Source organism: Roseateles sp., assembly GCF_039595595.1.
GTDB lineage: Bacteria > Pseudomonadota > Gammaproteobacteria > Burkholderiales > Burkholderiaceae_C > Roseateles.
Window position 1 is genome coordinate 1 of the sequence record NZ_JBCNLG010000011.1, and the last position, 57,671, is coordinate 57,671.

General features: G+C 61.8%; 49 protein-coding genes and 2 pseudogenes (1 of these 51 running past the window's edge). 25 read left to right on the forward strand and 26 right to left on the reverse strand.

The genetic code is table 11. From position 1 onward, the window contains the following. The first annotated feature begins 181 nt into the window (after positions 1-181). Entirely contained in the window at positions 182-325 is a 144-nt protein-coding gene (locus ABDW61_RS14695; protein ID WP_343639642.1) for a hypothetical protein, read from the forward strand. 144 nt (positions 326-469) lie between these two features. Here the strand turns inward: ABDW61_RS14695 and ABDW61_RS14700 are convergent, their stop codons facing one another. The 6 genes from ABDW61_RS14700 to ABDW61_RS14725 all read right to left on the reverse strand — a co-directional run bounded on the left by ABDW61_RS14700 (position 470) and on the right by ABDW61_RS14725 (position 5,086). Next, complete coding sequence (locus ABDW61_RS14700; RefSeq protein ID WP_343639643.1) at positions 470-1,333, reverse strand: abortive infection family protein; 864 nt, start codon at positions 1,331-1,333, stop codon at positions 470-472. 345 nt (positions 1,334-1,678) lie between these two features. Further along, positions 1,679-2,026: an alpha-L-fucosidase gene (locus ABDW61_RS14705; protein WP_343639644.1), complete on the reverse strand. Its 348-nt coding sequence runs from the start codon at positions 2,024-2,026 to the stop codon at positions 1,679-1,681. Positions 2,027-2,140: 114 nt separating this feature from the next. Next, positions 2,141-3,112 (reverse strand): MBL fold metallo-hydrolase, encoded by a 972-nt coding sequence (locus ABDW61_RS14710; protein ID WP_343639645.1) that lies wholly within the window; start codon positions 3,110-3,112, stop codon positions 2,141-2,143. 24 nt (positions 3,113-3,136) lie between these two features. Then, the gene (locus ABDW61_RS14715) at positions 3,137-3,529 is read right to left on the reverse strand and encodes a nuclear transport factor 2 family protein (RefSeq protein WP_343639646.1); all 393 of its coding nucleotides are present in this window, start codon (positions 3,527-3,529) and stop codon (positions 3,137-3,139) included. Further along, positions 3,526-4,410 carry an MBL fold metallo-hydrolase gene (locus tag ABDW61_RS14720; protein WP_343639647.1) on the reverse strand — a complete coding sequence of 295 codons (885 nt, stop codon included), beginning with the start codon at positions 4,408-4,410 and terminating at the stop codon, positions 3,526-3,528. The genes ABDW61_RS14715 and ABDW61_RS14720 overlap by 4 nt, the downstream gene beginning before the upstream one ends. 34 nt (positions 4,411-4,444) lie before the next feature. Next, a complete protein-coding gene (locus tag ABDW61_RS14725) occupies positions 4,445-5,086 on the reverse strand; it encodes a DsbA family protein (protein ID WP_343639648.1) in 642 nt (213 codons plus the stop codon). A 77-nt stretch (positions 5,087-5,163) separates the two neighbouring features. Here ABDW61_RS14725 and ABDW61_RS14730 point away from each other — a divergent pair, with 77 nt between their 5' ends. Next, on the forward strand, positions 5,164-6,090 hold the full coding sequence (locus ABDW61_RS14730; RefSeq protein WP_343639649.1) for a LysR family transcriptional regulator: 927 nt from the start codon (positions 5,164-5,166) through the stop codon (positions 6,088-6,090). Here ABDW61_RS14730 and ABDW61_RS14735 read toward each other — a convergent pair. From ABDW61_RS14735 to ABDW61_RS14745, 3 genes are read right to left on the reverse strand one after another with little or no spacing between them, the layout of a single operon-like run. Next, the gene (locus tag ABDW61_RS14735) at positions 6,087-6,845 is read right to left on the reverse strand and encodes an alpha/beta hydrolase (RefSeq protein ID WP_343639650.1); all 759 of its coding nucleotides are present in this window, start codon (positions 6,843-6,845) and stop codon (positions 6,087-6,089) included. The two genes, ABDW61_RS14730 and ABDW61_RS14735, sit on opposite strands and share 4 nt — an antisense overlap. A 10-nt stretch (positions 6,846-6,855) precedes the next feature. Next, on the reverse strand, positions 6,856-7,176 hold the full coding sequence (locus ABDW61_RS14740) for a YciI family protein (protein WP_343639651.1): 321 nt from the start codon (positions 7,174-7,176) through the stop codon (positions 6,856-6,858). A gap of 15 nt (positions 7,177-7,191) precedes the next feature. Continuing rightward, a complete protein-coding gene (locus ABDW61_RS14745; protein WP_343639653.1) occupies positions 7,192-7,809 on the reverse strand; it encodes an NAD(P)H-dependent oxidoreductase in 618 nt (205 codons plus the stop codon). Positions 7,810-7,934: 125 nt separating this feature from the next. On the opposite strand from ABDW61_RS14745, the gene ABDW61_RS14750 reads away from it, so the two are divergent. Further along, positions 7,935-8,951, forward strand: a complete 1,017-nt coding sequence (locus tag ABDW61_RS14750; RefSeq protein ID WP_343639655.1) for a LysR substrate-binding domain-containing protein — start codon at positions 7,935-7,937, stop codon at positions 8,949-8,951. Here ABDW61_RS14750 and ABDW61_RS14755 read toward each other — a convergent pair. Continuing rightward, positions 8,898-9,368 carry a hypothetical protein gene (locus ABDW61_RS14755; RefSeq protein ID WP_343639657.1) on the reverse strand — a complete coding sequence of 157 codons (471 nt, stop codon included), beginning with the start codon at positions 9,366-9,368 and terminating at the stop codon, positions 8,898-8,900. The genes ABDW61_RS14750 and ABDW61_RS14755 overlap by 54 nt on opposite strands. Positions 9,369-10,611: 1,243 nt before the next feature. Between ABDW61_RS14755 and ABDW61_RS14760 the strand changes: the two genes are divergently transcribed. From ABDW61_RS14760 to ABDW61_RS14780, 5 genes are all read left to right on the forward strand, one after another. Beyond that, the gene (locus ABDW61_RS14760; RefSeq protein WP_343639659.1) at positions 10,612-12,789 is read left to right on the forward strand and encodes a type I secretion system permease/ATPase; all 2,178 of its coding nucleotides are present in this window, start codon (positions 10,612-10,614) and stop codon (positions 12,787-12,789) included. Continuing rightward, a complete protein-coding gene (locus tag ABDW61_RS14765; protein ID WP_343639661.1) occupies positions 12,779-14,170 on the forward strand; it encodes an HlyD family type I secretion periplasmic adaptor subunit in 1,392 nt (463 codons plus the stop codon). Before ABDW61_RS14760 ends, ABDW61_RS14765 begins: the two co-directional genes overlap by 11 nt. Before the next feature lie 68 nt (positions 14,171-14,238). Further along, the gene (locus ABDW61_RS14770; protein WP_343639663.1) at positions 14,239-15,072 is read left to right on the forward strand and encodes a hypothetical protein; all 834 of its coding nucleotides are present in this window, start codon (positions 14,239-14,241) and stop codon (positions 15,070-15,072) included. Positions 15,073-15,081: 9 nt separating this feature from the next. Beyond that, on the forward strand, positions 15,082-15,519 hold the full coding sequence (locus ABDW61_RS14775; protein ID WP_343639664.1) for a hypothetical protein: 438 nt from the start codon (positions 15,082-15,084) through the stop codon (positions 15,517-15,519). Then, complete coding sequence (locus tag ABDW61_RS14780; protein WP_343639666.1) at positions 15,516-16,565, forward strand: hypothetical protein; 1,050 nt, start codon at positions 15,516-15,518, stop codon at positions 16,563-16,565. The genes ABDW61_RS14775 and ABDW61_RS14780 overlap by 4 nt, the downstream gene beginning before the upstream one ends. Before the next feature lie 1,056 nt (positions 16,566-17,621). Here ABDW61_RS14780 and ABDW61_RS14785 read toward each other — a convergent pair. Next, on the reverse strand, positions 17,622-18,314 hold the full coding sequence (locus ABDW61_RS14785; RefSeq protein WP_343639667.1) for a hypothetical protein: 693 nt from the start codon (positions 18,312-18,314) through the stop codon (positions 17,622-17,624). A gap of 241 nt (positions 18,315-18,555) precedes the next feature. Beyond that, complete coding sequence (locus ABDW61_RS14790; RefSeq protein ID WP_343639668.1) at positions 18,556-18,894, reverse strand: H-NS histone family protein; 339 nt, start codon at positions 18,892-18,894, stop codon at positions 18,556-18,558. 213 nt (positions 18,895-19,107) lie between these two features. Here ABDW61_RS14790 and ABDW61_RS14795 point away from each other — a divergent pair, with 213 nt between their 5' ends. Beyond that, entirely contained in the window at positions 19,108-19,308 is a 201-nt protein-coding gene (locus tag ABDW61_RS14795; protein ID WP_343639669.1) for a hypothetical protein, read from the forward strand. A gap of 154 nt (positions 19,309-19,462) precedes the next feature. Here the strand turns inward: ABDW61_RS14795 and ABDW61_RS14800 are convergent, their stop codons facing one another. Both ABDW61_RS14800 and ABDW61_RS14805 read right to left on the reverse strand, forming a co-directional pair. Beyond that, positions 19,463-19,828, reverse strand: a complete 366-nt coding sequence (locus ABDW61_RS14800) for a hypothetical protein (RefSeq protein WP_343639671.1) — start codon at positions 19,826-19,828, stop codon at positions 19,463-19,465. 287 nt (positions 19,829-20,115) lie between these two features. After that, on the reverse strand, positions 20,116-20,355 hold the full coding sequence (locus ABDW61_RS14805; protein WP_343639673.1) for a helix-turn-helix transcriptional regulator: 240 nt from the start codon (positions 20,353-20,355) through the stop codon (positions 20,116-20,118). Between the two features lie 227 nt (positions 20,356-20,582). Here ABDW61_RS14805 and ABDW61_RS14810 point away from each other — a divergent pair, with 227 nt between their 5' ends. The 3 genes from ABDW61_RS14810 to ABDW61_RS14820 all read left to right on the forward strand — a co-directional run bounded on the left by ABDW61_RS14810 (position 20,583) and on the right by ABDW61_RS14820 (position 22,809). After that, positions 20,583-21,236, forward strand: coding sequence for a hypothetical protein (locus ABDW61_RS14810; protein ID WP_343639675.1), 654 nt, complete (start codon positions 20,583-20,585; stop codon positions 21,234-21,236). Positions 21,237-21,391: 155 nt separating this feature from the next. Continuing rightward, positions 21,392-21,910 (forward strand): H-NS family nucleoid-associated regulatory protein, encoded by a 519-nt coding sequence (locus ABDW61_RS14815; protein WP_343639677.1) that lies wholly within the window; start codon positions 21,392-21,394, stop codon positions 21,908-21,910. Between the two features lie 23 nt (positions 21,911-21,933). After that, entirely contained in the window at positions 21,934-22,809 is an 876-nt protein-coding gene (locus ABDW61_RS14820; protein WP_343639678.1) for a hypothetical protein, read from the forward strand. Positions 22,810-23,579: 770 nt separating this feature from the next. On the opposite strand, the gene ABDW61_RS14825 is transcribed toward ABDW61_RS14820, so the two are convergent. The 8 genes and pseudogenes from ABDW61_RS14825 to ABDW61_RS14860 all read right to left on the reverse strand — a co-directional run bounded on the left by ABDW61_RS14825 (position 23,580) and on the right by ABDW61_RS14860 (position 35,619). After that, positions 23,580-24,296, reverse strand: coding sequence for a hypothetical protein (locus ABDW61_RS14825; RefSeq protein WP_343639680.1), 717 nt, complete (start codon positions 24,294-24,296; stop codon positions 23,580-23,582). 118 nt (positions 24,297-24,414) lie between these two features. After that, a complete protein-coding gene (locus tag ABDW61_RS14830) occupies positions 24,415-24,711 on the reverse strand; it encodes a YrhB domain-containing protein (protein ID WP_343639681.1) in 297 nt (98 codons plus the stop codon). 18 nt (positions 24,712-24,729) lie between these two features. Continuing rightward, positions 24,730-25,687: pseudogene (locus tag ABDW61_RS14835) on the reverse strand (transposase). A 224-nt stretch (positions 25,688-25,911) separates the two neighbouring features. Further along, positions 25,912-26,184: a hypothetical protein gene (locus ABDW61_RS14840; RefSeq protein WP_343639683.1), complete on the reverse strand. Its 273-nt coding sequence runs from the start codon at positions 26,182-26,184 to the stop codon at positions 25,912-25,914. Between the two features lie 777 nt (positions 26,185-26,961). Further along, positions 26,962-29,187: a response regulator gene (locus tag ABDW61_RS14845; RefSeq protein ID WP_343639684.1), complete on the reverse strand. Its 2,226-nt coding sequence runs from the start codon at positions 29,185-29,187 to the stop codon at positions 26,962-26,964. Positions 29,188-29,613: 426 nt separating this feature from the next. After that, positions 29,614-31,644, reverse strand: coding sequence for an ATP-binding protein (locus ABDW61_RS14850; RefSeq protein ID WP_343639685.1), 2,031 nt, complete (start codon positions 31,642-31,644; stop codon positions 29,614-29,616). A gap of 533 nt (positions 31,645-32,177) precedes the next feature. Further along, positions 32,178-32,804 carry a pentapeptide repeat-containing protein gene (locus tag ABDW61_RS14855; protein ID WP_343639687.1) on the reverse strand — a complete coding sequence of 209 codons (627 nt, stop codon included), beginning with the start codon at positions 32,802-32,804 and terminating at the stop codon, positions 32,178-32,180. A gap of 235 nt (positions 32,805-33,039) precedes the next feature. After that, the gene (locus ABDW61_RS14860; protein ID WP_343639688.1) at positions 33,040-35,619 is read right to left on the reverse strand and encodes an ATP-binding protein; all 2,580 of its coding nucleotides are present in this window, start codon (positions 35,617-35,619) and stop codon (positions 33,040-33,042) included. Between the two features lie 601 nt (positions 35,620-36,220). On the opposite strand from ABDW61_RS14860, the gene ABDW61_RS14865 reads away from it, so the two are divergent. Next, complete coding sequence (locus ABDW61_RS14865) at positions 36,221-38,347, forward strand: ATP-binding protein (RefSeq protein WP_343639689.1); 2,127 nt, start codon at positions 36,221-36,223, stop codon at positions 38,345-38,347. Between the two features lie 86 nt (positions 38,348-38,433). After that, positions 38,434-38,670 (forward strand): hypothetical protein, encoded by a 237-nt coding sequence (locus tag ABDW61_RS14870; protein ID WP_343639691.1) that lies wholly within the window; start codon positions 38,434-38,436, stop codon positions 38,668-38,670. 493 nt (positions 38,671-39,163) lie between these two features. Here ABDW61_RS14870 and ABDW61_RS14875 read toward each other — a convergent pair whose 3' ends face one another. After that, on the reverse strand, positions 39,164-39,715 hold the full coding sequence (locus ABDW61_RS14875; RefSeq protein ID WP_343639692.1) for a hypothetical protein: 552 nt from the start codon (positions 39,713-39,715) through the stop codon (positions 39,164-39,166). Between the two features lie 514 nt (positions 39,716-40,229). Beyond that, positions 40,230-40,721 (reverse strand): GAF domain-containing protein, encoded by a 492-nt coding sequence (locus ABDW61_RS14880; protein WP_343639694.1) that lies wholly within the window; start codon positions 40,719-40,721, stop codon positions 40,230-40,232. A 13-nt stretch (positions 40,722-40,734) separates the two neighbouring features. Between ABDW61_RS14880 and ABDW61_RS14885 the strand changes: the two genes are divergently transcribed. The 9 genes and pseudogenes from ABDW61_RS14885 (at position 40,735) to ABDW61_RS14925 (ending at position 52,514) form a co-directional block, all read left to right on the forward strand. Next, positions 40,735-41,241, forward strand: coding sequence for a hypothetical protein (locus ABDW61_RS14885; RefSeq protein ID WP_343639695.1), 507 nt, complete (start codon positions 40,735-40,737; stop codon positions 41,239-41,241). Positions 41,242-41,454: 213 nt separating this feature from the next. Continuing rightward, positions 41,455-41,979 (forward strand): H-NS family nucleoid-associated regulatory protein, encoded by a 525-nt coding sequence (locus tag ABDW61_RS14890; protein WP_343639696.1) that lies wholly within the window; start codon positions 41,455-41,457, stop codon positions 41,977-41,979. Positions 41,980-43,451: 1,472 nt separating this feature from the next. Beyond that, positions 43,452-43,670, forward strand: a pseudogene (locus ABDW61_RS14895) (transposase domain-containing protein); the annotation flags it as partial. Positions 43,671-44,170: 500 nt separating this feature from the next. Further along, complete coding sequence (locus tag ABDW61_RS14900) at positions 44,171-44,416, forward strand: DNA-binding protein (protein ID WP_343639849.1); 246 nt, start codon at positions 44,171-44,173, stop codon at positions 44,414-44,416. Between the two features lie 79 nt (positions 44,417-44,495). Further along, positions 44,496-45,560, forward strand: coding sequence for a hypothetical protein (locus tag ABDW61_RS14905; RefSeq protein WP_343639698.1), 1,065 nt, complete (start codon positions 44,496-44,498; stop codon positions 45,558-45,560). Position 45,561: 1 nt separating this feature from the next. Further along, the gene (locus tag ABDW61_RS14910; RefSeq protein ID WP_343639700.1) at positions 45,562-47,850 is read left to right on the forward strand and encodes a hypothetical protein; all 2,289 of its coding nucleotides are present in this window, start codon (positions 45,562-45,564) and stop codon (positions 47,848-47,850) included. A 104-nt stretch (positions 47,851-47,954) separates the two neighbouring features. Continuing rightward, on the forward strand, positions 47,955-49,427 hold the full coding sequence (locus ABDW61_RS14915) for a hypothetical protein (protein WP_343639701.1): 1,473 nt from the start codon (positions 47,955-47,957) through the stop codon (positions 49,425-49,427). 701 nt (positions 49,428-50,128) lie between these two features. Then, positions 50,129-51,007: a hypothetical protein gene (locus ABDW61_RS14920; protein ID WP_343639702.1), complete on the forward strand. Its 879-nt coding sequence runs from the start codon at positions 50,129-50,131 to the stop codon at positions 51,005-51,007. A gap of 1 nt (position 51,008) precedes the next feature. Beyond that, positions 51,009-52,514, forward strand: a complete 1,506-nt coding sequence (locus tag ABDW61_RS14925) for a TnsD family Tn7-like transposition protein (RefSeq protein ID WP_343639703.1) — start codon at positions 51,009-51,011, stop codon at positions 52,512-52,514. A gap of 303 nt (positions 52,515-52,817) precedes the next feature. Here ABDW61_RS14925 and ABDW61_RS14930 read toward each other — a convergent pair whose 3' ends face one another. Next, positions 52,818-54,719 carry a DUF4209 domain-containing protein gene (locus tag ABDW61_RS14930; RefSeq protein WP_343639704.1) on the reverse strand — a complete coding sequence of 634 codons (1,902 nt, stop codon included), beginning with the start codon at positions 54,717-54,719 and terminating at the stop codon, positions 52,818-52,820. Between the two features lie 300 nt (positions 54,720-55,019). Here ABDW61_RS14930 and ABDW61_RS14935 point away from each other — a divergent pair, with 300 nt between their 5' ends. After that, positions 55,020-55,691 (forward strand): hypothetical protein, encoded by a 672-nt coding sequence (locus tag ABDW61_RS14935; protein WP_343639705.1) that lies wholly within the window; start codon positions 55,020-55,022, stop codon positions 55,689-55,691. Positions 55,692-55,977: 286 nt separating this feature from the next. After that, on the forward strand, positions 55,978-56,184 hold the full coding sequence (locus tag ABDW61_RS14940; protein ID WP_343639707.1) for a hypothetical protein: 207 nt from the start codon (positions 55,978-55,980) through the stop codon (positions 56,182-56,184). Positions 56,185-56,440: 256 nt separating this feature from the next. Here the strand turns inward: ABDW61_RS14940 and ABDW61_RS14945 are convergent, their stop codons facing one another. Beyond that, positions 56,441-57,671, reverse strand: partial view of an insulinase family protein gene (locus ABDW61_RS14945; protein WP_343639709.1) — the 3' portion only. Its footprint extends 1,649 nt past the window's final position; the window shows 1,231 of its 2,880 coding nt (coding positions 1,650-2,880); the start codon falls outside the window, past its right edge — the gene reads right to left on this strand; the stop codon is at positions 56,441-56,443.

The window sequence follows — 57,671 nt, forward strand, 5'->3', positions numbered from 1 at the left end:
GGGCCGCGCCGCCAAGAACTGGCGAGAGGCAATGAACCAATTTGCCATCCTCTACGCAGACCGATTCACCAGGACCGGCTCGTAGCCTCGTAGAAGCGCCTCAAACACAGAATTCCTGACACTCCCGCTCCATCACGCACCCTGGGTCATCTGTGTCCAACTATCCATAAAGCCGAGTTGTATGACTCATGGTGAACTTGGTCGTCTCATCAACAAGATGAACCGGGAGGAGAGATTCCCCGAATTTCATCAGGCAATGCGCGACGCACTCAAAGAGATTCGGGAACTTCAAAACAAGCGCAAGCCTGAGAAAGTAAAAGGCTGAGCCGTAAACTAGAACGGCGCCTAGCCGTGGCCCTAGAACAGGCCATTCCTCAAAGCAAGACTCCTTGGCTGTCGTCCTCGCCTGCTTTCCGCCTGCCATTTAATCGCTGAGCAAACTCCTCGAACGACACACTAGAGGCCTGCTTCACTTTCGAACCCCGGTGCGGGCGTTGAGATAGTGGAGAAGAGATCTCACGCTATTGATGACGAGCATCGCTTCTGGTTCTTCTAGTAGCTCGTCGTTTGGGTGCGCCACACTGGCGTGATTTCGCAAGGGATTCAGGGCATCAACGATGTTGGCATGCGCCTTCAGAATCTTGTCGATGGACGACTGCCCGGTAGCAGTCGATGACAGCATTGGATGCTGCGTTCGTACCAGCTTGAACATCTCCGTGATGCTGGCGCCGTCTGCGTAGGCGATGCTCGCTTGATCTGCCAGTGTACGAAGGTATCCATGAAGGGCGGCGTGCACCCGATCAACGGCGCTCGTCGGCCCTTCTGTGGCGACCAGACGCTCGGCGTCGTTGAGCGCCCGTTCAACTGTGGCTGAGGTGATCTTCAGCACCGGTGAAGGGACCGAAGTAGGTCCCAAGGACTTGTCGAGATCTACTGCTACGAACCTGACGTGTTCGCTCGCCACGGTCTGCAACGCTGCGGCCACGGCCCTCGCATTTTCTTCGACCTGCCAGTCTTCCTTCTGTGTCAGCGCTTCGGCGTATTGCTGCATCGGCAGCATCTGGAAGAGAACACAGAACTCGTCTCCAAAGTTGTTGGTCCCCCGCTTGAACTCGAAGTCTCGACTCTCGAGGAATCGAGCAGCTTGAGGATCACCAATTATTCGAAGGTACTCAGCTGTCTTCGCTTTCAACAGCTGCCAGTCACCTAACGAGAAAACATCATCCAGTATTTGGATCTCACCAGAACCGGAACCTTGATAGAAGCGAATCACGATGCTGGCCGCCGGTCTGTAGTGAAGATTCGCGGCCCTGGAAGCCAAGCTGGCCAGCACGCCGTTTCTAGGCAATCCCCGTAGCCACCGGCTCAAGCGCAAACCCGAACGCTGAATCCAGCGCCGTAAGCGCGCTCTGAACCACGTGTGACTTCACTCAAGGTTTGACCGAGGTGTGAGGCAAAGTTTGGCCGTTTGCTGTTCATGTGTCGGCAACTCGCGACTAGAGTCCTGGTACGAGGACGAGAGACGATGCCGGATGAGTCGCGGATCTTTGGCCGGAAGTGATCAGTTCCACTTGGGCGTGGCCAGAATTTCTTCTGCGCCTTCAGGCAGTTACCGCAGTTTCCCTACGGCGCCACTCATAGTCTGGCAGCGCGTCCGAGGAATACTCTGAGGATTTCTTCATGGCTCCGTTCTCACGGCAAGAAGCCTCGTTGTGAGCCGCGGGGCGTGCGGCGATGCTGACCGCGCCCGTAGGGCCTTCGCAGAACTGCGCCAGGGCTGCGTGCCGTGGATCGCCTCGCCGTTGCGGCCCATCGAGTCGCCCAGGTCGTCAAGGATCCGTCGCTCGTTGGCGTCGACCGTGCCGTCGCCACGCAGGCGGATCGACAGCAGCAGGTTGTCGTTCTTCGCCACTACGTCGCACAGGAGGTGGATCACCGCTGACGCCGGCTTGTATTGGTAGGGCCAGCGGTTGAGACGGAGTCGGCTCGGTAGCTGTCGATGAGGTCGCGGCAGCGCAGGAACCACTGGCGCATGAACGCAGGGTCGTGTGGCGGGGCCTTCTCGTCACAGATGCGGTCGTTGCCTTCGCAGAAGCGAATGCCGCCCGCATTCGACCCACAGATGTCTCGAAGGCGAGGATCAGGCGAGCGGCACGAACTCGAAGCCCTGCTCCAGTGGCCGCAAGTGACCAATGGCCGGGAACGGGAAGTGGAAGCCGCCGACCAAGTCTGTGGTTTTCGCCACTCGGGCGAGGAACTTCTGCCTCTCGGCCAGCGATGCCTCTGGGTCGATGTCGCTGGCGACCATCCATTCCGGGTGGCGGGCGAAGAAGGCGGGCACGTTGATCATGTCGCCGATGTAGTGGAACGTGCGGCCGCCGCTTCTCACCTCGTAGATTGTGTGGCCCGGCGTGTGGCCGTACGCTGGGATCGAGAAGACGCCCGGCGCTATCTCTTGCCCCGGCGTGTAGCGCCGAAGCATCGATTCCGGCATGCCGGTGAAGACCCGCCGAACCTGTTCGAATGCCCACTTGCGATCGGGTGAGGCCTTCATCTGCTCGTCGCTCATCCAGTACGTGTACTCGCGATCTGATACCCATACCTTGGCATTCGGATACACGAAGTCGCCGGAGCGGTTTCGCAGCCCGCTGATGTGGTCGGCATGGAAGTGCGTGATGACCACCGTGTCGATATCCCCGGGCGCGAAGCCGGCCTGGCGCAGGCTGTCCAGCAGATGGCCCGTGGTCTCCCTCGGCGTACCAACCTCCCCGAGCCCCGTGTCCAGCAGGATGCGACGCGAACCGGCGACGACGAGAAAGCCCGTAAACGTCAGCTCGACGTAGTCGGTGCTGAGCCCGAGCGACGTGGCCAGCGCCTTGACGTCGGCGAAGGGCGCGTTCGTGACATAGCGTTCATGCAGGGGCAGGCGGGTGGCGCCGTCGTACAGCGCAATGATCTCGATGTCTCCAAGCCGCACACGGCGGAAGCGCTCGCTCGGCAGCGTTGGCAGGCCAAAGTTGGCGGTGGACTGGGCCCAGGCGACGCCGTTGGGCAGAAGGCCGGCGCTCGCTAAGGCTGCAACGGAATTCAGGAACTGGCGACGTTTCATCATCTTTGCCTTTCTGGGCAGGGAGCTTCACACCGTGGCGCGGTGGACAAGCAGGGTGTCAGTGAACTGTTCGAAGGCGACGACTTGACCGCCGGCCAGGCGCCAGACATGGGCGACTCGTGCCTGCATGGCTTTGCCGGTGCCGCGGTAGGTGCCGGAATACGTGCCGATGCCGATGACGTGGTCGCCGGCGTCGATCAGCCGCTCGAGCTTGAATCGGTAGCCCGCCCATTCGGCCCCGAGGCGGGCGAAGACGCCCTGCTTCACCGCTTCAGGGCCGCGATAGCTGCCGCCGCAGGGAAAGCCAGCCATCTCGGTCCAGTGCACATCGGCGGCCACGTCGGCCAGCATGGCGTCCACGTCGCCGCGGTCGGAGGCCGCGTAGTGGGCGGCGACGACGTCGAGGTTGGAGCGGCTCACCACTTCATCTCTCCCTTGGCGACCTTGGCGCCGAACTCCAGCGCCGCAGGCAGTCCGGCCGACGGGTAGCGCTGTTTCATCGCGGCGATCAGAGCCGCAGCGTCGGCGGCCTTCTGCAGTTCCTGCTCAAAAGCGAGCAGATAGTCGCGCGTGTAGGCGATGGCCGAGGCGTCCGTCGCGGCGTCCACCGCCATATGCCCCGGCACGACGATGGCCGGCCGGCGGGCGGCCATGGCTTCCAGATTGCGCACCCAAGCGGCGCGGGCCTGGGGCGTCGCGGTGTCGGCCGTCCACACGTGCAGGCCCGAGAACACCAGCACGCCGCCGAACACGGCCTGCAGCGACGGCACCCAGAGGTAGCGCCGGTTGTCCAAGCCCTGTGCCGACACGATATCAATGGCATGGCCTTCGAGTTGCAGCGAGGGCCCGTCGAAAGCCTCGGGCATGACGATGTCGGCCAGCGTCTGCGGGCCGTTCTCCTTGAGCTGCGGGCCCCAGACGGCCAGCTTCTTCTCGACATTGCCGCGGATGGCCGCGATGGTCGCCGAGGCGGCAATGACCTTGGCCTGCGGAAACGCCGCCTTGATGGGCCCGAGGCTGAAGTAGTAGTCGGGGTCGCTTTGGCTGATGTAGATGGTGGTGAGGGTCTTGCCGGAGTCTTGGATGGCCTGGGCTACGGCGCGCCCGTCGGGCAGCGAGAAGCCGGCGTCGACGAGGATGGCCTCGCGGGCGCCGGAAAGCAGCACCGGCGCGCGGTAGAAGCCGCGTTCGCCGGCCGGCAGGTGGCGCCACTGCAGGGCGGCGGCGCTGGCCTCATGCGAGGTCGCGGCCATGGCGGCGGCCGCGGCGGCGGTCTGGACAAAGTCTCGGCGGGTCATCATGAGTTTCCTTTCGATGAGGTGCGGCGATGGGCTTTTAGGCGACGGCCTGGAGTTGCGCCATGAAGGCGCGCGGATCGGAATACACGGCGCTGGCATGCACGAGCTGCTGACGCCCCTCGTCTTCGAGCACGAAGCTAGGGACGCCGCGGGCGCCAAAGCGGCGCATCAGCGCCTGTGCCTCGGCGATGCGGGCGTCGGCAGCGCTCACCAAGGTCTCGCGCGGCCCCTGCAGCGCCTGGGCGGCAGCGCTGAGCCCCAGGGCCTGCAGCACCTCGGCCAGGACGTCAGTGCGGGTGATGTCCCGGCCTTCGACATAGCGCGCCTGTTGGATGGCCTTGAGGGCTTCCATCTCGCGCTCCGGCGCCGTCTGGTGGACGGCGGTCAGAGCCAGCGTGGCGGGACCGCTGTCGAAGCGCTGCTCGCGATTGGCCAGCACCTCGTCGCGGTAGCACGGCGAGAAGATTTGGCCGCTCAGGCGCTCGATGCGCTGGTCGTTGGACCAGGCATAGGCGGCGAAGCCGTCGTCCATGGCGCGGGCGCCCGGTCCTTGGAAGAGGCCGCTGGGCAGTAGCCCGAGCCGGACCGTCCCCGCCGCCGCGATGGCGGCGAGCGTGGCGCTGGCGCCGTAGCACCAGCCGCAGAGGGGATCGAAGACGTAGTGGAGGGTGGTTTGCATGGCGGTCTCGTCGATGGATGCGCCCATGGTAGGAAGGAGCATTCAGAAGAAAAATGGCACATTGCTAGACTTTCTGTATGCCAACGGCAAACAATCAAACTGAAGGCCATCAGAGCGATCTCGCCAACCTCAAGCGGCTGGCCTATTTCGCCGCGGTGGTCGAGGCCGGCAGCTTCACCGCCGCGGCGGAACGCCTGGGCATCACGAAGGCTGTGGTCAGCCAGCAGGTGGCGCGGCTGGAACGCGACTTCCGCACCCAGCTGCTGACCCGCAGCACCCGCCGTGTCGCCGCAACGGATGCCGGCCAGGCCTTCTACGAGCGCTGCACACGCATCCTTCGCGAGGCGGGCGAAGCCTTCGACGAACTGGCCGGCGTGCCCAGCGAACCTTCGGGCACCCTGAGGCTGACGGCGCCGCTGGACTACGGCCTGACGACCGTCGTCGCGGCTGCTGTCGCCTTCAGCCGCCGCTTCCCGCAATGCAAGGTGGACCTGCGGCTGACCGACCAAGCACTGGACCTGCAAGCCGGCGAAGCGGAACTGGCCATCCGCGTCGGCTGGCTCAAGGACCTCGCGCTGCAGGCCCGCCAGATCGGCGGCTTCAGGCAGTTGCTCGTGGCGACGCCGGACTGGGCCCGCCGGCTCGATCCCGGCCAGGGACCTGAGCAGATTGCCGAGTTGCCCTTCGTCGCCAACTCGGCCCTGGCCGCGCCGCTGGACTGGGAGTTCAGCAACGCGGGTGGCGAGCGGCGGGCGGTGCAGGTGGACGCGGCCATCCGGCTCGACGCGACGCTGGCCGTCCGCGAGGCCGTCGCCCAGGGTGCCGGCCTGTCCGTCCTGCCGGACTACGCCGTGAGCGCCCAGTTGGCACAGGGAAGCCTGGTGCAACTGTTGCCAGACTGGACCTTGCCGAGCGGAGGCATCCATGTCGTCTATCCCGCGGCGCGCTTTCGGCCGGCCAAGGTCAAGCGGTTCGTCGACTTCCTGACCGCACTGAGCACCTAACGGACCGCCGCCCTGGCGGCACGGTCGATGAGGGCGACCACGGCGGCCGGGTGGCTGGCCATCGACAAATGGCTGGACGCGATCTCCTCGGTGTTGGCCTTCAGCTGGCCGGCGATCAGGCGCTGGGTGCGGGGCGGCAGGGCATGGTCGGCCGAGGTCACCAGATACCAACTCGGCTTGTCCCGCCAGGCGGCATGCGACACCGCATCAGCGAAGGATCGAGCGGCCAACGGCTTCTGGACGGCCGCGAGTGCGGCCGCAGCTGGCAGCGTCAAGTCACCGGCCATCACGTCGCGGAAGGCCTTGGCGTCGTCCAGCCAGATCAGTCCCGCCGCATCGGGCGCCATGCCCTCCATTGGCGCGTTCAGGCGCTGCAGCAGGGCCTGGGCCGATTCGCCACTGTCCGGCACCAGGGCCGACAGAAAGACCAGCGCCTTGACACCCGGCGCATTGCCCGCCTCGGACACAACGACGCCACCCCAGGAGTGGCCCACCAGCACGACAGGGCCGGTCTGGCGGTCGAGGACGCGCCGCGTGGCGGCGACATCGTCGGCCAGCGAGGTCAGCGGCAGCTGAACGGCCGTGACGTGGTAGCCCTTCTTTTGCAGCAGCGGAATGACGCGGGCCCAACTTGATCCATCGGCGAAGGCGCCGTGGACCAGCACGATGTCGGCGCGGGCCGGTGCGGCATGGGCGGCGACAGTCAACGCGGACATGAGGCTGCAGACCAGCCAGAAACGAAGAGCGCGGAGCATGAGATTCCTTTCAAAGCGGTGTTGTCAGGGCCTGGGCCTCAAGCGCCCAGCGCGGCGGGAAATCGGCGTGGCGCAGGGCTGGCGCGGCGACCAGCACGGCAACGTCGACGAGGCCGAAGGTCACGAAGGGATCATCGGCCAGCAGGGCGTCGAGTTCGGCGCGGTCTTCGCAATGGGCCAGGATCAGGCCACCGGTGCGGGGTTCGAGCGGCCCCGCGACGACGAAGCGCCCAGCGGCGACGTGTCGAGCCAGCCAGTCCCGATGGGCGGGCAGCTGAGCCGCGATGTCCGCCTGCGCGGCGCGGTAGTTCAAAGTCACGATGAAGAGCATGGCGTCCTCGCGTTCTCAGCCGGCGAGGACGGCGGCTACGGCTGCACCGGCCTCGGCGAGCGACTGCTCGCGCAGTTCGGGCCCCTTGGTGAGCCGCTCCGCGCGCACGATCTGCACGTCGTTGATGCCGAGGAAGCCGAAGAAGGCTTTCAGGTAGGACTCCTGGAAGTCCATGCCGGCAGCCGCTCCCACGGAGTACACCCCGCCTCGCGTGGAGGCGACGACGACTCGCCGGCCTCCGGCAAGGCCGACGGGGCCGTCGCTCGTGTAGCGGAAGGTCCGTCCCGGCTGGGCGATGCGGTCCATCCAGGCCTTCAGCTGGCTTGGCACCGAGAAGTTGTACATGGGGGCGCCGATGACGATGAGGTCGCTATCGAGGAATTCGCTGACCAGCGCCTCGGAGCGGGCATGCTCGGCGGCAATGTCAGCGTCGATGTCGCCGGGCGGGACCGTGCCGCGGAAGCCAGCGGCGATGGCACCCGTCAGGTGCGGCAGGCCTTCGGCGACGAGGTCGTGATAGCGCATCTGCGCGGCGGGATGTTGTCGCAGCAAGCCGTCCACGATGAGCTGGCTGATGCGGCGCGAGGCCGATGCATCGGCGGCGAGACTGGCGTCGAGGTGCAAGATATTCATGAAGCTGTGCAGGGAGTAGCGATGGCAGGCACGATAAAAAGAGGCCGGTGCCTGCACTAGTCATCGCGCGCGAGACGGACCGTTCTGCTTTCAGGACAATCCGGCCGCCTCCACATGAGACCCGAATGGAAGACCTGAACGATCTGGCCTTATTTGCCGCTGTCGTGACGCACGGCGGTTTCTCCGGTGCGGCGCGCGCCCTCGGCATCCCGAAGTCGCGGCTGAGCCGGCGCGTGGCGGAACTGGAGGAGCGCCTGGCCGTGCGGCTGCTGCAGCGCTCCACGCGGTCGGTCAGCGTGACCGAAGTCGGCGCGGCCTTCTTCGCGCATTGCGAGTCCATGTCAGCCTCGGCCAAGGCGGCCTATGAGGTGGCCGCGCGCGCCCACGCCAAGCCCTCGGGCCGGCTGCGGGTCAGCTGTCCCATCGGCGTGGCCCATCTCTTCGTCGCGCCGCTGTTGCCGACCTTCCTGCTGGCCCATCCGGAGGTGCGCCTCGACTTAGACCTGACCAACCGCCGCGTCGACCTCATCGGCGAGGGCTATGACGTCGCAATCCGCATCCGCTCGGCGCTGGAGGACTCCGACCTCGTCATCCGGCAGCTCGGGCACAGCGACCAGATCCTGGTCGCCGCCCCGAGCTTTGTCGCCAGCCACGGACCGTATGCGAGAGCAGAGGACTTGAGCGGCGTTCGAGGCGTCGGCCCTGCGGGTGTGCGGGGCGAGAGGCCTCGGTGGAGCCTGGTGTCCCCCGCGGGGACGCCGCTCGAGATCGACTATCAGCCCAGCCTGGCGACCGACGACGTCTACCTGATGTCGCGCATGGCCGTCGCCGGCGTGGGCGTTGCGCAGCTGCCCTTCCACGTCTGCGAAGACGATCTCCGGCAGGGGCGGCTGATCGACCTGCTGCCTGGCCATCGGCCACCGGACCACCAACTGCACGCGGTCTATCCAAGCCGTCGAGGGATGGTCCCGGCGGTGAAGGCCTTCGTCGACCTGCTGGCGGCCGAGCTTCCCAAGTCGATGGCCAGGGCCCATCGCGAGTTCATTGACGTCGTCGGACATGAGGTTGGCGAAACGGGTCAGGGTGTCTTAGAAGCTATGCCGCATGCCGAGGGCGAGGATGCTGGACCTGCCGTCCGGTGAGATGCCGACGCCGTTGAAGGCTGGCGTCTCTCGCAAACCCAGCGCGGCGAGGATCGCATCAGGGCCACCCGAAACATTGATCGGCCTCGCACCCGCTGGCGTCACGCCCACGATAGGCAGCACGTTGCCCTGCCGGTCTTCAGCGACGGCGAGGCGCGAATAGAGCACCGTCCGCTTGGACAGCTGATAGTCCACGCCCAGCGAGATGCCGAGGTTCTTGCCGCGAGTGAAATTCGTGAAGCGGCTCTCGCCGGCCTCGCCGATCCAGACGAAGTTGCCGACAGGGGCCCGCGCGCCGACGACGAAGGTTTGAATCTTCGGGTCGAAGCTCCCCGCACCGGGCAGGCGCAGCGGCGGCTCGAAGTAGCGGCCCTCGTGGACCATCGCGTGCAGCGACGGACCATCGATCGACAGCATGTACCTTCCGGACAGCGCGACACCCCAGTACTTGTCCAGTTCGAGGATCGAGCCGCCCTGCGACAGGACGGGGACGTCGAACTCGTTGTAATGGACGCCCGCGGTCAGACTGAACGTCGAGGTAACGAATGTCCGAGGGAGGGGCGAGGCGCACCGGTCGCCCGAAGAAACACGCGGTCATTGAAGGCTTCCGCAGGCGCGCTTGGTACCGGTGTTGCGTACTCCAGACCGGAGCCCTGACGCCGGGTGCGCTTTATCGCCAGTTCGGAGCCCACGCGGGCGGGTCGCGCCGGGACTGGGAGCGATATGCGCAGGGGCGACATACGCCCACATCAATTGCCCAGCTGATCGGACGCCTGCATCCGGAGACGCTGGCAGTGCTCAATAGCCCCCTATGGACGGCCCTGCATCCGTCCGCACCAACTGACCATCGACAGGTAGACCAACTGCTTGCCCAACTGGACTCAGAGGTCGCCACACAGTTCGTTTACCGCCGAAGCGACGGCACGGTGGCACGTGACTGGAACAGCGTCGAGCAGGAGGTCTGGAGCTTCCCCCAACCTCGCCTCGCAATTGACTATCTAGCCGCCTACCTGCTGCTGTTTCGTGAGCTCAGGTTGTCTGGTCGCGAGATCGCAGCGGAGCGAGCCCAAACGTGGGCCCACGCGGCAATGGAAGTGATCGAGCAATGCCCAATCTTGGGCGACCTCGCAGCGGAGATCCGGGCATTCATCAGTGAACAGCCATGGTGGCCGCCACCGCCTCGTTGAGGCTATGGAGTCGCGGCGCCGACGACGCTTCCAAGGACATCGACACCTGCGTCGGCAATTGCGCATTAGCAGCGCGCATCTCGTCGACTAATCCCCGCAGGTGTTGCGCACTGCGAGTGGACCGTGCGCAGATGCGATGTCTCTGGCGTCATGCCCCTTGCCACCCGGACGCCTAAGCGATCTCAGCCAAGTTGCGCAGCCCTCCCGAATCGGCTACGTGGCTGTCACTCCCGGACCAGCCCGAGATGAGCAGGCGCCTGCCATTCCCTTTCGCCAATGCACTTGGCGATGTGGCGAGAAGGCTCTTTAATCACCATTCAACAACTTAACGAGAATTGAATGTGGATTTAACGAGACTCCCACCGAGCGCTCCATATTCTTGTGTTGAAAATCGCAATTCCCCCCTTTTAGGGGATCTTCCACCGGTGCGACCACAACCACACTCTTGCTCGTTTGGTTAGCACATCCGCGAAATGTCTTCGTTACCCGCGCTTTCACTTTCCGAGGCATTGGCGATCGTTGCGCAGCTTCATCGAATTCCCGAGGGGCGCTCAGCCGAAAGCCCTTCGGGAATAGATTCAGGAGAGTCCGAAAGCCACGATGTGCGCACAAGAGCTCACCAATTGGGGCTCGCTTCGAAGACGGTCACACTGACGCCCCTGCGCCTGGTTCGGTTGCCTAAACCGATCCTCATTCCACAAAACACGGGCGGCTTCCTTTTAGTTCTGGAAGCCAATGAGCAAACCGTACAGGTCGCCTCCCGTGATGGGAGGCGCGCAATATCCAGGTCGCTGAGGATTCAGGACGTTTGCTCTGCAATAGGTGACGCTGGCTTCGTATTTAAGAGCCTCTATTCTGAATATCAGCGGGCCGACCGCCTCGACTTTAGCTGGTTTATCCCCTCACTAATAAAACACCGGAAGTTGTTGGCGGAAGTGTTCGGGGTATCGCTACTACTCCAAGTGTTAGCGCTAGCCGCCCCTCTACTTTCGCAGGGGGTAATGGACAAGGTAATTGCTCATCACGCCACGGACACCCTGCATGTGATCGTTGCTTGTATGGCCGCAGTCGCTATAGCGGAGTGTGTTCTCAGCTTAGTCCGCAGCTACGTACTGACGCACACCACTAATCGCATCGACGTAGAACTGGGCAGTGCGCTGTTCCGGCACTTGCTGAAACTACCAGTCTCCTTCTTCGAAGGCCGCAGTGTCGGCGACATTACATCGAAGGTAAAGGAACTTGACGGGCTGCGGCAATTGCTAACGGGGACGGCTCTCACCCTCGTCATCGATGTCGTCTTTTCGCTCGCCTATCTTGTAATTCTCTCAGTTTATAGCGCGAAGCTAACGTTGATTGTTGCAGCAGGTCTCCCTTGCTATTTCCTGGTTACCGCCGTCATAAGCCCAATATTGAAGCAGCGATTAGAGCTACGTCAGAAGCGAAGCGCCGAAGCGATGAGCACCTTGGTCGAATCGGTGAGCGGGATTCAAACCATCAAATCGTCCGGTCTGGAAGGCTATACCGAACGTCTATGGAATCGGCTGTTGGCCGCCCAGACGCGCGCCAATTTCTCAGCGTCCCAGATTGCCAGCGTTGGCAATGAGTGCATCTCGATGCTCTCAAAGCTCTCGACCGCATTCATTCTGCTGTTCGGGGTCGGGGAAGTCATGGCCGGAGAGATGACACTGGGAATGTACATCGCCTTCAACATGCTGGCGGGGAGGGTCTCTCAGCCGATCATGCGAGTCTCCCAGCTATGGCTGCAATTCCAGGAGGCTGGAATCTCCATGGGAAAGCTCGCCGATATTCTGAACGAACCAATTGAATCCGGTGAGGCGGCACATGTCAGTCCGCGCTTGCAAGGAAACATCCAGATCCGCGACCTTGAGTTCACATATCCAGGCGGGATTTCCCCGTCGCTACGCGACGTATCTATCAATATTCCTGCAGGGGGATCTTTGGGCATCGTAGGCCGGAGCGGCTCGGGGAAAAGTACTTTGGCGCGACTGCTTCAAGGACTACTCTCGCCTACAAAGGGCGCCATTCAGATCGATGGAGTGGACGTTCGCAATATCGACAAGGGGGTATTTCGGTCGCAAGTTGGTGTAGTGCTCCAAGACAGTATGCTATTCAATAGATCGATCCGGGAAAACATTGCGCCAGAGTTGGCCGATACGGAGATGGACCGAGTCATCGAGGTTGCGAAGCTTGCCGGTGCGCACGATTTCGTGATGGAGTTGCCGAATGGCTACAACACCATCGTCGGCGAACGCGGCGCGTCGCTATCGGGCGGGCAACGTCAGCGTATTGCAATTGCTCGCGCGCTTTTCCGCAACCCTCGAATTCTAATATTTGACGAAGCAACAAGCGCGCTGGATTATGAAAGCGAGGCCGTGATTCAAGGCAACATGGCCAAGATCTCCCAAGGCCGCACGACGATCATCATTGCCCATCGCCTATCCGCTGTAAGGCATTGCCACCGCATCATCACGATCGAACGTGGCCAGATTGCCGAATTCGGAAGCCATGACGATCTGATTAACCGATCTGGGCTGTACGCCCACCTTTGGAAGATTCAGGCAAATGTCAGGCCTATTTCCCTAGGGGCTACGAATCCGAGCCCGTCCGCGGAGGCAGCCAATGCTGCGTAGCATTCTGGCGGCCCGCTATAAGAGAGTCATCCGGGGCGCTTGGGCCGCTAGACGTGCGCTGGAGACTCGCCAACTTAGCCGCTCCGAGGCGAGTTTCCTGCCCGATGTGCTGGCTATTCAGGAATCACCGCCGCACCCTTTGCCGCATATCGCGGCGGCAGCGGTCTGCGTGCTTGTCGTGCTCGCCGGACTGATGCTCGCCTTCGTCGAACTTGACATTGTCGTTGTGTCGCAAGGTAGAACGATTCCCGGAAGTCACACGAAACAAGTGCAGGCGCAAACCAGCGGCTTGGTCACTGCGCTGCGAACACACGATGGTGGGCTGCTTCACAGGGGGGATGTGCTCCTCGAAATCGATGCCGGAGAAGTTCGAGCGGACATCGAGAAACAAAACCACGAGATCGCACATCTAGAGGACGTCCGCCGGGATCTCAACATACTCATTGCACTGACCGACTGTTTAGAGACTCATTGCCAAGTTTTGTCCGAAGTCAGCGACCGCCTAAGCGCAAGCGCGCAAGCCGAGTATTCGGCAGAGTTCACACAACTCCGACTTCTTCGTCTGCAGTATGAGAAAAGTGTGGCTGAATTGAAATCTGCGGATGCGTCTGTGGCGCGGATTCAAGCAAGTCTACCCGCTGTGGAAAAGAAGACTTCGGACTACGCGCAACTGGTCAAGGACGGATTCCTCTCAAAGCATTCAGACTTAGATCAGTCACGCGTCCTGGTAGACACGCGCGCCCAATTGGCGGTAGCGCAGGCCAGCCGTCATGAGGCGGAGGTATCGGCCAAGGAGGCAAATGCCAAGATTCAAACTTTCCTTGCTGACACGCGGAATGGTTTGCGAAAGCGCATGGACGAGAACCAAGAGAAATTGGAGGCCGCGATTGCGGGCAAGGTCCGAAGCGAAGTTTCCCTCGCGCATTCCTACGTGCGGTCGCCAATCGAGGGAACCGTGCAACAACTGGCCGTGCACGGCCCGGGAGAAAACGTTCAGATAAATGCAGTCGTTGCTCAGATTGTCCCGCTTGGAGACGAACTGTTGGCGGACGTCTTGATCGAAAGCAAAGACCGAGCGAATCTACGGATCGGAAGTGAGGCCGAGATCAAGATCGACGCTTATCCATTTTCGAAGCACGGGACCGTTCGAGGAAGAGTTGAAGAACTGGCCTCGGACGCGGTAGCGCAAGAGTCGAAGGGGCTCTTCTATCCGGCAAAAGTGAAGATTCTGAGTTCTCGCCAAGAGCTTCAGACCGCAGGCATCAACATTGTGCCGGGACTTTCGTTGATAGCGGAGGTAAAGACGGGAAGGCGTCGACTATTTGAGTACTTCTGGTCCCCGCTCAAGTCCGCAGCGACAAACACATTCAAGGAAAAATAAAACTCCGGGGATAACCCCCAAGACGGTGGCTGGCCGTTACCAGCGAGAAAGAAGAAGACGAGAAAGCTATGTTGTCATACATTGACCTGCTGAATAGTCAGAACCTCAATACAGAGCAGCAGACCCTTTTAGAGGGCGAAGCGATGTACCTATATTTCCCCGACGACAATAACCAGCAGCAGCCCTCTGCTGGTAGTTCTGACGCGGGAGACCGGATGGAAGACTACGCCTGGATTGAATCTCGGGAAGCGCATTGGGCGAACGTTGAACAGGAGTGGCACGCGACCATTAACTCGTCGAGTGTCCAAGAATGGGAGCAGCTAAGCTACCCGGAACAAATCAACCAAAATTACGTGCAGTCCGGCCTTGAAGTGGTGCCGTGGGACCCGTCGGATTCTCCAGACATCGGGGGTGGCGTCAAACTGGCCACGACCGAGGCGAAAAGCCAGCATTTGTCGGACGTCTTCATTGGCGCCAGTGGCGAGTACACCTGGGCCGTTCAAGTGTCGGTTACTCCCGGTGTGGAGAACGATGTCACGCCGACCATGGAGGCCGCGTTCAACAACGTGATGAGCACGGCCGACGGAATCTCTTCAGTCAACCTCTCATCCGTTTCCGAGACGACCAAGACCCATACAGTTGGAACCAACCATCAAGTCGGCGACGCAGTGGACATCAACTGGATCAACGGCGTGCACGTCGGCACCTCCGGCGACGGCTTCCTTCTGGCACAGAAGATCAAGTTGGCCGCCATGAATGATCCGAACGTTCGTTACGTGGAAGGGCCAGGAGGTAACTTCTCTCGCTTGGTGCCAGGCGGAGAATGGTCTCGCTCCGCAAACCTTGACACTATGAACAGTCACGTCCACTTTGACGTTTTCCCCCCGGCGCCCGGACACTGAAAGCAACTCATGCGCTTAAAAGCCATCATCACGCTTGTTGTTTCCGTTCTTGCCTTCAATGCTCATGCCGCTGAATTTGAGTATTTGGGGCTGTATTCCAACGTCAAGCAATCTTCAGAATCTGGGGACTGCGGAGGCTATGACATCGAACTCTGGTCCGTTCGAGACAAGTCAACCCGTTCGAACATCACGGGCCTGTTCCGGCTCGTAGATGGCAACTGCGACCAAGCGCCTCGCCCAGTCTTCAACGGACGTCTGAATCGGAAGACGGGAGAACTGACCTTCGATGTCCCTGTGGCCGAAACCCCGGTCCTGTCATCCGGGGCATTTAAAGGGTCACTGAAAGAGGGTTCGCTGATTGGCACGTTGACGCTTACGAACGGCGATCCCGCGCAGGCGAACACGCAGAAGATGTCAGTCAAGACGGAGCGGAAACAAGGTCGATGACGGCCGGTGCCACCGATCAGGGCCCCGCCTTCCAGTGTCTGGGCCGAGCCGTGCAGGCTGTCTGTGAACTCAATGGTGCGCTGCTTGAGGCTGCCGAGCGGGTCCATAGAGCTGGGGGGCGGCTTTACCTGACCGGTGGCGCTATCCGGGACATCTTCTTTCAGCGCGAGCCAGCGGACTTTGACCTGGTCGCCGATCTGCCACTGACTGCATTGGCGCGACTGTTTCCTCAGCATACGCCCTGGGGGCAACGCTTCAGATCCATACGAGTCGGCGTCTCAGGAATGCAGTTTGAGCTGACATCGCTGCGCAAGCGGGGAGAAACCGGAGGAGAGTTCGCTTATCTCGACGGAGGCGACGAGTTCTCAAGTCGCTCGGTAGACGAAGATGCGCGGTTGCGCGACTTGACGATCCACGCAATCTACTTCGATCTCACATCTGGGCGGCTGGTCGATCCCTGTGGTGGCGTGCGCGACCTCGTTGCCCGGCGGATCTCCTTCGTGGACTCACCAGAGCGATCGTTGGCCCACGACCCGGTCCGCGCGCTGCGAGCCTTGCGAGTCGCAGTTCGGTATAGCTTGCATGTTGCTGGCGACCTGAAGGCCCCGATCCAGTCTGCGCTGAGATGCCTGGGTGCGGATGTGCGGACCCACTATGAACTCTACAGGGCGGTCTCTTCCGGAAGGTGCGAAGCATTCCTCCAGCTGCTGATGTCCGCCGATCTCACCGATGGGTTCATCGCAACAAGATGGCTGGACGCGTCTGCCACGAGAGAGGCATTGCTTGCCGGCGCGAGAATGCTTGATCGATCTGAGACCAAGCCTTTGAACTTGGAGGGTGCGCTAGCCACGTTGTTGCTTCCTCTCGTCGCTCATAGGTTGGCTGAAACGGGCAGCGCATTGCCGGTGGAACTCGCTCAAGGAGCCTGCCAGGCACTGGCGACCAGCGTGTTTCCCAATGTCCTGACCTTTGGCCAACGTGCGTCTCTGGTCTCTCGTTGGCTGAATTGGCATCGGGCTCGCCTGGCAACCAATGCGCTGCCATGACCGCCGCACCTCAAGTTCCCTGGGTTCGCCCACGCACCCGCGGCACAGAGCTGCATGCATGCATTGCAACTGCAGCTCGCCTGTTCGGCGCCGCCATCGACCTTCGACACTGCTTGAGCGGCCGTCCTCCGGCGTCCTCGCCTTCGTATCGAGATGTCCAGCGGCTTGCCACTTGGGCCAGGCTCGCTGCGGTGCAAGTTGCTCATGCGCCTGCGCACGCACCAGGTCCAGCATGGCGCGACGGTCCTGTGCTGTTCGTCACCTCATCCGATGAGCCGGGGCTAATACTGGGTTCGCATCAAGGGAAGTTCGACATCTTTCTGCCAACTCACGAACGACCTCTCCATCGATGGACCACAGACTGCCTGCAGGCGGCTGAGCCAAGGATGTTCGCCCGTATTCGACGCTCGAGGTCTTCCATAGAGCGTCGGTGGTGGACCGAGAGGTACGTGGCTTGGGATCTTCAAGACTTCGAGCCTACAGCAGCTACCTCACAAGCCTCAATGGAGGCGCTGCGGAGTAAGCTTCACGGGCAGGTCGTAGTGAACTGCGTTCCGGCACGCCTTCAAGACTTCAGCGTCGATGGCCTGCTAAAGGCGCATGGCGCGCTTCAGGGTGCTCTTGTCGGGTCCTTTCGAGATGTCGACATGGCTGGATTTCAGCCGTATGCAGTGCATAGGGACATTGCTCGTCACTGCGAACGTCTTCTGGCTCGAGCCGCCGCAGTGGCAGCCGGCTCAACCGACTTCGTTCGACTCGCCCAGCTCGTGTCCGACTTTCTCCTTGTCCATCCGTTCTTGGATGGCAATCGACGCGTTTGCTGCCTGCTCATATCCAGTGTGTGTGTGCACTGGGACCGCGTACTCGATCTTTCGCGGTGTCCACTGCCGCATTTTTACTTTGCAGTCCGACTGGCATCCCGGGGCTACCCAAAGTCTCTTGCTCGTCTACTCGCACAGGCCTGTCCCAATGGCGGATGAATGGTGCGGGCGAGCATAAATTGATCAAGGTGCCGCACGTCGCCTGCGATTCGATCGCTCGCTGCGTCCTAAGAAGTTAGCAGCGCTGTCGTACGCCCTTTTGCCCTGTCCCGGATGGCGAAGGTGTATGCAAGTCTTCCTCGCGGCACAACCATCGCGCAAGCCACAGGGTGCGGCGCATGGCGCTTAACTCATCGAGACGGGCGGTAGTGAAGTGTTGGCCTGTACGCCGCTCCAACGCTCGAAGCGCCAGAATTCGCGCGAGCGACGGGCCTACGCCTGTCGTCAGCACGTAGGTGACCGCAGCGCCGAGCACCGGCATTGCGAGCCACATAACGTCGTGGCGTTGCAGCCCGTTCAGTTGCGGCAGCAGAGGCACGTTAAGCGCAAGGGCGGACAGGAAAGCAATCCGGCCGAGCGTCGGTTGACTGCCGGTGACGGGCAGCGGGCGCAGTTGATGCCGCTCAAGGTCGATGACAGGTGTCAGCGCGACGGGTATACCGTCCTTGGTCGGTGACAGCCGCCGCGGCTTCGGTAAGTCATGTGCACGCCCGACAGCAGAAACAGGATGCCGGTGAACGGCGCAAAGGTGAGCACGGCGCGCGGCCCCAGCAGAAACGTCCACATCGCCGGAACGATCAACACGCCGGCGACCGCCATAGCGATGGGCGTGCCCTTCAGGGTTTGAAGATTGTCTGGGGGTCTCACCGAGACATCCCAAGTGCAGCGCGCGCTTGGTTCTCCGCAAAGTCGGCGCCACCAGAGGCATTCCAGATCACCTGCACCGCCACTCCCGTCGCCAAGCCGATCAGCACCAGCGGGGCGCCCACCACAGTCAGGCCAAGCCCGGCGGTGATTGCGACCGCCACGGGGACCGCGGCAATGCTAGCAGCCAGTCCGAGCGCATTTCCGCTTTGGTTTCTCGCAGAGGAGACCAAAAACTTGTTGGTGTCGAAAGACCGGATGTGCCTCTTGCCGTTAGCGTCGAATCATGGTCCTTGCCAGGCGGCTCAAACGGCGCGGAACTCTTCCCGACCACGCCCCTGTGCCTCGAGGTCAGCCAGCCACTTGGGTGCCCGCCCGCGGCCCGACCATGTGTCTGCCGGGTTTGCAGGATTGCGGTAGCGCACTGGTGCGGTCTTTCCGCCATGGCTGGCTACTGGCAAGTACGGCTTTAGCGCCTCAGCGCCTTCCGCAACGGTGAACCCGGCGGCTTCCAACTTCTTGGCAAATCCGTCCACCAAGACCTTCAGCTCCTCGCTTCTCTTCTCGGCGATCTGCCGCTCAAGCTGCTTGCTCAGATCCACCAACTGGGCATACGAGAGCTTGGTCACATCAACGTTCGACACGGGATCCTCGGGACAGTTATTTGGTCCACGATCCTACCTGTAGGGATCGCCGCCGTCCCCGTTGCATATTCCGGTCTTGATGACCATTCGTTCCAGACTCCCGTGGCCCAGTTACCCCAGCGGCGGATGTCCCGCGCGTAACGTGAGCCGCTCCTGTGGCCCCCTCGCGTAAGCGTTATCCTCGTCGGCCGGGTTGGCTGAAAGGGTGACCGCATGGACGACTGGGACGCTGATGTCGACGCTGAGTTGCGGCCCAACGGCAGTTATGTGCCTGTCTTAGTGCTGACTCCGCCGAAGTCTGTGGGACCGCCGGTGCGCGTTTTCCTCGACGGGGAGTACAAGCATGAGGAACTCGCGCGCATGGCCGTCCTGGACGCGATGGTTGCCATGACGCATCAACCGCCTGACCGTTAGGCAGTCCCGGCTGCGAGACATCAAGCCGGAAACCTGCTGATCGCTGGGGGCCAGATTCTGGGAGACCACATGGCACTCGAATTGATCAGGTTGAATCACGATCGCTTGTCGCGCCTATCGCGTGCGTCAGCGCAGTTAGGCTCGGGCGCGCCCCCTACGAAGGCGGCGAAGATCCTTTTTCCGGCGGAGTACGCCGCTGCGAGGCCCGAGGCTTGGCCCTTGGGCCCGTCGGCGACTTGCCAGGAACATGCTGCCGCCGCCGGATCAGGATGAGGTATGCACGAAGTCCGTCAAGGCATGGCGAGACATCGACCCTTTGACACCACGCTACGAAATCATCCACCTCTATCGGAATGATGACGATCTGCGAACCTTGTGCCATCAGCATTTGATTGCCCGCATTGACGAGCTCGCACCAGTCGACAAACGTCTGAGGGAAGCGGACATCGTGTCGGCAGGCCATAGCCAAACGGCTGAACTCCGCAGCAGAGATAGTGGCCCCGGCCAGATCGCGTTCCATGGTCGCGCGATCTTATTGGAAACGACAGGCTACCGAACGGCTCCCCTGACACGTCAAAGCGCCGGCGCTACATGACCGCGCAATCCGCCTTCTCACGGTCGATTGGCGTCGCCATCGCTCCACGCCGCTCCGCCTCATGCATCTTGCGCTCGAACGTCCAAGTGCATTTCATTTTTCGCGGATGAGGCGGCAGTAGTTCGCTAACGGGCGAGCCGGCCGCTCGAAGCCCGAGAAGTCGTGATCCGTCTCGGGCGCCGCCACGGGCTAAAGCTGGATCGGAGGACTTGTTATGCCTCGGAAGCGTTGGTCATCAGTGCTTCGGCCGCCGAGACAAGTTCGGCTGCGGAGCAATTGAGCGCGGCCGCGAGCTTGATCATGGTGTGAAAGCTGGGCTGCTGCCGACCCGTCTCAAGCCATGAAATGAAAACGCGCTCAAGTCCCGCCTCGAGTGCCAGCTGTTCTTGGGTCAGCGAGGCCTCTCGTCGCCTATGGCGCAATGCGCGCCCAAATGCTTCGGCAGGCCCCACAGCACCCCTCAATTAGAAAGGGGCTGAAGTTATGAAGAATTCACGCTCAGGTCTTTATACGTTCGTATACATTTTGCCGAGAGCTTCGACGAGTCGAGCGCCTGTCCGCAGCGCGTTGACATTGCGCCTCCCCCAGCGACGCAGCGCGCCGCGTTTATCGCTCGGACATCCCGACCCTACCTAACGTCGAACGCGAGGTCTTAACCACAAGAACATGATAGGGATTAATGAATATTCATACCTATACTATTTCAGTTCTCGCCCTTGTTGTATTGGCGGGGTGTGCGGCGACGCCGCAATCGATATCCGAGATGGATATGCAGGAGCGCATCAAGCTCACAAGTGGATACCCTGGATGTCCGTCGTGCTCCAAGGTGAAAACTTACTCTTCCCCATTGGTTTCTAGTATCTCCACTCGGTTTTCAGGACCGGAGGCGATCGGCTGGATCAATGTCAAGCTCAGTTTGGCACTGACCAACAAAACCGAGAATTTCATTCCGCAGTACCAATTGATCGCTCAGTTCACCAACGGCGGCGACTTCTCCGATTGGACGGAGATATATATTGACGGCGTTAAGCTAAGTGCAACTGGCGATCTGCAAGATAAGAAGTGCTTCAATAGCATTGGCAGCGGATGCTCTTGGACCCAAGCCTACGTCCTTGACGCCAAACGCGTCGAAGATGCCATGAAGTCGAATTCCGGTATTGACTTGTTCATTGGGAAGCCCGTTCACACCACTGTGCTTGCTAATGACGGATACATACAGCGACCCGTGGCAAAAAAGACAATCATCGGAGTACGCGAGGCGATTTCCTCTTCGGTATTGGCCGGTTTCGTCAAAGGCCTCCAGGCAAGAGGTGCCGATATGCCGAGAACCTAAGCCGCTTCTCGTTGGTCGCGCTCTGGCTCGATTGGGCGATGTCGCGGCGACTTCTTCCCTTCTCAGAGCAACTGAGGCTGGAACGTCATTGGAATCTGGTTAAATGGCCCCGAGCGTCACGAGCGCCTGGTATAAACGCCAAAAAGGAGCCATTCATGCCGAGGTCCCTGCAACATGTTTTGACGCAAATCGATCGGCTGCAGAAAGAAGCGGACTCGCTGCGAGCCAAAGAAGTGTCGGCAGTCGTTGTCCGTATTCGTGAGGCCATCGCTCACTACGACCTGTCGCCCGAACAGCTATTCGGGCGCCCGGGACGCAGAGTGAAAGGAGAGGCCCCATTCCCAGGTGCGGGGGCGAAACGTGTCCGTAGCCAACCCAAGTACCAGAGCGACGACGGCCGTACTTGGAGCGGCGTTGGCAGGCGTCCTGAGTGGTTCGTTGCCGCGCTGGCGAGCGGACGGCCCGCGGAGGACATGCTGGTCGCTCAGCCAGGCCGGACCGCCTCGACATCTCGCAAGCCGAGCAAGCGGGACAAGACTCGCGCGAGCGGCGTCGCTAAGTACGCCAGCGGGGACGGCCGGACGTGGACCGGAGTTGGCAAGCGTCCGCAGTGGTTCAACGAAGCCCTTGCGTCCGGAAGGACCCCTGAAGAGCTTCTCATCGCGATACCCTGAGTCCGCGGACTCCGCACATCAACGTGAAGCTCTTCCATTACACCGCCGCCTCGATGGGCGAGGCAATTCTGTCCAGTTCTATCTCAAGGGGTCATCTCAAGCACGCAGATGGTTCGCTCAGGCAAGATGTGGTCTGGTTCACGACCGATCCGGAGCCCGATCGCCACGGGCTCACCCTCGGCACTGAGACACTAACCGCCAGGGCCATCGCTTGGCAGGAACGATTAGCGCGGGCGCCTCTTCGCAACGCCCGGACCCTCAACAAGACTCAGATGCGACTCACGGTGGAACTGGACGAGTCCAATCCGTGGCTGATGTCGTTTGTGGACTATGCGAGTCGCCGCAAGGAGCCCAAGCAGTATGTCAGGGCGATGGGCTTGTCGTGCATTGTGAATGAGACGACCCCTCGCAAGGAGGCCGAGAGGCTGAAGCGGACGGCCATCACGAAGGAGGCGACTTGGTGGCTGTACTTCGGAGCCGTTCCAGCTCGCTGCATTACTGCGGTGGATTTCAACGTCGGCGGTCGATTTGAACCTTACGACTTCGAAGCTCATGGCCGGGCAGCCATGCGTCAATATGGCTTCGTGTTCCCGAGTCCCGCAGCGCTGCACGAGGTTGAAAAACTGATTCCTTCAAGTCATCCTCTAGAAAGGTCGAAGGCCCTCGTCTTCTGTGAAGAATCGTCCGCAGTCCCAAAGGTTATATTTCGGGGTGGTGGAGAGACCCGAGTCTTCGAGATTCTCAGTCTCAAACCCTTTGTCGGTGAACTCGACGAGCGAGGGGTTCAGCTCCAGCACTGGATCGCGCGCCACAGAACGCAACTTTTGGATTGCTGGAACGACGCGATCCAACTCTACTTCGATGCTTACCCCGAGCACGCGAAAAAGTCGAGTCCGTAGCGCGGCTCGTCGGAGTCATTTCTGGCGAGCACGGCCGGGATCGCCAACTTGGCTTGAACAGCTAAGTCGAGCCGCGGCGACTTGGTCAACCTGATCGATCAGTAAAAGCGGACGGCTGATAGGCAAAAAGCTGGCACGAGGGCACGAGGGCACAAGGGCGGCACTCTGCGCGCCTAGCTGCGCTGTGTCAGGCTGAGACAGCGCTTGGCTCGGGCCTTGGAACGAGGCTTGTCGCCGAAACGGAGAGGCGCGGCGCGGCGCGAAATCCGTCGGCAGCGTGCGCGGCTAATGGGTATCGGTCGCAGATGACAGCGCCCGTGGCAGCGCCATGGTCCCTCAAAAGAACGCTGTCCTCGTGACGGCGATTGCGTAGACGAACGCGCTATTGGCGCGAGTCCCCCGCGCGCCGGGGCCGGCAACTGGGATTGGTCGGCCACGAGGCCGCGCGGCTGCACTAGAAAACAAAATGGGCCTGTGACCTCCAGGCCCTTGCCACTGGTTGGCGACACTTCAACTGAGCTTCACGCCAAGCTTCTCTGCCAACTTGTGGATCAGGGCTCCCGAGCTGTAGAACTCCTGAACGCCAACCACGCCGCCACAGGACTTGCACTGAACGAAGTTCATTTTGAACTTTGAGCCTTGGGGCTCCACTACCTTGAGTTCGAAGATCGTCCCATCGCATTTGATGCACGTTGACTTTGTCATTCCTATCTCCCTATGTGACGCCCAATTGAGCGAATCGACGATACACGATTTGCCCACGGCCCCGCTCACCACGGCTCCTCCTCGTCGCTCCCGGATGGCACCTCGCTGAAGAACTCCTCGACCTCGGAGCGGCAGTGAAGTGACAGCGTCCGGAGATCCCGGACCAGGTAGACGTAGCGGGCTCGGTAGTAGTCAAGCACGTCTGGGTGCCCGCCAGCGCGCAAAAGTCGTACCAAACACCACGACACCGAGTTCAAGTCCGTGACGACCGCAAGGCTCGCGGGCCGCAACGCTTTCACATTGGCCTCGATCGCCTCGGGCTCCGACATGTTGTCGATGACGGGAAGCCAGTTCTTGCCGTTACCAAACACCCTCCGTGGCCCTAGACATCCAAGGGCCGTGCCAATCGAAGATCCCTCCGGATAAAAGCCGTATCGACTTGGTGGCGCCGGTTGCCGCAGCGAGGCATCGAGAGCCGCCGCGAGGGCTTCGATCGTGCGCAACAGGTCCTGATGGTGGGTCTGCTCCTCCTGCTTGCGCACCTGCTCTCGCAGCACTGTGAGTTGATCGGCTTGGTACGTGACCGCCCATGCGGCCGCAATGAATGCCAGTAGCGAAATCAACGGCCCCGCTACGCCGCCGAAGAGTGTGCCGAAGTCTGCCCAGCGGTCCTGGCCTCCCGCGGACGTCAGCCAATAGGCCGCTGCTGCGCATAGGCCAAGCAGCGAGACCCCCGCTAGCGCCGCCCCCCAGAACCCCAACCTAACACTGAACTTGTCCATTGCTTCCCTCCCATGGGAACTCTAGTGCTCGTGCTGGTACCTCGTGACCACCGTGCCGGCGAACCTTGACCGCAGGCACTGGTCGCGACCGCCGCTGCGCAGTAAGCGTCCGGCGATCTCAGGTCAGATCGAAGCGCGCCTCGTACTCAGCGATGTATTGCTCCACAGGCCGAGCTGTGCCGGTGATCACGACCTCTCCGGAGCGCCGGTTGACGATGAAGGGCGCGTTGCCAGCCAGTGCATACCTGGCCTCGCCGGTCTCGCGGTACAGCCGCGATGTGTAGAAGAAGACCCAGCCGAACGGGCGTTCGATGGTGTGCTGCAACAGCAGCACCAGCGAGTCGCCGCCAGGTAGATCGTCGGCGTTTGCAAGTTCTTTCTCCGCCGTCGCGATGGCGTCTTCGTAGTTCAGCATGAGCGTAGCTCTCTCCCGCTACGGAGTGTGCCAGCGGTGCGGCAACAGCTCGCCGATCCGGCTGGCCGGCTGCGTGGGCAACCGCTCGAGCACGTCGCGGATGTAGGCATAGGGTTCCAGCCCATTGAGCGTAGCCGAGTGGATCAAGCTCATCACCGCCGCGGCCCGCTTGCCGGCACGCAGGCTGCCGGCGAACAGCCAGTTCTGCCGCCCGAGTGCGATCGGCCGGATGCGGTTCTCTACCCAGTTGTTGTCGACGGGCAGCTCGCCATCATCGACGTAGCGCGTCAGCGCTGCCCAGCGGTTCAAGCTGTAGTCGATCGCACGGGCTGTGGCAGACCCATCGGGCACCTTCTGCCGCTGCAGGCTCAACCACTGATGCAAGGCATCGGCGACGGGCCGTGATCGCTCTTGTCGCGCTGCTCGTCGGCCGTCTGCATCACTGCTGGCCACGTCGCGCTCGACGTCATACAGCTGGCCGAAGAACTTCAGCGCCTGTTCGCCGACCTGGCTGCCATGGTTGCCTGAACGAGCTTCTCGCAGCAGCCGCAGACCCACTTGCCGCGCACGTGCCGCTCCACCGTGAACACGCCCGGCTGGTAGTCCAGCTTCTCCGCAACGTCCTCGCCGATGCGCTGCATCGCTTGGCCACAGCCGCAGGTGGTGTTCTCGGGCTCGTGGCGGATCTCGCGGCGCGGCAGGTGCGGCGGCAGCGGCGCACGCCTCGGCGTCCTTTTGTCCTCGGCGGGCTTGCCCGCCGGCTGCAGCGCCTCGATCTCGGCGGCCACCGCCGCCAGGTCCGTGTCCAGCGTCTCTTCGATGAGGCTCTTCTGCTCAGCCGTGTAGGCCTCGCTCTTGGCTGCGAACTTCAGCCGCTTGAGCACGGCGTTCTCGTGCGTGAGCTTGTCGATGCCGGAACGATGCGAGCGACCCTCGCGCCATGGAACGCGCGCTCAACTTCTTCTGTTGCCTCCAGGAGGGCCTCCTCGGTCGTTCGAGCCACCGCGATGAACTGAAGCTCGACCGAGCACGTGGCGCCAGCGCCAACGAGCAAATCCTAACAACCCGCGTCGTCGAGTCTTTGCAGCAGCGACTCCAGCAGAGGGTCGTGTTCGGCCAGTTCCACCTCGAGCATGAACTCGAATTCGAGGCCAGCGGTGGTCCTAGCTAGCAGGTCCGCCTGCGAACACCCCACAGGTTTCATTCCGCCATGGCCAGGCCGACCTCGCCGGCCGCTTGTTCATCGTGCGTTGGGGGCACCGGGGCGCCCCAATCCCTGTGTTCTTCGATCCCAGACGTCTCAAGGACGCGTCGCTTGAACGGATCAGCTTTGATGCGACGACGTGCCTCCATGATGGCGCCGCGGTGCTCGGGCCGGCGATGAGCCCAGTCCGCAAGCAGCGCGCCATGACGCTGCGGATGGACCGCCCACCATTCCACGATCGTTGACGGATCGTTCAGGTCTAGCAGCATGCGAGCCTCCTTGAAGTTGGCCGGGCAATGATACTGTATGCAAATACAGTATGCCATTCGTGTTGGTTCGGACACTTCGACTTCCTCGGCACGACGCACGGCGCTCCGCTACGGAGCTGCGTTTGGAGGCTCCGCTTGCTGGCCTGCTTCGAATGCACGACAGCTCCTATCAAGGGCGCGACTGGCGAGGCAAGCAGGTTTGCCTCGTGATGCCCTAAGCCGATGAAGTCGCTCCCCTCATGGGGCTCTTCTCCGCGATAGTTCTGCGCATCGAGGACCGCGGCCTCTTGGTTGGAGGCCACGAGGAGTTCTGGAACCGGCACGCACGAGCTACGTGCAGTTGTTATGGGCCTGGCCCATGCCGCCAGAGTCGAAGACAAGCCTACGGCTGCTCCAGCGAGCAGCCCAGAGGTTCGACGCCTCCTCGATGCGCTCGACTCCACGTTGTGCTCCTGCGGCGACGGCATAGCCACTTTCGACCGCGCGCGAGGTCCGCCGGAACGCTCACTGAAAGACGCAACTCGCCGAACTTCTCAGTGAACAGCCGGCCTTCCCGGCTAGACGGCTCGTGGCTGTATAGCTCGCCGCCACTAGCCCCAATCTACATCGGAACCGAACGGGAGGTCGGTCTCGAACACGAGTCGTCGCGGCGACCGCCACGACAACGCCGTGGTGTAGGGCCTCTTCCAGTCGCTTGAGCATGAACGCATTCGTCGGCAGGTCTACCGGCGCCTGCCGATCACCGAATGACGCGCCCTTCCTAAACTGCACCTCGCATCACCTCCGCTCAAGCTCGAGAACCTCGCGCAGCTTGGCGGCAAGATCGTCGAAAGAGAATGGCTTCGAGATGAGCTGAACACCCTTGTCGAGCCTGCCATTGTGAACAATGGCGTTGCGCGCATAGCCTGTGGTGAATAGCGCCTTGACGCTCGGCCATCGCTGCTGGGCGTACGCCACGATGTCGGCTCCCGTCATGCCGCCAGGCAGTACAACGTCTGTGAACACCAGGTCGACTCTGTCGTTTTTCAGTCTCTCAACTGCCGAGGGGCCGTCAACGGCCTCAACCACGCGGTAACCGAGCTCACGTAGAACGCCGGCCGCGTAGGCGCGCACATCCGGATCGTCCTCGACAAGAAGGATGCTCTCGCCAGAAGCCGGCGCCGGCGCCCTCCGTTCCTGCATCTCTCCCAAGGGCTCTTTCTCGTGATGCCGCGGCAGGTAGATCTTCACCGTGGTACCGACTCCAAGCTCCGAATAGATCTTCACATGACCGCGCGACTGCTTGACGAAGCCGTAGACCTGGCTCAGACCTAAGCCCGTTCCCTTGTCCACGGGCTTAGTTGTGAAGAACGGTTCGAACGCGCGAGCTAAAGTCTGGGCATCCATCCCTGTGCCGGAGTCAGTCATGCAGATCTGCGCATACTCGCCCGCTGTGATCTCCGCATGACGGGCTGCGTACGCGTCGTCCAGCCAAGTGTTGGCCGTCTCGACCGTCAGCTTACCGCCGCCTGGCATTGCGTCCCGGGCATTAACGGCGAGGTTGACGAGTGCGCTTTGAAGCTCGTTCGGGTCAGCCTCCACCGTCCAAACATCTTCTGATAGAACGATGCACGTCTCGATCGTCTCGCCCAGCGATTGCTTGAGCAACTCGGACGTCCGTAGAACCATTTCGTTGATGTCGACCGGCTTCGGATCAAGCGGCTGACGGCGAGCAAATGCGAGGAGACGCTGCGTGGAAGCCGCGGCCCGCTTGGCTGCCAACACGGCCGCGGAGGTCGCGCGGCGCTGCACCACGAGATGCTCCGGCAGTGTGCGCGTCAGCACTTCCATGCTGCCGACGATTACTTGAAGGATGTTGTTGAAGTCGTGCGCAATCCCCCCTGTGAGTTGCCCCAGAGCTTCCACCTTCTGCGCTTGGCGAAGGGCGTCCGCATGCTGAATCAGTTCCTCCGTGCGTAGTCGCACCTGCTCCTCGAGGTGACTGTTCAAATCGCGCAACGCGGTCTCTGCTCGGCGCCGTTCCTCGACTTCGCGCTGCATGGCTTCCATCAACCTCACGTTGTCGATGGCAACTGCGGCTTCTCCCGCCAAACCTGCCAGATTGCGCTCTGATCCGGCTGTGAACACTCCCGGCTTGGAATGTCCAAAGAAGAGGCCCCCAAGGACTTCGCCGGACCGGGATACCACGGGCACCGCCAAGTAGCTGCGCACTGGCAGATGACCTTCCGGCATTCCCTCGTGCGGCGCATTCTGCCCATACCGTGGATCGAGTGTGATGTCCTCGGAACGGACAATGCCCTGGCCCAGGAACGTTGGCGCGAACACGGCCGTATTGCGCGGCATCGGGAATTTGGAGAAGGCCTCGCGAGGTACACCTGAGAGGGTGTAGAGCATGTAGCTCTGACCTTCCTGGTTGACCACGTTGTAGAAGAAGGCACCGAACTCAGCGCCACTGAGGGCAACACCGACATCCGTCACCGTCTGCACCAGCTTGTCGAGGTCACCCTCACGCGCAAGGGCCGCTCCCGCTTGGTTGAGCAACTCGAGCGCCCGTGTTTGCTCCACCAGCGCGAGTTCTACCTGCCGGCGCTCAGTGCGGTCACGCAATATCTTGACGAAGCCGGCTGAAGGATCGCCTTCATAAAGGACACTGGTCTCCCCGATCGCCCAGATGCGCTGGCCGTCCTTGCGCATGCGCCAACCTTCTGCGCCGGCGGTTCCTTTGACCGAGGCCTCCGCAATCTCGGCCAAGAACGCATCCGCCCCGCCCGCCTCCTCCGGAAAGATTCGACCAAGCGATTCCCCGAGCATCTCCTGCTCCGTCCAACCGAGAAGAGATGTAGCACCGTCGCTCCAACCCGTGACAATGCCCTTTTCGTCGAGCGTGATGATGGCGGTCTCGACCGCCCTGTTGAGGATGCGGCGATAGCGGTCGACGCTGGCCTGGTCTTCTTCCGAGAGTTTCCCTGACAGTAACCCTGGCGTCAGTGGAACTTGGCCCATGGACTTCCTCATGAGACACCTACGTTTTGCAGTGCCGGAGGCTGGGCGGCCTGACCGCGATGGGTCGTCACTGCCCGCGGGGTTCGCATTTTCACCATAAACACAGGCTGCGTGAACGAAGCGGCGTTGTCTTCGCCCCGAACTTCAAACGGGCACCGCACGCACTTTGGGCGAACTCCGGTACGGTGTATACCAGCGCACAACTGGAGATGAGACTCCGGCTTGGAAGGTGACAGTACATCCTTCCGAAGTCATCAAAGGCACCCGCTACCTGCCGGACGGCGTCGGCCGCTCCGTTCGCGCAGCGCGGTGATCTACTCCTGGTACCGAACGATTCCTTCTCGAGAACGCGCATGGCGTCGTTCCGTCTGGCCTCCCCGCTGGCCGCCTAATGTTGCTTCTGCTCGTCAGACGGAAGGCCGCGGCTCAACGCTTCGTCAGGAGCGCCGCATCGATCGCCCGTAGTAGGTCACCCTCACCGAAAGGCTTGGCGACGCGGCGGAACCACGGGATGGGCGCGTCGCCAGTGGTCGGCGTGTCGGCATCGGCGCTGATTGCAACAACGGGGATGGTGGCGGTGCGCGGGTCTTGCGCGAGCAGCTCGAAGGCCTGGCGGCCGGTGAGTTCGGGCATCCGGTTGTCCATGAGGATGACCGCGGGCCGATGGGCGATGGCCAGGGCCACGCCTTCACGGCCATTGGCGGCGTTGAGGAGGCGCAGGTCACTGCGCTGAGACAACTGCGCGCTTACGAGTTCTTGACTTGGCAGGTCGTCGTCCACCAGCAACACAGTGTGGTGGCGCTTGGCATCGGGCGTAGCGGGCGACCGCCGCGCGACAGACTTATCGATGGCGGCGTTGACCACGTCGCTGTCGCTGACGATGAGATCCACCCAGAAGCAGCTGCCGACGTGGGGCGTGCTCTCCACGCCGATGCGCCCGCCCATCAGTTCCACGAGGTGCTTGGCGACCACCAGCCCCAGGCCCGTGCCCTCAATCGCGCCCGGCCCCTCCTGTGTGCGGCCCAGTCGATTAAAGGGCTCAAAAAGGTGGCCGACCTGGTCGGGCGTGAGCCCGAGTCCACTGTCGCGCACCTCGATGCGTACGTGTTGGGGGCCGGAGGACTTCACGTCGAGCGTGAGTTCGCCCTCGGGGCGGTTGTACTTCACCGCGTTGGACAGCAAGTTGAGCAGCACCTGCTTCAGACGGGTGCGGTCGGCCACAACAGCCAGGCTCGAAGGCGGCGTGGCGAAACGCGTCCTTAGGGCGCGCGCCTGCGCCTGGGGCTCGATCATGGCAGAGCACTCGTCCAGCAGGTCGTGCAGCGGTACCGTCTGCAGGTTGAGCTCGACCTGGCCTGCCTCGATCCGAGCCAGATTCATCAGTTCACTGATGAGCGCGAGCAGATGCTCGCCGGCCCTCAGGATGTGGCCGTTGAACACGGCCTGGCGCTCGGCCGGGAAGCTGTGGCCAGGCTCGGCTAGCAGGCGTGAGAAGCCGATTACGGCGTTTAGCGGCGTGCGCAATTCATGGCTCATGCGGGTGAGGAACTCGCTCTTGGCCTGGTTGGCGCGCTCGGCCGCACGGGTAGCTGCCACCAACTCGCGGTTGCTGCTTTCCAGTTGCTCGGTGCGCAGCGCCACGCGGTGCTCCAGCTCCTCGTTCAGATTACGCATGGCCGCCTCGGCCGCCTTCTGCGCAGTCACGTCCTGCAGCGTGCTGAACCACAGGGAGCCTCCCACGACGGCCGCACGCGCGACGGGTTCGATGACTTGGGCCACGTGCACCACACCGCCCCCCGGCTGCACCAGACGGTACTCCGCCTCGACCTTGGCACCGGAATCCAGGGCCTGGGCGACGGCTTGGCTGAACTTGTCGCGATCGTCCTCGTGAATCAGGCGTGCCAGCCAGTCAGCGTTGCTGCGTGGCATGGTCTCGGCCGTGCAGCCGGCTAGCACAGGCAGCGTCTCGGACCAGCTCTCGAACACGCCGTCGGGACGCGTCACCACGTGGGCCAGTTTGGCCAAGCCCTGGGCGCGCCTCAATCCAGCCTCGCGTTCGCGCAGCGCAGCCTCGGCCTCTACACGTGCCGTCACGTCCAGCGGCGCGACGAAACGCGCGGCTCGGCCGTTGTAGCTCAACTCATGGGAGGTGATCTCGACATAGATCATCCGACCGTCGCGCAGGCAATGCCGCCACACGCCACTGTTGAAGGTCTGAGCGGGCGTGTGCAGCACGGACTGCTCCACAGCCCCCACATCCTCGGGTGGGCGGATGTCTCGGATGCTCATGGAGAGGAACTCGTCGCGCGAGTAGCCGTACTTCTGGCAGGCGACCTCGTTGACGTCCAGGAATGCCAGCGTCTGCAGGTCGTAGATCCACATGGGCACCGGGTTGGCTTCGAACAGTTGTCGATACCAACGAGGGTCCGCAGTGCCATGCGCAGGGGACTGCTTCAAGGTGACCTCCCTGGGAACGACGCGCCGCCGCCTTGCCGTGACCACTGCAATGACATTCGGGCCACAGGTGCGCTGCGCGCCATGTCAGCTGCGGCGAAGCGCAGCGGGATCGGAACTCTTTGGGGCCGAGCATATCTCCAACCGATCGTTCGCACCGCATACCGAACAATGTCGTCGGCGTAGAGCCTGAACTTGCGAACCGATCGGGCCATCGGCTGTTGTTGCCCTGGGGCAGAAGTTAGCCAGAACGACTTATCCTCCTACGGGCGCGGAACACGAGCGTTGGGGTCGGCGTTCTTCGCTGGCGGCCCATAATTGCAATCGGGGAAGATTGCGACGCCGAAGGCGTTTGCCCCGGAGACGGTTGCCGCCGACATTAATGCACTCTGCCGATCGCTTTGACCTGCCGCGGGATGTGCAGGAGCGAACTCAGCTTGACTCATCCGGTCGACTTCAGATGACCTGGACCCCAAGTCCGGACACCAGTTCGGCCGCCTGATCGAACGACATGATGCCGCCCTTGAAGCGCTGCATCAGGTCACCGACCCGCAGCGCGCCGAGCCTTGCTCTGCGCAGGTTCGCCCGAACCGAGCATTCTTGAGACTCGCACCGTTGAGATCGCAATCGATCAGGACTGCGTCCGTGAAGTCACAGCCAGATAGGTCGGCACCAGACCAGTTCAGTCCCACCACGGTCTGCTTTCGGAATGAAAAACCGCGCAGGTCCGCATCGACCGCGAGGCTCGCGCGCAATGTCGCCCCCAGCGTTTGAGCTTCCAGAAACCTCGCGCCGGTCAGTGTTACCTCCGCGAAACTGGCCCCCGACAACCTGGCGCGCCGCCATATCGTGTTACTGAGGTCGCAGCCTTCGAACTGCGCATCTGTTAGGTCGGCCAGTTCAAGGTCTGCCTGTGCAGCTCGACATCGTTGCCAACTCGTGCTGGTCAACAGCGCGCGCACCATGCATGCACCCGCGAGGGTGCAGTGCTTGAATGTCGCGCCGCGGATGTCCATGCGCTCCAAGTCCGCGCCGTCGAAGGTGCAGCGATCGAACGTATGGGGGCCTTTGGCTTGCAGTAGCAGCTTGTCCAACCGTAGTCGATCAAACTGTTCGCCGACGATGGTCGAGGAAGGCGCGGGTGAGTGAGGCAGCACTGACATGAGCTTTCAGGTCTAAGACCGGGTGGTTGCCGCCATCTACTCCGCACAATCACGCTACGCGGATCTGCCCGGGGTTTTGTAGACCTTCCCCAAGGCAGTTAAGTCCGGGGATGCGACTCTCGGCGGCTTGCGCCGCGGACTCGATCAGATCTTCTCGGCGGCAGGACATGGCACCGGGTCTCGAGTTAGTGGAGAGGACGTCAAGCCGTCGGGCCGGTCCATGCCCGAGTCTCGATCAGCAAGCAACGTCGGCAGCTGCCGCATTCTCCGGCGCCTCGATGAGCCGCACCAGCTGATCGATCTCTACCGGTTTGATCAGGTGAGCGTCGAAGCCGGCAGCCCGACTCCTCTCGCTGTCCGAGACCTGCCCGTACCCCGTCAGCGCGATCAGACGGCAAGCCGCGCCGCAAGCGGCGCGGATCTTTGTACCGAGGTCGTGGCCGTTCATCCCAGGCAGCCCGATGTCCAGCACCGCAATATCCGGCGGCTTGTCGACGATCGATCTCAGCGCATCGACAGGATCGTGGAAGACGTCGACCGCGTGCCCTCGCGCCCGCAATAGGTCCCCCATGGTGTCCACCGCGTCCCTGTTGTCGTCCACCAGTACAACGTGCTTGGCCACGGGTGCCCGGTCGCTCCGTCCGGCGCACGCCGACGCCGGTGCGTCATCGCGCCGGCCGGCGGCGGGCAACCTGACGATGAACTCGCTGCCCTGTCCCGCACCCTCGCTGAACGCCTCGATGCTTCCGCCGTGCGCCTGCACCAGACTGCGCACCACCGCCAGTCCAATGCCCAGACCACCTTGCGCACGGTCGATCTCTCGTGGGCCCTGAAAGAACAGCTCATACACATGAGGCAGCACTTCCGGCGACATGCCGCAGCCATTGTCCTTGACCCGCACAACGATCTGATCGGCTTGAAGGTCAAGTGCGCTCGTCAGCGCGATCTCGCCCCCCGCCGGCGTGTAGCGCACCGCATTCGCCAGCAGGTTGGCCACCACCTGGGCAATTCGCGCCGGATCGCAATCGCAGTACAGTCCCCGCTCAACGTCGAGGTGAAGGCGATGCTGGCGCTGCTCGATCAGCACGCTCACTTGCTCCACCGCGTTCGCGATCACCTGCGACAGATCCACCACTTCACGCTTGAGTACGACGTTCCTCCGCGTGATGCGGCTTACGTCAAGCAGGTCATCGATCATCCGCACCAGGTGGTCGACCTGGCGCTGGATGATGCCTTGCTCCCTCGACGTGTCGCTCCCGCCGCGCAGTCGCATCAACTGCAGTGCGTTCACGATGGACGCTAGCGGGTTGCGCAACTCGTGTCCCAGCATCGCCAGAAAGTCATCCTTGGCGCGATTGGCCTCGCGCACGCTCTCGAGCAGCCGCTCCCGCTCCGCGCCGGAGCGCTCCAGTTCTTGCCGCGCGCGCACGTGGTCGCTCACGTCCACCGCTACGATCATCAGCATCGGCGTGAGGTCGGCGGCACCGGCCACGGGCTGCACGTTGAATTGGAGGAAACGCTCCTGAGCCGCGCCCCCGTGATCGACGCGGATCCTGTAGTCGCTGCGCGAGGCGGGCTGGCCACTGCGCATCGACTGCAGCAGTAGGCGCTCCGCCTCGCTGTCCGCCAGCTTCGGAAAGACGTCTCTGAAGGTCTTCCCCGCGATGTCGCTGCGGCCCACCATCCGGCAATACGCGTCGTTTGCCAGCTCGAAGCGCAGTTCTTCGCCGGACAGCAGCACCGCACCGATTGGCGCCTGCATCACGACGCTGTTGCGCTGCTGCAGCGCCTTCTCGCGCGCCATCCGGTCAGAAGCGTCGCGCGTGAAGCATCGCGTGTATCGGAACTCGCCGTTCTCGAAGCAACCGTTGGAGCAGATCAGCACGGGCTTGTGCGAACCGTCCTTGCACCGGAGCAGCGCCGGCTCATCATTGAGGACCTGGCCGCTGGCCAGCCGGTCCAGGATGTTTCGGATGAGTGCCTTGTCGACATGAAAGTCCGCGATGTGGCGGCCGACATACTCGTCCCAGCTATAGCCCAGCATGACCAGTTCCGCTCGATTCGCGTACAGGATGGTGCCGTCGGCCTTGACCTTGTGAATGCCCTCGACCGCGTTCTCGAGGAACTCCACCAGCTCACGCTCGCGCGTGCGCAGCGTCTGGATGGATCGCTCCCGAAGTTCCACCTCGCCCTGAAGGGCGCGCAACTGCTGCTGCAACTGCGCTGTGCTGTGCCCCTGGCCCGCGTCGATTGCCTCGACGATACGGGTGTGCGCACGGCAAACATGCTGGAAAGCTTGGCCATGTGCCGTGGAGCCGAAGAGACTCCACGGATAGCCACAGAACAGCGAGAAGCTGTGCACGCGCAGCAGCTCGTTCCACAGCGCCTCCAGCGCCAAGGCCCCCGCGTAATTGCCGCGCTGGCACAGAACGGCAACCATCTCGCCGAAGGCGTGGAGTGGTTTACCCGGCGGTGCCTGCTCAAGGATTGGCCCGATGGTCGCCTTGAAACGCGCGGCGTCGGGCTGGTCCCCAACCATGAACTGCGAGAGCGTCTGTTCTGCATCGAGCAGTACAACTTGGCCGACGGACCAGGGCCCCGAGCCGGCGTGGACGACGCCGAACCCGCTCAACCGCCGCCGCAACTCCGAGCGGTGTGGCCCGGTTGCGATCGCAATCGCCACGCCGTCCGCGCGCAGCGCGGCGTCGAGGAACTCCGTGACCTCGTCCAGGAGCTCGTCGTCACGGTCGTAAAAGCGCACGAGGTGAGCGTGCGGGTCCTGTCTTGTTTCGCGCTGCGCTGTTATGACTTCCATGACGGGCGCCGCTCCCTGAAAGCTTGGATTATGGGCCGATGAACACCCCCGGAGTTTTGGGACGTTCGCGCATCCCGCAGTCTTCGGTCATGTGTTCGGAGATGGGGCCCATTTGGACGTGAGGACGATCGCCAGGTACGCGTAGTAGCCGACGCCGCGAGCTGCCGCGCCGGCGCGTGGAGGACGCCCGCTGCGACTGCCTGAGCGGGTATGTATCAGCCTCGCTGGAGGCGTGGCTGCCGAGTACGCATCGCGCTGGCTAGACGTCTATCGGATCAGCATAAGCCTGGGCCATCAAGCCGGCCACTTCTCGCTATGAGGCAGGCTCTCGAAGGGCGCGCGAGGCGAAGAGCGCTCCGAAGTTGCGGGCTGGGCCGAAATCTCCGACCTTCTACCGGTGGCATTCTTGGGCTTTTGGCAAGCGATTGGCCAACGAGGCCATGCGCCCCTAGACTGGTTCCTCGCTCAAAGGTCACATCAGGGAGAGAACGATGACCGAAGAGACTCTGGCGCCCACGTGCGGCTGCGCCTCACTTGGAACGTTCGCGACTTGCTCATCCGGACGCACTGACCCGCACGGTCGATGTGCCGGCGGCAAGCCATGACTGCGCGCGACCTGGCGCCCCTGGCGGACGAAGGGCTCCCTGGCTACTTGCTCGTCGCCTGGGAAGCGGTCACGTCCCCGTTGCTCGTCCACGACGAAAGACGCATCGTCCATGCCAATGCCGCGATGCTGCGCTTGCTTGGCTACGAACGTCGGACGATGTCAGCGATGTCATTCGACGCCTGGGCGGTGCCAGCGCATCGCGAAGCACTGCGTGACTATGGCTTGCTCGCCATTGCGCGGGACGTACTGCCGCCGGCCATCGAGGTCGACGCCGAGACCGTAAGCGGATCGATTCGCTCTTTGGAAGTGACCGCACGACCGTGCACCGTGCAGGGGCGTCGCTTGAACGTGCTGACGGTGCAGGACTTGAGCGACAGCCGGCATGTGCAAACCAGCCTGCTGAATGTGGGGAGGGTGCTTCACCAGATCATCGAGAACAGCCCAGTCGCGAGCTTCGTGCTCGACACCGAACACCGCGTGACGCACTGGAACGCGGCTTGCAGCAAGCTAACCGGTGTCGACGGCTTTGACATGATGGGGCGCCGCGACGCCTGGACCGCCTTCTATCCCGAACCGCGCCCGCTGCTGGCTGATCTGATCATCGACGGCACGATCGATGCCCAATGCATTTCGCTTTACGAAGGCCGTTGCCAGCGCTCGCAGACCATCGACGACGCATATGAAGTTGAAGCCTTCTTCCCGCGGATGGACGAAGGAGGGCGCTGGCTGTTTTTCACCGCTGCTCCGTTGTTGGACGCAAATGGGACTGTGGTGGGCGCCATCGAGACACTGCAGGACGTCACGCAACGGCGCCGCGCCGAGGAGGAACTGCGCCGACACCGCGCAGAGCTCGAGGAGTTGGTGACAGAACGCACGGCCGAGTTGCTGCAGACGCACCACGAACTGGAGGCCTTCCTCGAGAACGCCTCGGTGGGCATTGTGACCACCCTGAACCATCAGATCGTTCGAGGCAATCGAAAGTTCGCCGAGATCTTCGAACTTGGCGACACACCTGCCAGTGGAACGCCAACGCGTACGCTCTTCTCCAGCGACGAGGACTTCCAGGCGCTGGCTGAGGTGGCCTATCCCGTGCTATCGCGGGGTGAATCGCTCCAACACGAGATGGAGATGCAGTCCATGAGCGGCAGACGCTTGTGGATCCAGATGATCGCGTACGTCGCCAACCCTCAGGACCGGCTCGCGCGCATCTGGTGGCTGCTGCAAGACCGTACTGAGGAGCGCCGCGTCCAGCAGGCCCTGGCCGAGAACTACGAACGCATCAAGCTCACAAACACGCGGCTCGAGGAGGCACAGAACCAGCTGCTGCAAGCCGAGAAGATGGCGTCGATCGGTCAGCTCGCCGCCGGCGTGGCGCATGAGATCAACAACCCGATCGGCTTCGTCAGTTCCAATCTCGGCACGCTGCGCGGTTATGTCGAACCGATGTTCGGGCTGCTCGATGCCATGCAGTCAGACTTGGCGGCCTTGCCGGAGGCGACCCGCGCGGCGCTGAAGGAGCTCGACCGTCGCATCGACCTGTCCTTCGTCAAGGAGGACCTGCCGCAACTGCTCGACGAGAGCGAGGATGGCCTGGTGCGGGTCAAGAGGATCGTGCAGGACCTGAAGGACTTCTCGCGCGTGGATCACGCTGAGTGGCAGGACGCCAACCTCAATGCCGGTCTGGAATCGACGCTCAACGTCGTCATGAACGAGGTCAAGTACAAGGCCGAGGTGAAGAAGGACTACGGCGAGTTGCCGCCGGTGCGCTGCATCGCGGCACAGCTGAATCAGGTCTTCATGAACCTGATCGTCAATGCCGCGCATGCGATCCCGCAGCGCGGTGAGATCAGACTGACGACGCGCGCCGTGGACGACTGGGTGTGGGTGCAGGTCGAGGACACCGGCACCGGTATGAGCGAAGAGGTCCGGCAACGCATATTCGAGCCGTTCTTCACCACCAAACCGGTTGGCAAAGGTACAGGGCTGGGGCTGTCGCTGTCGTATTCGATTGTCCAAAAGCACGCTGGACGCATCGAGGTAGAAAGCACGCCCGGCCATGGGACGCGCTTCCGCGTCTGGGTTCCCGTTAGACCTCAAGCAGCCGACCCGTCCCAAGGCTGAATACCAATCGCTCCCGCCAACTCCGTCAGTACATGTTCTGTCGCCCGTGTGTGGACATGAACCAAGACCTCAAGGAGAGACGAAAGATGGAACTTGACACGGTGTCCTACCTGTTTCAGAGCCCGCAAGGAACCTTCAAGATCAAGCAACGGTTCAGCGGGCGCTGGCGGGTCATGCACAACGACATGCCCTGGGGTGACTCGTTTGGCTCACCGCAGAGCGCTGCGACTGCGATCTCCAAGAACTTCGGCGTGCCGGGCGACCTCCAGGAGTGGACCGAGATCGGACACTTTCATACCGACCGCGGTGGCCTAGCGCGCTGATCAAGACCAACATCGCACCTCCGTGATTGCGAGGCCTGCAGCAATCTGAGCGTGGTGATTCACACGGCTGTCAAGTCTTGCCAAGCCATATGCTCCCTTCACGCCGTGTTCTCTACGCTTATCCAGCAGACGCCGGGCAGACGAGCGGGCCGACTCGACCGCGTTCTGTGCGATCCGGCGCTGCGGGCGCGTTGACCAGGTTGACGCCGTGTTGATCACTGACTCGTTTGTCCTCCGCTGTGAGACTCGATGCGATCAGGCGCTGCGCGCTTGAACTCGCTTGACCCCAACGGCGCTCGGCCGTGCGTTCCGGACAGCCCACCCAGCCATCGATTCGGCGACGCCCATCCGAGTCAGCATCGCACTTCTGCCCGGCTCCCGATATGGCGGCCAATGCAGTCCCGTCGCGCTCAATCTGGCGCCAGGAACCACCCGGACTGGGGCAACGTACCGCCTGCGCGGCACGCGGATCGTGGTGCGCACGATAGCGGACTCAGGGCCTTGGGTGGGGCTGCGTTGGCAGGAAGCCGAACGGGATTGGCGGCGACGCCGTCGCGGACTCCGTCGGCGCCACCCGTCGCTCCATCGGTTCAGTGGAGCAAAAGCCGCCGACGGCGACGCGTTCCCGCGCGCGCTCGATGCGCTCGGCATCCCAGGCCCGGACGGCGGGGGCGGCCATCGCTGCGTCTCCCACTGAACTGAATCTTGCCGCGGAGACCGCGGGCAGCGGCGTGCATGCGCTCATCGGCGACAGCAGTGGTTCGCCCCGGTCCGTGGTCGCCGCAAGGCTCGTACTGAACCGCGACTGGCGTCGCATGCGCTCGATCGCTAGGCGCAGTTCCGACATCTCCATCTGTAACTGCTTGATCTGCCGGCGCGCAACGCCAACCTGCGCCTCAAGCTGCCGCCGCGAAGTCTGGAGCTGATCGATCAGCGCCCGGCTGACTTGCAGCTTGCGCACCCACCATGTGCTCGCGATCGCCGCCCCCACTCCCGCGCCACCCAGGGCACTGGCCGCCAGCATCCAAGGCTGCACCAAGTTCACGAATGGATCCCGCTCATGTGATTCATGTCGCCACTATGGGGCGATATGCGTGCGAAACCTTCACCGGAACCAGCTGTTTTCACCGTATCGCAAGCGGCACTGCCGCCGGTAAGTGGGTCGTCATCGATCAGATATGACGTCGTGATATTTGAGGACGAACATAATCCGGTTATGGCCGATTTCAGGTCGCCAGTGGGCCGCCATCAGCAACTTGCGGATCTTTCGCGACTCCGACTCGGCCCTAGGACGTCGGCGGAGTGCCTCCCTGAAGCTCCATGCTGGTGATCAGCACGCAAGACTGACCCAGGTAATCCAATGGTTCGGCGCTCAGCATGACCGGCGCGATTGTCCCATCGCCCATGCGCACGCGGAGCTGCAGGCCGCTCACACGCCCCTGGGTCTGCAGGGTCTGATAGAAGAGTTCCCGGTCGCTGGCGATGACGCCATAGGCGTGCGGGGCGGTCTACGTCCCGAGGACGTCCTCGACGCGTTTACCGTAGCGCTGGCACAGCGCCTAGTTGGTTTCGACGATGCGCCGGTCCGCGACCGAGACGATGGCCATGGGCACCGGCGCGGACTGGGACAGGCGCTGGAAGCGGTCGCGACCCACCTCGATCTCGCGGACCGCCTCCTGCCGCGCGCACCGCCCGTCGATGAGGTCCAGCGCATGGGACAGGTCCGCGCCCAGTTCCTCCAGCAAGGCCATCAGCTCGCCGTCGAAGAAATCCGGCTCCCCGGCGCACAGCATCAGGACGGCCGTGGGCTCGCCGCCGCGTCGCACCGGCACCCAGGCGATCGCACGGATGCCTTCGGCCACGAGCTCGTTGCGCCAGCGTCCGGCCCGCGCGTCAAGCCCGTAGTTGTTGCGCAGCGCGCTCACCCCGTCACGCAACACGCGGGCCGTGTAGGTCGTCTGGAATGCCGGATCGCGCAGATCCAGCGTCGTCGGCACGTTGCGGAGCACCTCGGCGGCCGGCCCCGCACTGGCGACGCAGATCGAGGTCATTGATTCGAGCCCCATGACGCCGGACGTAAAGATCACGCCCGAGATGCCGCTACCGGTGCTCGGCACGTTCACGAGCAACAGCGGCCGACGTTATGACGTGATCAGTGTGGGCAGCGGCTATAGCGGCTTCTTGACCTTGGTCGATGACGCAGGGTTCCTATGCTCGGACCGCCTGGATGACAAGCTGGTGGCCGTTGGCATGCCGACGGTCTACCAGCAGGAGCCCTTGATCAGCGAGGCAGCGGATACGGGTCTGTCCAAGCCACGCACCCAGGCGGTCGCTGTGACGTTCCTGGGCCTGGCCGGCGCCTCGGCCAGCTTCGAGATCGCCGTCATGGTCAATGGCGCGGTGGAGGCAAGAAGGGTTTCGAGCTTCGACGCGTTCTCGCCAACCGTGCAGCTCGGCGACCTCGCCATGGCCATCAGGGTCGACGGGAGCGGGCTGACGGTGACGTCGCTGAACGAGCCGACCGACTATGTTCGGTGGCTCGGGGAACTGCGGGCGGGCATGCGTCACTGATTACGCGGCAGACTTTGATCATAAGGCGGCTCGCCTTCTTATCTCGCCGAAGTCCGGTGCACAGAGAGCCAGGCGTCGCGCCCCTTTGACGCAACGTCGGGACCGCCTCCGCTGTCACCGAACATGGAAGAAGGTCTGACGGCTCCTTGGGCTCTGGTTAAATGTCGCCCGCGTCGCCAAGAGCGACCGACCATAGACCCAAAGGAGAGAGTCATGCCGAAGTCCCTGCAACATGTTCTGAGCCAGATCGACAAACTGCAGAAGGAAGCGGACTCGCTTCGGGCCAAGGAGGTGTCGGGAGTCGTCGCTCGCATCCGAGAGGCAATCGCCCACTACAACCTGACGCCCGAGCAGCTGTTCGGGCGCGCCGGGCGCAAGGCAAAGGGTTCTGCAGCTTCCTCGGGCACGGCGGCGAAGCGCGGCCGCGGCGCACCCAAGTACCAGAGCGACGACGGACGTACGTGGAGCGGTGTCGGCAAGCGTCCCGCTTGGTTCGTTGAGGCGTTGGCGAACGGGCGGTCGGCGGAGGATCTGCTGGTCGCAAAGTCCGGCACCCCAGCCACCTCGACTTCTCGCAAGCCTAGCAAACGGGCCAAGACAGTTCGCGCCGCCGGGGTCGCAAAGTACGCCAGCGCCGATGGCCGGACGTGGACAGGTGTGGGCAAGCGTCCAAAGTGGTTCAACGAAGCGCTCGCAGCTGGCAAGACTCCGGAGGATCTTCTCGTTGCAAGATCCTGAGGCAACTCAGCCTTTCCTCATTTCAAGAGTTGGCGTGCGCGACCTCCACGGTCGCCCGCATCAGCATCAGTTCGGAAGCGACCTATGCCTAGACGGTTTGATATTCACAAGACCATCAGCCTTGGCTTCTTTAACGGTCGCGAGCAGTACGACCAGGTCATCGAACCCGGTTGCGGTCACCTTGAGTTTGACGGCCATGACATATATTGGGTGTCTGGCGATCGACGGCTGATGTCGGACACGATCAATGAAGCCATCCTGATATGGCTCAGAAGCGGCGTGATCGTAGAACGTGAGTGAGGCAGTCCGCTGACTCGTCCCGCCTCAAATGCTCTCGTCTTTGGCGATCATGGGGGTAAGGAGGCCGGGCGGCGGCTGATTGCGGCCAGCGTCGCTGGCCTCCTCCACGACGTTGTGATCCGCTAGGCTCACTAGATTCGACTCGGGCGCGGGGGGGGGGCGAGCGGAGTCCAACCTCCAGGAAAAGCCATGAACAGACCCTACGGCGGCGGATTGGCGCATGTTTGTCCGTGACCAGCATCAACGCGGGGTGCAGGGACGGTGCGCAACCGGGCTGGTCAAGACGCTTCGGAGGCAGGTCCTACGGTCGGATCCAGATGCTTAAAGTTCGCTCTTATCCAAGTGGAGTCAATACTTGCACGGTTCTCGGTATTGAATAAGTCGGTGCTGCTGGCTGCTTTCAGCATGTCGCTGAATAGGCCAGAAAGAAAAAGATTCTCATTAACGAGGAATGTGGCCGAAGACAGCCACTTTCCGTTTGGACCCCCGCCGCGTTTCTGTCCCGATGGCACCTTTCGATGATCGCCCTGATTCTTGGACGTGAGCGGGGCCAAGCGTACGTATTTGTCACTTCGCAGGATGATGACAAACGGCCGGACCTTCTGTTCCGTAACGCCAGCTAGAGGGTTGAGTGAATGTCGAACGAACCCGTGAGACTTAAGCGTTGCAGAGGACAGCCAGTACACATTTCCAACTTTTGGCACGATGCAACTCCGTTCGGAAGTTGAGGATACTATCCCGAAAAGAGATTTTATAGTTTGGGGGCGCCTTCTCAGCAAAACATTTGCCGAGCGATAAGGCCAAGTAGAACAACGGTCGTAACAACCGTCATCCCACCGGTTGTGGATGTATCCGTCCCCACATGTATCTATGGTCAGAGCCGCCGACTTAAAAAGCCAGTCAGCCGTCTTGGCCCGCTGCGGGCGCCGAGCCTGAAGATCAACGTGAACAGGCTTGCCCAGCACACGGAGGATTGCAGCGCGGCTACGCGGTAGGCGGTCCAGCTTTAGCAACTTGGCTGTTGGGGGCCGCTGAAGTTGGGGTCGAAATCGGTCTGGCGCTGACTGTTGACGTTGCCGAGCATTGGCGTTCATGTCGTCGAGCGGAGCGGTCAGCTTCACCGAAATGTGCACCTACGGCGCGGCGCATTCAAGCCCTCGCACGAACAGCCAATCCGTCCTTGGGCGACGGGACGCAAAAAACTGACTGTTCGCCGGGGCGCTGCTGGCGGGCCAGCGTGCCGCGGCCATCATGAGCCTGGATCCAGTCAGCAAAGTTCAACCGGTATGACCCATGGTGCCCATCGGAAGGACGTCCTGCTGTGCCTTCCGACCCAGAGGGCTTGCGGTGTCGACCAGTTGCTACCTCATCACGGGGTGCCACCCATCTGACCGAACGCTCAGCACCGGCCAACATATGTTTCCTTCTGCCGACGCATAACGCCATGCCCATCGCGCACTAGCCCGCACTAGAGCCGGCTAGGTCGCATCGAGCGCCCGGATGGGGGCACAAGCCGCGAACCGCGGGGAGCGAACTGGTCCCAAGCGCAGTCCTGCCGCACTGCTCCATCCGGGGGTCAAGACAACGGCAACCTGATGGCGAGGGCATGCGTGCGCAACCACCCGTGGACCAAAGCACCCCAATGCTTGTCCCATGAATACGGGGCAAAAAGGCTGCGCTGAGTATTAAATGGATTCTTCCAGAATCTACAGATCACGGCCTCTTCAGAGGAGGCGCCGGACGGAATGAAATCGTGTGAGGGATGAAAGATAACGCGTACTGATAATCTAGTGCGGGTTTTCCCTTGGTGCCGAAACGACCGCCCGGGTTGACCCCACGACGTTGTTGAATTCAACTGCGCCCCAATCCAACCCAAGTCGAGTTGTACAAATTGGAAGAATTTGAAATTAGCCAGAGCGCTTGCCGAGCCGCCAAGAACAGCTTCTTTGCTCGCGGAGAGCAGATCTCGACGTGGGCTGAAAAGCACGGATTCTCGAAGGATCTCGTCTATAGCGTGTTGGCAGGGAGAGCGAAGGGGCACAGAGGTCAAGCGCACCGAATCGCTGTTGCGCTCGGCCTCAAACCTCTACCGGCTGACAACCCCGAGATCGCCACCCACCCAGGAAGGGAGACCTAACGACCTACTTCGAGCCGGAAAAAGTGAAGGCCGACCTCGTAAAAGGTCGACCTTCGGGCGACGCCTGACAAGTCAGACATTGGAACCGCCTGATTTGAGTCTGCGCGAAACCAGGAAACTGGTCAAGCCCTTCTGGCACTTCTTTGGCATGCAGGCCTTAGGGGATTCCCAGGGTACTGCCTATGAAGAATATGACCGGGCAGCAATGTACGCAGACCACGCAGCTTCGCCACGCGGTGACTACAGCGAACTCCCAAAATTTACAGGGCAGGTGTTACGTCGCCTAGACCGGCAGATGCTTGCTCGCCACGGGCAGGGGCGCGGCGAAGACTACCGGCCATGGATACACATCAGGCGCAGTCTAAAAGCGAGGCGCTCACGCCACTGCCTGACTCATCTCCCGCTTCGCGCGCGTTCGTTCCATCTGCTGAGCAAACTCGAAAGCAACATAGCCTTGGCGGTGGGCTGGCTTGGCGCCGGAGAAATTCGCGAGGGTCTCCCCGCATGGCCCATCGAGCATGCAAGCCCCGCCAGGGGCTGGGATGCAAGTCTCGACGCGAAGCTCGGCACGGTACCTGGACTGCTTGAGATCGCCCGCAATGCCGGCATTGACCATGGCGAGTACCCAGGCACACAAGTTCCATTCGTTGCAACGATTGATATCGTCGCAGTGCTTCCACCACTGCCACCACACAAGCTGCTGTTTGTGGGCTGCAAGCCCTCGTCCGAGCTGCTCAACAACCCACGCGCCCTGGAGCGCCTGGAGCTCGAGCGACTCTACGCACAGGCATGCGGCGGCGTTCACGCGATCGCACATGAAAAAACGTTCGACGAGAAGCTCATCGAGAACCTTCAATGGATCGTGCCGCGCCATAGTGATCTGCAGCGGCTCCAATCCACCAGCATCCTGGACGATTTCAGTGGTGAGTTTCTTCGCTGCGCAGCTGAACTGCCTATCGCCGAAGCGCGCAACGTGGCGGCCGCGAGGGTTGGCGGCAAAGAGGATCCTGAGACGTTGCTCCGCGCGTCCCTTTGGACCCGCCGGATCGATGCAGATCTGACGCGCGAGATCATCCGATCCAGGCCACTGGTTCGCTGTGGTGAACGGATCGTCCGCTCCTGCTTGGCCAAGTTGCTGAAGTAACGTGGCAACCGATCTTGCGCTACTGGCCGGCAAGGCGTTGGTGACGTTCGATGACCAAGCGAATCCAACGCCATGGGCCCGAATACTTCATGTCACGCGGCCGTGGGTGTTCATCATGAAGTTCCCTCGCCGCGGCAAAGGCGGCATCGCGGACTGGCATGTGCCGGCGCCAAAGAAGTTCACCGTTGAGGAGCTTCGAACGGCAATGCGCGACCGCGGTCTGACCCTCATGGACTACCAAGGCCCTGCACGTTGGTACTGGACGGAGCGAGACCTGGAAGATATGAAGGCCCGCGCCGAATCCGGCGACGAAGTCGATAAAGGCCTCGGTACGCGCGGAGATCGGCGGAACATTGACTTGTGGATCACTGGTCGAGACCTCGCCTGGTCATACATCAAGCCGTTGTTCGAGGAATTCTCTATCGCCGATGTTCTCACGCTTGGGCTTCATCGTCATTGGCCCACCGCGCGCGCGCGGGAGCTTGATGTGGACTCCCGCCAAGTCGTGCGAGCCTTTCGACTCTACATGCTGTCACTCGGGCAGCTCGGCGCGTTGATGCCTGCCTTCGATCAACGAGGCGGACCGGGCGTTGAGAAGTACAGCAAGGTGCCCACAGGAAGAAGAACTGAGTTCGAGCGCAGCGATGGGAGTCGTGGCTTCGCAGCTAATGCTGACGACCGCAAGGAAATGCAGGACGTTTGGAAGAAGCATATGAAGAAGGGGACGTCCGTCGAGAAAGTGCGTCACCGAGGGCTCACCGAGCATAGAGCGCAGAGCGTTAGCCAGAACGGGCCAGACGTCGTCGTGACACTCAAGCCCCAGGGTCAGTGCTGGTCAATTGCGCAGCTTCGTCGACATGGCCCTCGCGGACAAGGAAATCTATCGGCCTCGGCGATTAACAGCGGAGAGACAGAGAGCCGTCCTCGGCAGAAGCTGCGTTCCAAAGCGCGTTCGATGAGACCGGAGCGGGTCGGACTCATTGGTCAAATTGATTCTTCACCCGCTGACTTCTATCCGTGCTCCGCCGCATCGAGCCTCGGGGCGCTCTGCAAGCCGTGGCGCACCGAACTTACCGATGAAGAATTAGGCTACACCTTCGGTCTGTATGTCGGCTTCGAGCACGTCTCCACCTGCACGTCTCTGTTGACTATCCTGAACGCGGCCGAGGACCATGTCGCGTTCTGCGCCGCCTACGGAATTCACATTGAGCCGTCGCAATGGTATTCGCGATCATTTAAGCGCATCAAAGCAGACAACGGAGAGATGAAGGCTCAGAACGCCTTCAAGGCCTTGGAGGAGCTAGAGCAAACGGGCGAGTTTGCCCGCGCATATGCCTGGGAGGACAAGGCCCTTCAGGAATCGCGGCACAACACTCGGCAGTCTAGCGTTGAGCATGAGGTCGCAGGAACTGACCAAGGCAAGCGTAGGGATCGCGGCGCACCCGACCCCAAGCAGGATGCGGTTGTGACCTTGCATGCATTCATGCAGCAACTCATCAAACACATTCTCTGGAAGAACAACGAGGAACCAGTGCCGCATCTTCTCACCGTCGAGATGAGAAATGAAGGCGTTCAGCCATTTCGGGGCGACATCTATCGTTGGTGCTTGCAGAAGGGCTACGCTCTCGAGGAGTCCACGGATCTCACTGCGCTTCGTGCAAGGTGCCTGCCAACGATAGAGGCCAGCATTCAGCCAAATGGCATCCACCTGTTTGACCCGACATCCACGCGCAAACGACTGATAAAAGGGGTGGTTTACAACAGTGGCTGGCTGACTAGCTCGGGGCTCCTTTCCAGCAGCAAAGGGCGGAAGAGGGTTCGAGCACGCATCAATCCGTCCAAACCAGAGAGTCTCTTTGTGGAGTTCGGTGACGAAGGCATCAAGGAGCTGAAGCTCCAAACCGACGATCCGTTGCTCAGAGAGCTCACGCTGGCGGAATGGCTTCACATCGACTTGGGTGATCGAGCCTTTCGTGCACAGCAAAGCGCGAAGCAGTCGAGTACCAAGGCTTCTTTGCTCGCATCCACTGAAGGCACGAACAAGGACGGGCGAGCCAAGAAGCGCCGAGAGCAATCAGCCCTGCCGACCAAGCCGACAAAATCGTCCATGGTGAAAGACATGAAGGAACGCACCCGGCGCGAGATGAAAGCGACGAGCGACCACTACATCCCTGACGCTCGCGACCGAGCTCGACAATCGGCTACCGCAGGCCAATCCGCGCCTGTTGGCATATCGGTCGCGACAGCGATGGCAGCGCTTAGGAGCGAGAGTGATGATATGGAGGACTGAGGGAACTGACGGAGCCGCGGATGAAAGCCGACTAGCGAGCTATCGCTTCCTGATCCATATGTCCGGTCCCAGTTGGACCCCACCCCGGCCGCGATGAAACTCCGATGTCCACTCCTGAACAGCTATCCCTCCTGACTCGGCTTGAACTCGTCGAGCAGAACCCGCTGACTCAAGCTTTGCAGCGCTATGACGATGACCTCTCGCTGGCCAGAGCATTGCGTCGCAATCCATTCAAAGGCGGTATGCCGGCCGATATTAGCTACGAACGGCGGCTGAAGCTTGTCGACGAAGTTGTATCGCTAGTGACCGTCACGCCGTCAATGCTTGCCGGTGCCCGGGGCCTTCACAATGCGCTCTTCTCGAGCCTCGACAGGCAAAACCCTCTGAACCCCAATGAGCGGCGGCGAATATTCTCGTTCTCGGACAATGTGGGAAGGCCTCTAAAAGACTTGGAGTGGGCCCCGGAGTTCAGCGGCGGTTTGGTGTTCGCAGGTTGGACCGGGAACGGAAAATCACGCACTGTTGAGCGCTTTCTCGAACTTGTTCCTCAGGTAGTTTGTCACGAGGCAAACCAAGCATGTGGTTGGACCAAGCTTCGGCAACTTGTTTGGCTCAAGGTGCATATGCCCTCTGACGGGAGTCGCGGCGGTCTCATGGTCGAGATGCTGAAGCAGATTGACCGGGTCTTAAATACCGACTACTCAAAGCAGTACGTAGGTAGGGGGTGGACCATCGAGAAGCTATTGGTCGTCGTGATCTACATCCTCCTCGTCCACAGATGTGGGCTGGTAGTCATTGAAGAGTGTCAAGAAAATAACCTGTCGGTGAGATCGCGGTTTGGCGCTGACTTCGTTCAATTTTTTCTACGTCTTTTGAATGCGGGAATGGGAGTTGCAGTTCTTGGCAACCCGCTTGCATTTGATGAGCTCAGGAGCTCGGCACAAACGGAAGCGCGACTGACCGAGTATGGCTGGTTCGACTTCATGCCCATCACGGACCCGACCAGCGACGACTGGACGAAGGACGTCATGGCGGGCGTCTGGAAGGCGGCTCAATTGCTGAACGAGCGCGATGAGGAGTTCGAAGGACTCGCCCAATTGGTCTTCGAGAAGACGGGCGGCGTGCTGCGCTACGTCGCGCGCCTGCGGCGAGTGACTCTGGCGCTGGGGCTTAAGACAAAGGCCACGCGAGTCACTAAGGAACTCATCTTGTCGGCAGCAGAGTCGCCGGAGATGAGTGGCGTGCAGGGGCAGATCAACGCGCTCGCACAACGAGATTTTGAGGCGTTTGCCCGCTGGGATGACTTGCCTACCGGATGGCTCCGCCAGGCATGGTCCTCCGATGCCTCTGCACCCGAAGCCCCAAGCGGCGGCGATGAGTCTAGTGCACAAGCTGACGCCACTTCAGAGCATCAACCCGCGAAACCGCGCAAACCGTCTCCGAAGAATCCGAAGAAGATGTCAAAGGACGACAAGCGGGTCCAACAAACGAACCCCGGTGCGGGCTACCTCGGCGATGACTTCAGGGCAAAGCTAATGGCGGAACTTGGGGAGCGCGCTGAGAAGGGAGCGCGATGAGGATCCCCAAAGAATGTGTGCACGCCTCCGCATGGCCGGCTGTGCCGACGGGCGCTACATACACGTCGGAGATTCTTGCGTCTGCTCGATACGCCGGAAATCAACTGCGCGACCACTTGGTGAATCATTTCGACATCGAGCAGGTTCAAGGCAACCTATTCGCACTAGGCGCTGGATCGTTCGTCGATCGCACGTTCGGCGGTGATGTAGATCCCGAGTCGATCGTCCGACATCGAACGCCGTTCACATTCTTCGCAAGTTTTCTCTGTACTGGTGATGAAGAAGCTTGGATGGCTTCTCTGGTCGCTGGAGATGCGGCCTTGGCTCAAAGGTTCATGCCACCCACACGAGCCGGTCGATTATCAGTGCAGTCGTATCGAATCTGTCCTGAATGTGTTGCCCATGACAGGCAGAACTTCGGGGTGGGCCATTGGCATGTCTTGCACCAGATCCCGGCGCTGTTCCGCTGTCCATGGCATCGCGTCGCGCTGCACGATCGGTGCGAGGGCTGCGGAGCGTCGTTAGGCGGGCCTCGATTGCTTCGTCTCCCGGGCGACCGTTGTAGGAAGTGCAACTCCGAGGTTACGACGAGCGGCTCACAGCCTGTCTGCAGTCCAGGCTATGAGGCGTTCGAAGCGCTGGTCGTAAGAGCCAACGATGGCCAAGCGCCTGAAGTTCGGCCGTTGATCAGAATGCGTTTTATGGATCGAGTCATCTTTCGCCGACTCGGCGCGCGCGGTGTTCAGGAGGCCGTGCAGAGGTTCCTCGAATCTTGGGGTGCGGATAGCGCGAAGGACCTTGAGCGCATGCTTGGATGCGCAGTGTCCGAGCGGCTGCTGTTGGGATTGTTCCGCGGTGTGGATGCTGGGTGCTCGCGATACTTGCAGGGCGCGGCGCTCGCGTTCGCACTTCAGCACTCGACCGCTGAAGATAGGCAGGTCTGCATGACGAGAGAGTGCGGCTTTGACGGTCCTGAAGAGCTCTTCGCAGATGGCGGCGCGAAGTACTCTGCTCCGGCGCTGGTTCGAGACCTGTGTCGATTGGCCGGTGAAGCCGGATATCCCGTGGCGGCTGCTCGAGGATTGGCCGACGGAAGATCTCCACGCCAACTGGCTACGCTGGTCGCTCCGAAAGTCACCGAGCGCTTTCTTGGTCTGCTGCCTATCGATGTCAACGCTCGCTATAAAGAGCTTCTTTCTGAACTATCAGCGCGAGCACCATGCCGAATGCCATTGACGCAAGAGGCAGTTAGGGAGCGGATCTCCGCCAAAATTCACCAAGGCTGCATGACCAGAACGCAGCTCTTCATGGCGGACTCGAGCGCATACAAGTGGGCGCTTAGAAACGATTCAGTTTGGCTGGATCAGGTCTTACCGCGGTCAAAAGAACGGAGGCGGCCGACATGGCGAGAAGCAGGTCAGGCGGTGATTCGTCGCACGTTGATTGCGGCAATCCGGGAAGGAGTAGACACCCGAACCTTGCTTAGAGCCAAGAGGTCCGCCGCCTATAAAGCTGCTCTTCAGAACGATGCCGAATGGCTAGATTGCGTGCTTGCATTGCGACGCAAGAGGCGCCCTTAATATGAACGCCCAGGGGCGATTGTTCACGGCGGACACCTTCGCCAACTTGCCTTTTCTTTTTGAAGGAGAAACGCTATACAGTTGGGCGGGGGCAGCGCATCTATCCAACCCGAATCCCGATGCCCGAGAGACCAGTCGGTGCCTCTACGGCTCTCCCCGAGCGGCAATGCTGCATGACTTTCCGTCTCACATTGACACGCTGAGCAGTAATCTCGGTGGAGCGATCGGAACGCCGAACGTTCTGGCGCTACGCCACTCGTTGCTAGGCTACTTTCTTCCCGCTCGACCGCCTGATTTCGTAGCAGGAATCCTTCGCGCCATAAAGATCGGCCCGGTGGGCGGTTTGAAGTTTCAGCTCGGGCTTCCCGCGAGTCGGATAGGCGGCCATCATCCACTCAAAGGTTGCCCGATGTGCTTTGATCAACAGGTCAACAGGCACGGTCGGGCCTACTGGCTGGTTGGTCACCAGCTTCCCTCCGTGTTCTGTTGTGTGGAGCATGACGAAATGCTCCAGGTGGCCTGGACTCCCGCAGCACCCGTTCAGCGGCGTGGCTGGGTTCTGCCTCTTGGTGGTTTATCTAGGCAGTGGTGTAGCTATCCGCTTGTCAATGACGCGCAGTTCCAATGTCTGAGGCGGCTGGCCACTTTTTCAGCGCGTTGGGCTCAGCAGCAGCCATCGTCATTCGACGGTATGCGGCTGGCACTGACGTATAGAACTGCGCTGCATGGGCACGGTCTGATCACGCAAGGAGGTAGCCTGCGCCTTGCAGAAGCCGTCCGCTTACTGCGGCAGAGCTATTCGGGTCTCGATGGATTTGAGGGACTGAGCGCGATCCGGAGCAGCGATGCCAGCTGGTCGACACTTATCGGCTCGGCATCGCGTCGGGTGCCGCGTCCCTGTCATCCGCTCAAACACCTTCTGCTGATTTGCATGCTGTTCCCAACCTGGGACGAGTTCATCACAGCATACGAAGCGGCGGCAGGCGAAGCGGTCGCCGAGGCTCCAGCAGCCGCCACTCGCACGACAGAGCAGACGGCACAAGGCAGCTTTTCTGAGCTTGTGAAGAACCAAGGGCTCTCCATTTCTGCAGCTGGTCGCCGCGTCGGTATCTCGACGACGACGGCAGTGCGTTGGGCGAAGGTCATTGGATTGGGCTACACGGCACGCGCAAAGACGTATACCCAAGATCGCCTTGAAGAAGCTCGTGAGTTGTTACGGCAGGGGGCGTCGAAAGTTCAGGTAGTAGAACAACTGGGGTTCTCTGTAGGCGCCGTCAATCGCTTGATTTCTTCGGAGCCGCATCTGGCGGTCGCGTGGCGTGTGGCGCTGCACGAGCGTGCGCGGCAAGCCAACCGGGAGCGCTTCTCTGAGGCTTTAGCGCAGGTGCTTTGCCGCCCGCTTAAGGAGATTAGAGCCACCCCAGGCTCTGGGTACGCCTGGCTCTACAGACATGATCGGGCTTGGCTAACCGAGAAATTGCCCTTCTTTGGCGATCGAGCGTTGTAACGCTGCCGCGTCCCGGACTCTCCGGAACGCAGGCTAGAGGTACTCGGACGGAGAACAGAACCCGAAATGTCAAGTTATTGCGCCGGTCATGAGGCGGCGCGAGGAGCGTAAGTGATTGATTCTTCGTGGCCTGTTGTCAAGTTAATGTTGGAACGAACCTCTAGACAGACAATAGGCTTGGAGAAATTGCGCCTCGGGGCGGGCTCTTGAATGACATTCGAGGGAAGGTATCGGGAACTTTCTGCGCTCACCTAGTCAACCGCCTTCCTCCTGCGCGAGCTTTAGGTCAAGGCTCCAAGCGAGTCAGGCCGACTTGCCCGGCCCCGTCATGTTGTTAGATGCATCAGCGCGTTCGCCGGCCGGGTCGACCGCAGGCGGCCTGGCGGCTGCGTGGAAGCTGCGAAGCGTCAGGCGCAGGACCCACCACCAAGCGTATACAGCCGACGTCGTGTTGCATTCCCGTGCATCGAGCAGGCCGTGCGCGACTTGATTGCGAAGGTTTGGCCCGATCGCAGAACAGAAGAGCGCCTTGAGCTCGAAAGTCAGGTCCTCACCGAAGGTTGTCTTCATCGCTGGGGTCTCCACCAGCGCGCTCAGGCCAATCTCGTTCTCGATGCCATCTGCGTCGATGGTCGATGTCCTGACCTGCTGCTGCTTGAGTTGCCACCGTACCAGATGCTCCACCTGCGGAGCCAGCAAGTACGTCGCGGTGGCAAAGTCGTGTTCAAAGCCTTCCCAAAGCCCCTTGGCGAATTGCTCGGACCGACCCGGCGGCACGATCGGCGCCATGCGCATCAACTGCGACAGATCGACTTGGCGCACCAAGTGCTCGCGGGTGATGACGGCTGCGGCGGGAAGTATCTGTCCCCTGCAGACGAGCTCGACCTCCAACAGGTAGTGACGCATCATGACTGAGAAGACACGTCCAGCTTCCGAGTCGTCCACGCCGCCGGCGGTCTTTGCGATCACTCGCCCGTCGCGGCTGTAGTGAGAAGCGCCGAACATCGAGCTCACGGGGTATTCCCGCAACGTCTTCTTGGCGCCGGCCTCGAGTTCGGCCGCATTTGCGCCGTGATGAAGATGGGCAAAGTAGAGCAGCGCGTGCAATGGTGGCTGGCCGCTCACCCGCTCCTCGGCCTGTCTGACGAGATCGCGAATATCGATCGGATCGGTGGAGATCGTGGCCATACCCTTGAGCGCTTGCGGTCCTGACCTTTCGATCTTCAGACGCAGGCGTTCCAGGTGCGCAGCGACTTGGCGCGATTCCCGTTGATCGCCGGGCACCTTGCGCAGAACCTGGACTGCATCTTCGAAGAACGAGCCTGCGACCATGTGCCCTTGAACACCCTGCTGGGCAATACGCTCATCGGCCTCGGCTTCGAAGGACAGCGCAATCGCCACTGTCATGTCGGCTGCTCGCTCAAGATTCTCCAAACGGGCGTACCAGTCGCTAGCCAAGCTGAAGCAGTTGCGAGCGAAGAAGTGCTGACTGGCGGCAATTTGCTTTTCCGCACGTTCCGCCAGAAGGCCTGCGATCTGCTCGCCTGCGTCGTCGCCAAGGCGACGGTCGAGCAAGGTTTGCGCAGCGCGTTTACCCAGCAATCCATCTGCGGGAATCTGCGTGATCGCTAAGGCTACCAATGCGGCCTCGATCTGTTCCAGCCTGTCGCCTGCCCCCTTTCGAAGCTGCAGGCATAGCGTGATAGCCCGACGCCATGCCTCCATGACCGTGAACTCATTGTCCTCGGTCAGGGTCGTCGACCTGTACGTGTCGATAGCCAGCAGCGCGTCAGCAATCTTCTTGGGCTTGGCGCGCAGCCATGCAAGATCGGCCAAGCGAGCGCGCAACGCGGGCTGGTCGATAGCGGCGGCGACCTCTGACATCAATGCCGCATCCGCCGGCGTGAAATCTTCGCTGATGGCCGAGCGGTGCTCGCCAAAGACTGCGAGCGGCCCGAACGGAGCGTTGGTGCTGTCGCCCTTGAGCATGAGAGAGCATGCGTCTGCGATCATCCACAACGCCTTGATCACGGGCCAATCGGGCTCGCCGGGAGCAGCGGCCTCCGCGCGGGTCCTGGCTTCATCGGACAGCCGCTGCCAGAACGCCGCGCAGTCAAGTTCCTTATCGGCGATCTCAGGAAGTGCGAGCAGCGCGGCGATCGCAATGGGCGCTGTGGTTTGTGTGTTCTCAGGATAGCGATGCATGAAGGACTCTCCGGAGGTACGGTTGCACACTACGCCCTAGTTCTTTGGCCGGCAGTTGTGGGTGGGGCGCTGTTTGTCAGGAATACGCTGCAAACTGGCAAACGGAATTCGCGACCAGAACCCGACATGACTAGGGGACCTACCTAGACGCAGGGAGGCGCTGCAGATCCTCGACCGCCGGGGGCTTAAGCGGTAGCGCGGGCGGTCGCAGCTCGTCACGCGTGGACAAAACTGCCGAATAGTCGAGCGCCGGGCACCTTCCCGGATGCGCCGCCACACTGCCCCTTTTTGAAGATCCGAATGCGCGAACATCTGCTCTCCTTCCTGAACGTCGCAATCCTTGCTGCCATGGTTGTCATGTTGTGGCGCAGTCCGACGCGTCTGCTCTTTAGCATGGCCTGGATTGCCGCCTACCGAGGCGTACTCGCACACTTGCCGCGAGGGTGGCGCGCGAAGGTCCATTCGGGAGCTCGGCGGGTTTTGATCTATGCCGAGCGCTTCAACCGCGAGGCCACGTTCGTGCGACTGCGCCGCAAGAGATTCAGTGCACGCTGGGGGTTTTTGGAAGGGTGGTGGAAGGCTCCGATGCGCATGTGCATCACCGCGGTCCTCACGGTTTGGCTTGCGGTCCAGATCTACGACACGCTGCAGTCTGCGCAGCAGGCGACCGATCGCCTCGCGCAACAGACGACAGAGGCGATCGTCCAAGAGCGGCTTGGGACAACATCGCGCAATCGCGATCAGCTCAACTGGGAGCTGTGTGTCGAGGCGTCAACGACCGCCGCAGTGAACGGGCTTCTGGTCGCTCCGTTCGAAGGTCTGCCCGATGGCTTCAAGGCGATCGGAAGAAGTGTCGTCATGCACTTTGGAGAGCAAGCGCGAGCCCGCGCCGAGCTACAGAATTCGATCCGAGCCAAGGCTGCACGCTGCGAGCCACTCTTGCCGCATGAAAACCATTCGTTCGCTCGGTGAGCAGTGCTACAGGCCGGTACGCGTGGAGCCGAGCTGGCGTGCGTTACCTTTTTCGCTAGATGCAGCCGTGGCGTAGATCTCTAGGCGGGCATCTCAAACGCCAGCCAAGGCTCTAGTTCGGACCGCCTAAAGTCCCCCCGCGCGCGGCGCGAGCGCCGGTGTCAATGGCCGGCGATCAACCCAACGCGAGTCCCCCTGAACGCGCGTGTGCAGCCGACCTTTCCAGCGCCCCCGGTGTCGACTGGTGCTATCTTGTAAATGTCCCGACAACAAGAAGGACAGAAGAATGGCGACGGCCCCCAAGAATCATGGAAAGGCATGGACCGATGCAGACTTGCAAAAACTCCGTGACCTCGCTCAGGCCAACACACCAACGCGCGTGATCGGCCTCAAGACCGGTCGCACGCCCGCAGCCGTGCAGCAGAAGGCGAGCAGCGAGAGCATCTCTCTCAAGCCGACTAATCAGAGGCCCTACGGCACGAAGAAGAAGTAGGCAGCACAAAGGCCGTGACGCATGGCCGCAACGCTTCGATCACAAGGCCCTGGGGAGGGAAGAATGATCCTGCCGGACAACGAAACTGAATCGCCCCGGATTTCTTAGACTGAATCGACCAGGGGCAATCCAAGTACTTGCCCGCGCGAAGAAGCGGGAGCGGGACTCATTGCGTACCCACCTTTTGTTAGCTGCCCGTAAGAGAACGCGCTCATTTCCCCCAGCCACTTCGACACGATCCCCGCGTAGCGGGTCGTCAACCGACCGAGCCCAGCACGTCCACGGGCACGAGGCCATCCAGGTCCTGATCCGCGGTGCATGCAGCCGCTGCCCGGCTGGGCGTTCCCTGCTTGAGCCACACGCGGGCGGCGTGCAGGGTCTGTTCCAGGGTGCAACTCAACACCCGCTCGCGGAAGTCCTTGCGATGCGAGAACGTGACGCCACGGCGCCGGAGTCGCACCGCCTCCATGCCTTGGTCGTACGGCGACAAGGGCTTGTCCAGGCGCTTGACGACGCCAATGATCGCTTCCTCGAGCGCTTCCTGCGTGTAGTCCGAGCTGAGCAGCTCTTCGAGTCCGGCGCTGAAGTCGGCGTACGTGCCGGCCAGGCGCGGATCCCGGTACGAGCTCATCGTGAAGAGACGATCCTCGCCCGAGTAACTGGCGGAGCCGCCATACGCGCCGCCTTGTTCGCGCAGCCGTCGATGCAGGACGCGGTGCGTCAGCAGCTCGGCAGCGACCGCCAGACCGGGTGCGTCCACGTGGGTCATGCCAGGCGCGCGCCACACCATGTAGCAGTGGTTCACCTGGCCCGAGAAGACCAGGGCGAGATTTGCCCGCTCCGGAGCAGAGGAGACGGGCGCCTCGGTGGCAAGCCGCCGGCTCTGCGGCGGGGCCGCCTGCTCCGCGGCGCCCAGCAACTCACGCACTTCGTCCGCGCGCGCCTGAGAAGACACCCACGTCACCCGCCGCGGGCTGACACGCAGCTGTTCATGCAGGTCGCCCAGCTTGGCGGCGACAGCGCGCAATCCTTCCGGGGACTGCAGTTGCAGCTTCAGCGAATGCCAGAAGGGGAGAGCGGCGAAACCTCGGGTTTGATGGCCGAATGCCTTCGAGCCAGCCAACGGCGCCGCCGCAGCCCACGCTGCGAGTTGCCCGCCATTCTCGGGAAGCTTGGCGAACAGCTCGTCGACGAGGCTTCGTGCAAGGAAGGCGATGCGATCCAGCTCGTCGAATCGGGGTTCGTCGGCCCAGGCCTTCACTACTGCCGTGATGTCCGCACGGCACTCGTTCAGGCCTGAGGCGAAGAGGCAGAGGGCGGGCACCAGCGTATCGCTCCCCTCGTCCTCGACGAGCGCGTCCAGGTAGACCCCGAACGCGGGAACCCGTTGCTGCCGCCAGGCGGACGCTTCCTCGAAGCGCATCGACTTGGCGCCGAGCCCCGGCAGCAGGTCGCCATACAAGGTCAGCCATGGCCAGTCCTTCCTG

What these genes read in the sequence shown, in the direction of transcription:
- ABDW61_RS14920 (WP_343639702.1), top strand. Translation starts at nt 50,129, where the DNA reads ATGGATCGAGTCATCTTTCGCCGACTCGGCGCGCGCGGTGTTCAGGAG.
- ABDW61_RS14885 (WP_343639695.1), top strand. Translation starts at nt 40,735, where the DNA reads ATGACGCCGGACGTAAAGATCACGCCCGAGATGCCGCTACCGGTGCTC.
- ABDW61_RS14765 (WP_343639661.1), top strand. Translation starts at nt 12,779, where the DNA reads ATGCTGCGTAGCATTCTGGCGGCCCGCTATAAGAGAGTCATCCGGGGC.
- ABDW61_RS14845 (WP_343639684.1), bottom strand. Translation starts at nt 29,187, where the DNA reads ATGGGCCAAGTTCCACTGACGCCAGGGTTACTGTCAGGGAAACTCTCG.
- ABDW61_RS14745 (WP_343639653.1), bottom strand. Translation starts at nt 7,809, where the DNA reads ATGAATATCTTGCACCTCGACGCCAGTCTCGCCGCCGATGCATCGGCC.
- ABDW61_RS14830 (WP_343639681.1), bottom strand. Translation starts at nt 24,711, where the DNA reads ATGCTGAACTACGAAGACGCCATCGCGACGGCGGAGAAAGAACTTGCA.
- ABDW61_RS14855 (WP_343639687.1), bottom strand. Translation starts at nt 32,804, where the DNA reads ATGTCAGTGCTGCCTCACTCACCCGCGCCTTCCTCGACCATCGTCGGC.
- ABDW61_RS14815 (WP_343639677.1), top strand. Translation starts at nt 21,392, where the DNA reads ATGCCGAGGTCCCTGCAACATGTTTTGACGCAAATCGATCGGCTGCAG.
- ABDW61_RS14760 (WP_343639659.1), top strand. Translation starts at nt 10,612, where the DNA reads ATGTCTTCGTTACCCGCGCTTTCACTTTCCGAGGCATTGGCGATCGTT.
- ABDW61_RS14755 (WP_343639657.1), bottom strand. Translation starts at nt 9,368, where the DNA reads ATGCTGTCGATCGATGGTCCGTCGCTGCACGCGATGGTCCACGAGGGC.
- ABDW61_RS14785 (WP_343639667.1), bottom strand. Translation starts at nt 18,314, where the DNA reads ATGCCTCTGGTGGCGCCGACTTTGCGGAGAACCAAGCGCGCGCTGCAC.
- ABDW61_RS14730 (WP_343639649.1), top strand. Translation starts at nt 5,164, where the DNA reads ATGCCAACGGCAAACAATCAAACTGAAGGCCATCAGAGCGATCTCGCC.
- ABDW61_RS14935 (WP_343639705.1), top strand. Translation starts at nt 55,020, where the DNA reads ATGCGCGAACATCTGCTCTCCTTCCTGAACGTCGCAATCCTTGCTGCC.
- ABDW61_RS14915 (WP_343639701.1), top strand. Translation starts at nt 47,955, where the DNA reads ATGTCCACTCCTGAACAGCTATCCCTCCTGACTCGGCTTGAACTCGTC.
- ABDW61_RS14725 (WP_343639648.1), bottom strand. Translation starts at nt 5,086, where the DNA reads ATGCAAACCACCCTCCACTACGTCTTCGATCCCCTCTGCGGCTGGTGC.
- ABDW61_RS14695 (WP_343639642.1), top strand. Translation starts at nt 182, where the DNA reads ATGACTCATGGTGAACTTGGTCGTCTCATCAACAAGATGAACCGGGAG.
- ABDW61_RS14710 (WP_343639645.1), bottom strand. Translation starts at nt 3,112, where the DNA reads ATGATGAAACGTCGCCAGTTCCTGAATTCCGTTGCAGCCTTAGCGAGC.
- ABDW61_RS14930 (WP_343639704.1), bottom strand. Translation starts at nt 54,719, where the DNA reads ATGCATCGCTATCCTGAGAACACACAAACCACAGCGCCCATTGCGATC.
- ABDW61_RS14770 (WP_343639663.1), top strand. Translation starts at nt 14,239, where the DNA reads ATGTTGTCATACATTGACCTGCTGAATAGTCAGAACCTCAATACAGAG.
- ABDW61_RS14800 (WP_343639671.1), bottom strand. Translation starts at nt 19,828, where the DNA reads ATGGAACGCGATCTGGCCGGGGCCACTATCTCTGCTGCGGAGTTCAGC.
- ABDW61_RS14735 (WP_343639650.1), bottom strand. Translation starts at nt 6,845, where the DNA reads ATGCTCCGCGCTCTTCGTTTCTGGCTGGTCTGCAGCCTCATGTCCGCG.
- ABDW61_RS14865 (WP_343639689.1), top strand. Translation starts at nt 36,221, where the DNA reads ATGACTGCGCGCGACCTGGCGCCCCTGGCGGACGAAGGGCTCCCTGGC.
- ABDW61_RS14825 (WP_343639680.1), bottom strand. Translation starts at nt 24,296, where the DNA reads ATGGACAAGTTCAGTGTTAGGTTGGGGTTCTGGGGGGCGGCGCTAGCG.
- ABDW61_RS14860 (WP_343639688.1), bottom strand. Translation starts at nt 35,619, where the DNA reads ATGGAAGTCATAACAGCGCAGCGCGAAACAAGACAGGACCCGCACGCT.
- ABDW61_RS14780 (WP_343639666.1), top strand. Translation starts at nt 15,516, where the DNA reads ATGACGGCCGGTGCCACCGATCAGGGCCCCGCCTTCCAGTGTCTGGGC.
- ABDW61_RS14750 (WP_343639655.1), top strand. Translation starts at nt 7,935, where the DNA reads ATGGAAGACCTGAACGATCTGGCCTTATTTGCCGCTGTCGTGACGCAC.
- ABDW61_RS14880 (WP_343639694.1), bottom strand. Translation starts at nt 40,721, where the DNA reads ATGACCTCGATCTGCGTCGCCAGTGCGGGGCCGGCCGCCGAGGTGCTC.
- ABDW61_RS14870 (WP_343639691.1), top strand. Translation starts at nt 38,434, where the DNA reads ATGGAACTTGACACGGTGTCCTACCTGTTTCAGAGCCCGCAAGGAACC.
- ABDW61_RS14840 (WP_343639683.1), bottom strand. Translation starts at nt 26,184, where the DNA reads ATGCTGCTAGACCTGAACGATCCGTCAACGATCGTGGAATGGTGGGCG.
- ABDW61_RS14940 (WP_343639707.1), top strand. Translation starts at nt 55,978, where the DNA reads ATGGCGACGGCCCCCAAGAATCATGGAAAGGCATGGACCGATGCAGAC.
- ABDW61_RS14740 (WP_343639651.1), bottom strand. Translation starts at nt 7,176, where the DNA reads ATGCTCTTCATCGTGACTTTGAACTACCGCGCCGCGCAGGCGGACATC.
- ABDW61_RS14925 (WP_343639703.1), top strand. Translation starts at nt 51,009, where the DNA reads ATGAACGCCCAGGGGCGATTGTTCACGGCGGACACCTTCGCCAACTTG.
- ABDW61_RS14890 (WP_343639696.1), top strand. Translation starts at nt 41,455, where the DNA reads ATGCCGAAGTCCCTGCAACATGTTCTGAGCCAGATCGACAAACTGCAG.
- ABDW61_RS14810 (WP_343639675.1), top strand. Translation starts at nt 20,583, where the DNA reads ATGAATATTCATACCTATACTATTTCAGTTCTCGCCCTTGTTGTATTG.
- ABDW61_RS14795 (WP_343639669.1), top strand. Translation starts at nt 19,108, where the DNA reads ATGGACGACTGGGACGCTGATGTCGACGCTGAGTTGCGGCCCAACGGC.
- ABDW61_RS14775 (WP_343639664.1), top strand. Translation starts at nt 15,082, where the DNA reads ATGCGCTTAAAAGCCATCATCACGCTTGTTGTTTCCGTTCTTGCCTTC.
- ABDW61_RS14720 (WP_343639647.1), bottom strand. Translation starts at nt 4,410, where the DNA reads ATGATGACCCGCCGAGACTTTGTCCAGACCGCCGCCGCGGCCGCCGCC.